The organism is Streptomyces brasiliensis, assembly GCF_014647875.1.
Taxonomy (GTDB): Bacteria; Actinomycetota; Actinomycetes; order Streptomycetales; family Streptomycetaceae; genus Streptomyces; species Streptomyces brasiliensis.
The window spans coordinates 170,466-227,868 of the sequence record NZ_BMQA01000001.1 but is presented as its reverse complement, the minus strand read 5'-3'; the positions used below and the strand labels follow the sequence as shown (position 1 = coordinate 227,868).

Below are 57,403 nucleotides of genomic sequence, written 5' to 3'. Positions count from 1 at the left end.
GTCTGGCAGGACATGCCGGCGATGACCGCCGGGGTGAACCCGAGCACGGCGGCGCGGGCCGAGTACGAGCGCGAGATGAAGCAGATGATCGACGAGCACATCAGCAGCCCGTCCATCGTCATGTGGGTCACGTTCAACGAGGGCTGGGGCCAGTACGACATGGCCCGCATCGCCGACCAGGCGGCGGCCTGGGACCCGACGCGGCTGGTCAACAGCATGTCGGGCCTCAACCTCGGCGCGGACGGCGGCACCGGCGACATCATGGACGAGCACGGCTACCCGAGCCCCGCGCTGCCCCCGCGGCCGGACGGGAAGCGGGCCCTGGTCAGCGGCGAGTACGGCGGCCTCGGCCTGGCGGTGCCCGGACACGCCTGGTCGGTACAGCAGTCGTACGTCGACGTCGACCCGGCCACGTACACCGACGACTACCTCACCAAGCTCGACGAGGTGCGCGCCCTCGCCTGCAGGGGGAGCAACGGCGCGGTGTACACGCAGATCTCGGACGTCGAGGGCGAGCTCAACGGGCTGATCACGTACGACCGCAAGGTGGTCAAGCCCGACGTACGGCGGCTCAAGGAAGCCCAGCAGTCCCTGATCAGGGACGCGTCCCGCGCGACCCCGGCGGGCTGCGCCTGACCCCACCTCCGCCCGGCGAGCACCTCCCCGCTCGCCGGGCGGACGGCGGTCGCCGTGACCGTCGGCCGGGCCGGGTTTGCTCTCCGGCGGCGTGGGGTGCGAAGTGGTGGAACGCTGGGTGGTGAGTACGGGCGAGGTGGCTTGGAGGCAGGCGTGACGGTGAGCCGTATCGGCATGGTCGTGCACGGCGGACGCACGGAGGCCGCGGACGCCGCGCGGGCGGTGCGCGCGTGGTGCGCCGACAACGACGTCGACTGCTCGGACATCGACGTGTGGCAGGAGCGGGGGCGCCACAGCGCCGAGGAGGAGGTCGAGGCCGCGGGCGACCCCGACCTCATCGTGACGCTGGGCGGCGACGGCACCTTCCTGCGGGGCGCGCGGCTCGCCGCCGAGCACGACGCGCTGGTCCTCGGGGTCGATCTCGGGCGCGTCGGCTTCCTGACCGAGGTTCCGGCGCGCGCCGTGTGCGCCGCGCTGGACGCCGTACGCGAGGGGGAGCTGACCGTCGAGAGCCGCATGCTGCTCACGATGCGCGCCTCGTGCCAGCTCAAGGTGCCCTCGGGCATGGAGGAACTGCTGCGCTACGGCCGCGGTCCCCTGCTGCCGCCGCCACGGGTACGCGTCGAGTGCGAGACCGGTGACGAGTGGGGCGTCGCCCTGAACGTCACCGCGCTCAACGACGTCGTCCTGGAGAAGCTGTCGAGGGACCGCCAGGTGTCGGTCGGCGTGTATCTCGCGGGCCGGCTGCTCGCGTCGTACTCCGCCGACGCGCTGCTCGTGGCCACGCCGACCGGTTCGACCGCGTACAGCTTCGCCGCCGGCGGTCCCGTGGTCTCGCCCCGGGCGGAGGCCCTGATCTTCACGCCGGTCGCCCCGCACATGGCGTTCAACCGGTCCGTCGTGGCCGCCCCCGACGAACCCATCGCGCTGCGCGTCCTCGAGCGTTCGGGCCAGGCCGCGGTCAGTATCGACGGGCAACTGCGCGGTGTGCTCAACCCGGGGGACTGGATCGGCGTGTACGCGGCACCGCGCCGCCTTCGGGCGGTCCGGCTGGGACCGACCGACTTCTACGGCCGCCTGCGCGAACGCATGAACCTCACCGACGCCCCGGCCGCCGTCGCCGACGGTTCGCCGGCCCCGCTGTGGCCTGTGAAGTCTCCGCCACCGGGCGACCTCGCTCATCTCGCACTGCCGCCCGCGCCGAGCGACGAGTAGCGCCGCGGACCGGGACGACGGTGCCGCCCCCCGCGACCGCGTCGCCGGCCGGGCCGTACCGTGCCGGCGCTGCTGCCGGGCACGTCCCCGACCGGGGACGCTCGCCGGCCTCGCCGTGCGGCCCATCGCGCGCCAGGGTGTCGAACTCTTCACCGGCCCGACCGTGATCGGCTGCGCTCCTGCCTGGCGCCGAACCGCCTGCTCTTCTTCATCAAGGCCCGCGCGCGCCGCGAACGGTGCTCCCCGGCGTGCGACAACCGCGTACGCGTCGCCCGGAACCATCAGCGCCATCACGCGACATCGCAGCGTGGCGGCCACGGCGCGCGATCGGGGCACGCGACCGCGCCTTACGTGCCGTATGCCCCGATATGTATCGATCTGTCGGACTTCAGGGGTCCGTCTCTCTCACCTCTCGCCGTTCACGCCGCGAGCGCGTGACCGGGGTGCAGGACGACCTTGGTGTAGCCCTCGATGCGCTGATCGAACTTCTCGTACGCCTGCGGGGCGGCGTCCAGCGGGAGTTCGTGGGAGACCACGAAACTGGGCTTGGCCCGCCCGGCGATGATCATGTCGCGCAGCTGGCGATTGTACGCCTTGACGTTGGTCTGGCCGGTGCCCATCTGCTGGCCCTTTTCGAACATCTTGCCGATGGAGACCAGCAGTTGGCCGTGCTTGGCGGCCTCGTCGGGTCCGCCCGGGTCGGACGGGACGTACAGACCCGGCACGCCCAGCCTGCCCGTCGCCCGGACCGTCTGGACGAGCGTGTTGAGGACGACGGCGGGTTCCTCGTGGCTGGCGTCGTGCGCCTGCGCCTGGTACCCGACCGCGTCGACGCCCTTGTCGGTGCCCTCGCCGCCGGTCATCTCCTTGATCTGCTCGGTCGGGTCACCCTTGGTGAAGTCGATGGGGATCGCCCCTATCCCCTCCGCCTTCGCGAGCCGCTCGGGCACTCGGTCCACGGAGAACACCTTGGACGCGCCACGCAGCAACGCCGAGTAGGCCGCCATCAGGCCGACCGGGCCCGCGCCGAACACGGCGACGCTCTCGCCCGGCGACACCTGCGCGAGTTCGCAGCCGTGGTAGCCGGTCGGGAAGATGTCCGCGAGCAACACGAAGTCGGTCTCGAACTCGTTGCCCGGCGGCAGCTTCAGGCAGTTGAAGTCGGCGAACGGCACGCGCAGCAACTCCGCCTGGCCGCCCTTGTACGGGCCCATCGCCACATAGCCGTACGCCCCGCCCGCGAAGCCCGGATTGACCGTCAGACAGAAGCCCGTCTTCCCGGCGAGACAGTTCTTGCAGAACCCGCACGCGACGTTGAACGGCATGACGACGCGGTCGCCTTCGGACAAGGAGGTCACACCGGAGCCGATCTGCTCGATTATGCCGAGGTTCTCGTGCCCGAAGACGATGCCCGCCTCGGCCGCCGTGCGTCCCTCGTACATGTGGAGGTCGGAGCCGCAGATCGCGGTCGACGTCACCCGTACCAGCACGTCGTTCGGGTGCTGGATCTGCGGATCCTCGACATCCCTCACCGTCACGCTGAAGGGCTTCTCGTAGACGACTGCCTTCACCTGGATCACCTCCGCGTCGAACGCCGTACGGCGACGAAAACCACGGAAGCGTGACCGGGAGCACGCGCATTGAGACGCAGCCCGCCGGCCCGTGTCGTAGCCCCAGGCGCTCATGCTTCACCACTGGTACTTCCAGGGAACGCCCGCGCGGCGGGAGCCGCAACCCCCGCGACGATCTGTGGCTCTCACCACAATCCGCCCCAAACGGTGCCTGTCGTGGCGGGCGTCACGTCGTGATGCGGGTGTTTTGACCTAGGTTCGCTACGTCTGTGCCCCACCCACGCGAACTGCCGAGGCCCGCACCATGCCGTACCGACGCTCCCTTCTGCCGTATCCGCCGTACGTCGCGCACCGCCCCTCCAGGGTCGGGCGCGCCGTGGCCTGCGCGGGCGTGCTCGCGGCCTCGGCGGCGCTGATCCTCTCCGCCGGCGCGTTCGATCCGGCGGCCGCCGCCTCCGCGCGGCCCGACGCGGCCACCGTGGACTTCCTCGCGCGGGCGCACCCCCAGGGCAAGGCCCGGGTCACGGCCGCCGTGCTCGACCTCGACACAGCGAGCGCCCGGCCGGCGGTGTACGGCGACGACGTCCTCTTCGACACGGCGAGCATCGTCAAGGTCGACATCCTCGCCACGGCCCTGCTCCAGGCGCAGGACGCCGGCCACGGCCTCACCGCGAAGGAACGGGCCCAGGCCGAGGTCATGATCGAGCACAGCGACAACGACGCGGCCAACGCCCTGTGGCGGCGCATCGGCCTCGCGCCCGGCCTGGAGGCGGCCAACAAGCGGCTGGGGCTCACCTCGACCAAGGGCGGCCCCGGCGGCAAGTGGGGACTCACGCGGACGACGGCGGGCGACCAGATACGGCTCCTGCGCGCGGTTTTCGGTACCGGCTCGGCGGCCTCACCCACGGGCTCCACCGTCCTGAACGAGGCGTCCCGCACGTACATCCGCACGCTCATGTCCCGTATCGCCGGGGAGCAGTCGTGGGGAGTCTCGGCCGCCGCCGGCTCCGGGTGGGCCCTGAAGAACGGCTGGCTGCAGCGCAACACGACCGGCCTGTGGGACGTCAACAGCGTCGGACGGATCACGGCGGGCGGACATCACTACCTCGTGGCGGTCCTCACGGACGGCAGCCCGACGATGAAGGACGGCGTCTCCCTGGTGGAACGCGCGGCCCGGGCGGCCGTCACCAACGCGGCCGCCCGCTGAGCCGACACCCCGCGCCCCGCGGCTCGGTCAGAGCTCCCGCACGTCGGCCGCCGGGCTCAGGACACGGCCGAGCCAGTCGGTGCCGGCCCGGCGTGCCGCCGCGGAGACCCGTGCCTGCGGGAAGAGCGCGTCGAACCCGTGGAAGCCGCCCGCCCAGGCGTGGAGTTCGGCCTGGCCGCCGGCCGCCCGGATCCGGCTCGCGTAGTCGACGCTCTCGTCACGGAAGACCCCGGCCGTGCCGGCGTCGCCATAGGCGGCGGGCAGGCCCGAGAGGTCGTCGGCCAGCGCCGGTGAGACATGGACCGGCACGTCCTCGCCGGCCGTGTCGCCGGGTACGGACCGCCGGCCGAACGCGTTCATCTCACCGGTCCGGACACCGGGACCGCCGGAGTACCGGCGGCTCGACGTGGTGATGCTGCGGTCGTCCAGCGTGGGGCAAGATCAGCACCTGGGAGGCCGGGGTGGGAGCGCCGCGGTCGCGGGTCATCAGCGCGGCCCCGTCGCCGGGGATCCGGCCGGGCCTCGGCGCCCAGCTCCTCCAAGGGGGCGGCCTTGCCCCGCACGGGCACGTAGTCGGTGCACTCGGCGTCCTTGGCGAGGAGCCCGTCGAACCGCGCCACGATCGCCTGCGCCGCCTCGCCGGAGAAGAGCCGGTGGTGGTCCTCCTCACTGGTCCATCCCTCGGTGACATGGACGACGTCGGGGTCGGCGGTGGACCGGCAGACGAGATACACGAGGCAGTGCTCGCTCGCGCCGGGTCGCCCACGGTGTCTGGAATTCGGTGATTCCACTGAAGTCGTCTGACCTGCTGAAACAGTAGAACTATGAGAGCGGGACCTTGCACGATCCTCCCGAGTGCGGGAGTCATGGGGCGCCCCTGTGATGCAATCGGCGCATGAGCAGCGACCGCCTCGACGAACTCCGCGCCCTGCTCGCCCGGCACGTACGGCCCGACTGGACCACCGCGATCGACGGTGTGCTCATCTCGAAGGTCGACCGGTCCGACCCGCCGTCGCCGTCGATGTCCGGCACCGTCCTGGCGGTCATCGCGCAGGGGGCGAAACACCTCGCGCTGGGGGACCGGGTGTACGAGTACCACGCCGGGCAGTACCTCGTGGCGTCGGTCGACCTGCCGGTCACCGGTCACTTCGTCGGCGCGACTCCGGAACACCCCGCGCTGGGGTTCGGGCTCACGCTCGAACCGTCCGCCGTGGCCGAGGTGCTGCTCCAGGCCGGACCCGGGGACGTGCCGCACGCCGGCGGCAGCGCGTTGCCCGGCATCGCCGTCAGCGACGCACCCGAGGCCCTGCTGGACGCGGTGATCCGGCTGCTGCACCTGCTGGACGAGCCGCGCGACCGGGCGGTGCTCGCCCCACTCGTCAAGCGCGAGATCCTGTGGCGGCTGATCAGGAGCGAGCAGGGCGGCATCGTGCGCCAGCTCGGTCTGGCCGACAGCAGCCTCAGCCATGTCGCCCGGGCGGTGCGCTGGATCCGCGAGCACTACGCGCAGGCGTTCAAGGTCGAGGACGTGGCGCGGCTCTCCGGCATGAGCGTGTCCGCGTTCTACCGCAACTTCCAGGCGGTGACGGCGATGAGCCCCATCCAGTTCCAGAAGCAGATCCGTCTGCAGGAGGCCCGGCTGCTGCTCGCCACGCACCCCAATGACGTGACGGGGGTGGGCCATCGGGTCGGCTACGACAGCCCGTCCCAGTTCAGCCGTGAATACCGCCGCCAGTTCGGCGCACCGCCGAGCGAGGACGCGACCCGCCTGCGCGACTCCGCTCGAACGGCGACGGCGGTACTCCCGTAGAAAAGGTGCGGCCCTGCGGACCTGCGGGCGGGCGCTCGGACTGTGTCACCGCGGTGTCGTCCACACCGTGGGCGAGGGTGAGACGCCGGCCGCGCCGCTCACCCTGTGCTCGGCCGCCGATCCCCGGGCCTCGGAGCGGGATCCCGAGGGTGCCTGGCGGTCAGCCGAGCGCCGCATCTCCGGGTGCGGACAGGGCCTTGCGGCAGTCGGCGAGTGCCGCCGCGGTGTCGGTGAGGGGAAAGCGGGCGGCCAGGTGTCCGTCGGGGCGTACGAGGAAGCCGGTCGAGCCGACTGGACGGTAGAGGCGGGCGAACTCCCCTGCGGTGTCCCGGTATCCGGGCACCGGCAGCGCGTCGCGGGCCGTCAGTGCGGTTTCCTGGGCGAGGACGGCGACTGTTCGCAGGCCGGTGGTGCAGGCCGACTCGGTCAGGTCGGCGAGGTCGGTCGCGTACAGGAGCAGCACATGTCCCGTGCGGCCGCGCAGGACGTCGAGGAGGCGTAGCGGGTACGTCGCCACCGGCACGGTGAGCCCGGCGCAGTCCGGTGCGCGGTCGCCGGGCTGGGGTGCGCCTGCCGGGCCGTACGAGCCGGCCGCGAGCGGTCCGTCCCGGTAGCCGACCAGGAGTTGGGCCTCGCGGAGCAGCACGGTCCGTGGGTCGTCGGGGTCGGTCTCGACGCCGTGCGTGGCGTGCCGTACCGTCCGGCCGACGACCTCCTCGCCGGCCGGCCGGCGTTCCGCGTCGTACGTGGTGAGCAGTTCGGACCCTGCCTCGCCCCGGACGACGAGGGCCAGTTTCCAGGCCAGGTTGCAGGCGTCCTGGATGCCCGTGTTCATGCTCTGCGCGCCGGTCGGCGGATGGATGTGGGCGGCGTCGCCCGCGACGAAGACGCGTCCGTCGCCGTAGCGGTCGACGATGCGGTGGCTGATCCGGAAGACCGACGACCAGCGCAGGTCGGAGACCACGGCCGGGCGGGGCGAGAGCCGGTCGACGACGGCCTGGATGTGGGACAGCTCCGGAGTACGGTCGCCGCCCTCCGGACCGTGCGCCGCTTCGCCGCCGCGCCCGGGTTCCCGGGCGGCCCCGGCCGTGGACAGCTCGGGCGGGACCAGCATCGACATGCGGTAGCGGCCCCTGCCGGGCAGCGGGATGCAGACCAGCAGGTCGTCCGTGGAGCCGTCGTCGGCGACGTGGCTGGACCGTACGCCGAAGCCGTGCGGCAGATCCCAGTCGGCCTCGACGTCGGCCAGCATGTACTCCTCCGTGAACGCCCCGCCCTCGAACGTGAGGCCGAGCCCCTCGCGGACGGTGCTGTGCGCTCCGTCGCAGCCGATCAGATGGCCGACGCGTATCTCCTCCTCCGCCCCGGAGGCGGTGCGCAGCCGGACGGTGACTCCGTCCGGGTCCTGGGTGAACGACAGCAGTGCGGTGCCGCGTTCGATGATCGTGCCGAGGCCGGCGACGTACTCCTCGAGGAGCCGCTCGGTCTCGTACTGTGGCAGCGCGGCGAAGCCGTACGGCACCTCGGGCGGCAGCGTCAGGTCGATGCGCGCCCGCTCGCGGCCGTTGACGAAGACGATCTGGCCGCGTATCGGGACGGCCGTCTCCAGGACCGCGCGGGCCAGGCCCATGCGGTCCCAGATCTCCAGGGTGCGCGGCTGGATGCCGACGGCCTTGGCATACGGGAGGCGGGCCGGCAGCCGGTCCACCAGCCGGCAGTGCACCCCGTGCCGGCACAGCTCGGCGGCCGCACTGAGTCCGACCGGGCCTGCGCCCGCGATCAGTATGTCGGTTGTCCGGGTGTCCGCCACGGGTGTCTCCCACTGCCTGGGTCCCCCCGACCGCTTGCGTACCCCATGGTCGCCCCGCGGTGTGCGGGCGGCGAGCCGGGCCGGCCGGCAGCGCATTCGGCGGATCCTACGAACTTCGCGCAGCCCGTGTTCCGGTGGCGACCCCGACCTGATAGGAAACTTTCCTAACGATTCGCGTCCAGGCCAACTCTCCCCCCACACTTCCTTGGAGCGTCTGACGTGCCTCTCCACCGTGAGCAGACAACCCCCACCCGCACCTCCCGCCGCACCGTCCTCGCCCTGATGGGCGGGCTCACGGCCACCGCCCTGCTCGGCGCCCAGCGCGTCGCGGCGGCACCGGCGGCCGGGCCCGGTCTGGACGACCCGGCCAAGAAGGAGATCGCCATGAAGCTCGTGTCGAGCGCGGAGAACTCCTCGCTCGACTGGAAGGCCCAGTACAGGTACATCGAGGACATCGGCGACGGCCGCGGCTACACCGCCGGCATCATCGGCTTCTGCTCCGGCACCGGCGACATGCTCGACCTCGTCGAGCTGTACGCCGACCGAAAGCCCGGCAACGTCCTCGCCGAGTACCTTCCGGCACTGCGCGACGTCAACGGCACCGACTCGCACGACGGGCTCGACCCGAACTTCCCCGGCGACTGGCGCAGGGCCGCCCAGGACACCGCGTTCCAGCAGGCCCAGAACGACGAACGGGACCGCGTCTACTTCAACCCCGCCGTCACGCAGGGCAAGGCCGACGGGCTGCGCGCGCTGGGCCAGTTCACCTACTACGACGCCATCGTCATGCACGGCGACGGCGGCGACTCCACCAGCTTCTCCAGCATCCGCAGGCGCGCGCTGCGTTCGGCGAAGCTGCCGGCGCAGGGCGGCGACGAGACGACGTACCTCAACGCCTTCCTGGACGCGCGCGCGTGGGCCATGAAGCAGGAGGAGGCGCACAGCGACACCAGCCGGGTCGACACGGAACAGCGCGTCTTTCTGCGCAACGGCAACCTGGACCTGAACCCGCCGTTGGACTGGAAGGTCTACGGGGACAGCTACCACATCGGCTGAGCCCCGCGGGACGCGTGCGGCCCGTCCCCCTTCGCGGCCGGGCCGCGCCGCCCGTGTTGTACGCCACGAGGCCGTCGTTGCCCTTCACGTCGATCCAGGAGTCGTCGTGCCTTTCCGGCCGCCGGTCACGGTCAGCCCGCTGACCGTCCGGTACGACGCCCCGTTCGGACGGAGGCCGTAGCTGCCGGCTGCGGTGAGCAGGGGGACGGGCAGCGTGCGGGAACGCGTGCGCATGGGGTGCTTTCCTGTGTCTCCGGGGTCCGATGTGTTCATGCCCATGGCTGCCATGCGTGGATATGAACGCTGAAGTACTGTGGAACATATAGGGAGTTGTCCTCGCGCGTCACGAAGTCCGGCGACGCGGTGCTCGCGCGCGGAACTGTGCCGCAGTTCAGGCCCCGGAGACCGGGGCGCGTTGGTGATGCAAGGTCCCGGAAGCGCAGCAGGTCGAGAGCGTCGGTCTCCACGTCCAGCCGGTAGCCGCCCGAGCCGCGCACCAGCCACCGTGACCGGCCCCGGGCCGGGAGGTCGGGTTCCAGCAGGCGGCGCAGCGCGCCTATGTGCCGCTGGACGACGTCGACGGCGCTGTCGGGTGGGTCCTGGCCCCACAGCGCGTCGACGATCTCGTGCACGGAGCACGGATGCCCCGCCTGGGTCAGCAGCGGCGCGAGCAGGCCCTGCTGCTTGGGCGGTCCCAGGGCCGGTTCCGTGTCGTCGCGCCATGCCCGGACCGGTTCCGGCACGGCGAAACGCGTACGCACAAAGTCCCCCGGGTGCGGGCGGAACGAGCGGCCGCGAGCGGCGATACGGCCGTGGACACCGAGCTGCTGATCGAGGCGGACGGCTGCCCCACGACTCCACCGCACGCCGGCCCACACGCCGTGCCGCCCTCGCCTCCGCGCTCGTCCTGTGCGGTGTGGCGAGCCTGGCCGCCTGCGGCAAGACGATCCAGATCGGCGACAGTTCGGCGGCCGCCTCCTCGGCTCCGGCCTCGACGCCGGCCGCGTCGTCGTCGGCGCCCGCCCAGGGCGCGGGCAACTCGGCGCTGCAGGTGGTCGACTCCACCGCGCAGCAGGCCGGTCTCACCGGCAACGGCGGCACTGTCGTCGGTACGGCGGTGCAGGAGACCCCGCCGAACTGGGTGCAGCTGTCGGCGGTGACGTCCGCGCCGCCGTCCTCGCCCCACCTGATCAACATCAACCAGGCCGCGCTGTACCGCTTCGACGACGACACGGCCGGCTCGGGCCGGTCGGGCTGCGATGCGACGTGCGCGGTGAAGTTGCCGCCCGTGACGATCCATGAGGGCGGCAGCGTGTACCTGGCCGGTGAACCCGAAGGCGGTCGGCGCCATCCGCAGGGCGGACGGCCAGGTGCAGATCACGGTCGGCGGCCGCCCCGTCTACCGCTTCGCGGGCGACGCCAGGGCGGGCGACCTCAATGGCCAGGGTGTCGACGGCAAGTGGTTCGCGGTGGGCCCCACCGGGGAGAAGGCCACGCAGTAGTTCCGGGGCACAGGTGAACGCCGGTGGCTGGGAGGCGTGGTCGTGCCCGGGCCCGTGGGCGTAGCCGTGCCCGGGCCCATGCCCCCACCATGATGCGCTCCACGGGACCCGCCTCGCCTGCGCGGTGGAACCACGGCCCTCCTCGAGACGAGGACCGCCGTCATGAACCGCCGAATGGGTGATCCTCGGCGTGGCGCGCAAAAGCGTGGAGAACAAGCGGAACAAGGCCGCCAGGGTCCACCGCTCCGTTCCGTGAGCGGCGAGCGGTGGCAGGGCGGCGGAGAGCGACCGAAACTGAGGATCGCGGCTCATGATCAGGAATGAGCACCGCGTCTTCCAGGAGGTCGAATGGTGGAGCAGTCCGCCGAGATCCATGTCTCCGGACCGGACGAAGCCGCGGTCGCCGTACCCGGCAGCGCCGGCCCGTCAAGCACGGACACCGAGCGGAAACTCGCCGAAGTACTGGCGGACGTCGCATGCCTGGAACGTGTCCCGGCCGACAGCCACTTCTTCGACGACCTCGGTGCCAATTCCCTGGTCATGGCGCAGTTCTGCGCCCGGGTGAGGAAACGGCAGGACCTGCCGTCGGCGTCCATGAAGGACATCTACCGGCACCCCACCATCAAGAGCCTCGCGGCGGCCCTCGTCGAAGTCGCATCCGCCCCCGGTACGGCGGAGAGCCACGCACCGAGCGCCTCCGCCGCTCCGCCCGAGCCGCCGCCCACGCCGGTCAGGAGGGCTCACTACGTCCTGTCCGGCGTGGTCCAGCTGCTGTTCTTCCTGGGCTACTCCTTCGTCGCCGGCGTCATCGGCGCCCGGGGCTACGCATGGGTCGCCACCGGCAACGGCCTGCTGGACACCTATCTGCGATCGGTCCTGTTCGGAGGCTGCGGGTTCCTCGCCCTCTGCCTGTTCCCGATCGCCGCCAAATGGATTCTGGTCGGACGGTGGAAACCCGGTGAATTCCCCTTGTGGGGCCTCACCTATCTGCGCTTCTGGCTCGTCAAGGTGCTGCTCCACGCCAACCCGATGATCTTCCTCGTCGGTAATCCGCTGTACGTGCTGTACCTGCGCGCCCTCGGCGTACGCATCGGCAAGGGCGTGACGATCCTGTCGCCCTCCGTCCCTGTCTGCAGCGACCTGATCACGATCGGCGCCGGCAGCGTGATCCGGAAGGACTCGTTCTTCCTCGGCTACCGGGCCCACTCGGGACGTATCCAGACCGGCCGGGTCACTCTCGGCCGGGACGTGTTCATCGGCGAGAAGACCGTCCTGGACATCGACACCTCGGTGGGCGACGGCGCACAGCTCGGCCACGCGTCCGCCCTCCACCGCGGCCAGGCGGTCCCGGACGGTGAGCGCTGGCACGGATCGCCGGCACAGCCCACGGAGGTCGACCACGTGCGCGTCGCGCCGGCCGACTGCGGCTCCGTGCGCCGCGCCTGGTTCGGGCTCGCCTCGCTGATCCAGCTCCTGTTCCTGTACCTGCCGCTGGCCGTCGGCGGTGTGTACATGCTGTTCACCCTGGTACCGGCGATCGGCAACCGGCTCGACCCGGAGGCGGCCGTGCTCAGGCCATCGGACCTGATCTCCGACGCGCTGACCCTCTCCCTGGTCGTGTTCTTCGGCTTCCTCGTCCTGGGGCTCGCCTTCCTGTGCACCGTCCCCCGGCTGCTCAGTCTGGTCGTCAAGCCGGACAAGGTGTACCCGCTCTACGGATTCCACTACGCCGTGCACCTGGCGACGGCGCGCATGACGAACATCAAGTTCTTCGCCTGGCTCTTCGGCGACAGCTCCTACATCGTGCACTACCTCCGGGGCATCGGATACGACCTGTCCCGGGTCGAGCAGACCGGGTCGAACTTCGGTACCGAGGTGCAGCAGGACAATCCCCTGCTGGTCACCGTCGGCAGCGGAACGATGGTGGCCGACGGAGTCTCCGTCATCAACGCCGACTACTCCAGCACCTCCTTCCGGGTGTCGCGGGCGTCGATCGGTTCGCACAACTTCCTCGGCAACAACATCGCCTATCCCGCGGGCGGCAGGACGGGCGACAACTGCCTGCTGGCCACGAAGGTGATGGTGCCGCTCGACGGCGAGGTCCGTGAAGGCGTCGGCCTTCTCGGCTCACCCAGCTTCGAGATCCCGCGGTCGGTGGAGCGTGACGCACGGTTCGACGACCTCAGGACCGGGGACGCGCTGCGCCGCAGTCTCGCTGCGAAGAACCGATACAACCTGCGCTCGATGGTCCTCTGGCTGCTCCTGCGGTGGCTGCACACCTTCGCGCTCACGTTGTTCGGGCTCGCGACCGTCGACCTGTACGGGACGCTGGGACAGGTGGTGATCGCGGGCTACCTGGCCATCACGCTGGCCTTCACCACCGCCTACTTCGTCCTGCTGGAGCGCTTGATCGCGTCGTTCCGGGCGCTGCGGCCACGCTTGTGCTCCATCTACGACCCGTACTTCTGGTGGCACGAGCGCCTGTGGAAGGTGCCGGACCACTACCTGAACGTCTTCAACGGAACGCCCTTCAAGGCGCTGGTCTGGCGGCTGCTGGGCGTGCGCATCGGCCGCAGGGTCTTCGACGACGGCTGCTACATGACCGAGCGGACGCTGGCCACCATCGGCGACGAGTGCACCCTCAACGTGGGCAGCAAGATCCAGTGCCACTCGCAGGAGGACGGCACGTTCAAGTCCGACACCATCACGCTCGGCGCCCGCTGCACGCTGGGCGTCGCCGCTCATGTGCATTACGGCGTGACGCTCGGCGACGGCGCCGTCCTGGCGCCCGACTCCTTCCTCATGAAGGGGGAGGAGGTCCCCCCGAACGCGCGGTGGGGCGGCAACCCCGCCACGGACCTGCCCGACGCCGATCGCCCGGGCGACCGGGGACCGGCATCCGCGGCCGTGACGTCCACCGTCAACGGCTCGACTACGACGGTGCGTTGAGGAAGGGCCATTCGATGGGAGTGCGTGTGGAAGCGGACCGGGAGTTCTGGGGTCGTGTGCTGGCCTCCGGCGGGTTCACCGCGGTGCCGCGGTGGGTCCGGGAACCGGCGGCGGGAGTGGCCGAGTACGAGGCGGCCGTACCGGACGACGTGCTACGGGCGATGCACGCTCTGGCGCGGGAGCTGCGGGTGCCCCTCAGCGCCGTTGTGCTCGCCGCGCACGCCAAGGTGCTGGCCGCGCTGTCCGGCGAGCAGGACGTGGTGACGGGCTACCACGCCGGCGTGAAGGACGATCCCCTGCCCTGCCGGCTGACCGTGGCCGGCGGCTCGTGGCGTTCGCTCGTGTCGGCAGTGGGCGCCGTCGAGGCGGATCTGCTGGCCCACCGCGACTTCCCGGTGGCCGAGCTGCGACGTGAGCTGCGTGTGGCGGGGCCGTCGTACGAGGTCGTGTTCGACCCGGCGGACACCGGGGGCGGGCTGGCCGACGACGCCGTCCTGGGCGTGGGCTGGAGCGACGAGGGCGGACGGCCCGGGCTGCGGGTGCGCTACCGCAAGCAGGTGCTGGACGCCGGGTGCGCGGCCCGGATCGGCGGCTACCACCTCGCCGCCCTGCGCCTGATGACGGCCGACGCCAACGCCGCACACGCGGGCCAGAGCCTGCTGTCGGCCGACGAGGTCGGCGAGCAGCTGGAGGGACTCGCCGGCCCCCGCCGCACACTGCCGCGGGGTCGGGCGCACGAACTCTTCGAGGAGCGGGCACGGGCGCATCCCGAGGCGGTGGCCGCCGTGCACGGCGACCGGAACTGGACGTACGCCCAACTCAACTCCCACGCCAACCAGTTGGCCCGCGCGCTGCTGCGCCGCGGGCTGGGCCGGGAGGACGTCGTCGCCGTCGTGACGGAACGCGGCCTCGACTGGCTGGCCGCGGTGCTGGCCGTCTTCAAGGCGGGCGGCGTATATCTGCCGATCGAACCCCACTTCCCAGCCGGACGTGTGGGGACAACGTTGTCCCGTGCAGGGTGCAAGTATGTACTCACCGAGCCCGGCAGCACCGACTCCCTGGACGCGGCACTGGCCGAGCTGCCCGGCGTCGAGAAGCTCCTGATCCCGACGGCGTACGCGGAGCGCCACGCACCGGGTGACGTCGGTGTCGAGGTCGCCGCCGACCAACTGGCCTACATCTACTTCACCTCCGGGTCCACCGGTGAGCCCAAGGGCGCGATGTGCGAGCACATCGGCATGCTCAACCACCTCTTCGCCAAGATCGACGACCTGGGCATCGCCGAGGGCCGGGTGGTCGCGCAGACGGCGCCGCAGTGCTTCGACATCTCGCTGTGGCAGCTGCTGTCCGCGCTCCTGGTCGGCGGGCGGACGCTGCTGGTGGAGCAGGACGCGATCACCGACGTGGAGCGCTTCGTCGACACCCTCGTCCGCGCCCGTGCCGCCGTGGTCCAGGTCGTGCCCTCCTACCTCGACGTGGTGGTGTCGTACCTGGAGCGGCATCGCCGCGAACTGCCGGACCTGCGCTGTGTGTCGGTGACCGGTGAGGCGCTCAAGCGGGAGCTGGTCCAGCGCTGGTTCGCCGTCCGGCCGGGGACCAGGCTCGTCAACGCCTACGGTCTGACCGAGACGTCGGACGACACCAACCACGAGATCATGGACAAGGTGCCCGAACGCGTGCTCCTCGGGCGCCCCGTCAACAACGTGCACGTGTACGTCGTCGACGAGCAGCTGGCTCTGGTGCCGCTCGGCGCGCCGGGACTGATCGCGTTCTCCGGTGTCTGCGTGGGGCGCGGCTACGTCAACGACCGAGAGCGGACCCGGGAGTCGTACCGCGAGGATCCGCACCGTCCCGGCGAGCGGCTCTACCTGGCGGGCGACTGGGGGCGCTGGCACCCCGGCGGGAAGCTGGAGTTCCTCGGCCGGCGCGACAACCAGGTCAAGATCCGGGGCTTCCGCATCGAGATCGGCGAGATCGAGAACACCCTCCTGCGCGTGCCAGGTGTCCGGGACGGCGCCGTGGTCGTCGCCGAGGGCCCCGGGCGGGGCACGCACCTGATCGCCTTCTACACGGGCGAACGCCTGACGACGGATGCCCTGCGCGAGGAACTGGGCGCCGCCCTGCCCGCCTACATGGTCCCCTCGGCCTTCCACTGGCGGCACGGCCTGCCGCTGACCGCCAACGGCAAGACCGACCGCAAGGCCCTGACCGCACTGGCCGAAGAACAGACGGCGCCGGGCATGCGCGGCGACGACACCACGCAGCACGACCGCGCGTTCACCCCGACCGAACGCAAACTGGCCGCCGCCTGGGCCGAGTTGCTGGGCGTCCCCGAGCACCGGATCGGCCGCGGCGACCACTTCTTCGACTCCGGCGGCACTTCGCTGACGGCGGTGAAACTCACCATCGCCCTGGACCGCGCCGTCTCCCTGAAGGACATCACCCGGCACCCCGTGCTCGCCGACCTCGCATCGCTTCTCGACGGCACCGCCGCACAGCGCCCCGAGCTGCTCCAGCCCTTGTCGGACACGGCGGTCGCGGCGGAGTGCGCCCTGGTGTGCTTCCCCTACGCGGGCGGCAACGCGGTCAACTACCGGCCGATGGCGAGCGCGCTGGCGGGCAGCGGCACCACCGTCCACGCCGTCGACCTCCCCGGGCACGACCTGGCCGCCCGCACCGAGCCGTTCGCGCCCCTGGAGCAGGTGGTGGAACAGGTGGTCGCCGAGATCACCGCGCGCGGTCTGACCCGCGTCATGCTGTGGGGCCACTCGTCCGGCGCCGCACTCGCCGTGGAGACGGCGCGCAGACTGACTGAACGCGGCGTCGACGTCCCGCGCGTCTTCCTCGCCGCGCAGCTCCTCGGCACCGCGGCCGAACGACGCGCCGCCATCACCGAGTTGACGGCCCACGGCGACGCCGACATCGCCGCGCGGCTGACCGCGGACGGCGGTTACACCGAACTCGGTGAACTCGACGGCCGGCACGCGGAACACATCGGTGCCGCCTACCGGCACGACTGCGTCTGCGCGCACCGCTACTTCGCCGACGCCCTGGACTCCCCGCCCGCGGTGAAGCTGGCCGCGCCGGTCACCGTGGTCGTCGCCGCCGACGACCCGAACACGGCCGCCCACCCAGAGCGGTACCGCGACTGGCAGCTGCTGGCCGAGCACGTGGACCTCCACGAACTCGCCGACGGCGGCCACTACTTCCTGCGCACCCGACCGGCCGACGCGGCACGTGTCGTCCTGGGCGCCGCCGCACCACTGGCCTCCCCGTGAGCCTCACCGCACCCCACCGGGGCAACCGAAAGGAAACCGAGATGTCGTCACCCCTGGCATCAACCCTCGAGGTAGAGCTGCCGCCGGACCGGCCGCCGATCCTGCACGTCGAGGAACCCCGTGACGTGCCCGGCTGGGCCGCGGCCCACCGCGAGGCACTGCGGGCGCAGGTCACCGAGCACGGCGCGTTGCTCGTCCGCGGCCTGAACCTGCGCGACACCGGACAGGCCGGCGCCGTCTTCGCCGCGCTGGCCGGTGAGCTGATGACGGAGCGCGAGGCGTTCGCTCCGCGCCGCTCGTACGGCCCGGGGCTGTACTCCTCCGCGACCTGGCCCGCCAACCAGCCCATGTGCATGCACCACGAACTGAGCTACACGCTGGACGTGCCCGGCCTGCTGCTGTTCGCCTGCCTGACCGCACCCGGCCAGGGCGGGGCGACCGGAGTGGCCGACGCCGAACGGGTCCTCCAGGCGCTGCCCGCGAGCCTCGCCGAGCGGTTCGAGCACGAGGGATGGCTGCTGACCCGCTCGTACAACGACGAGATCGGCGCCACCCTCGAAGAGGCCTTCGGCACGGACGACCGCACCGCCGTCGACGCCTACTGCCGCGCCCACGCGATCGACACCGACTGGCAGCCCGACGGCTCCCTGCGCACCCGTCAGCGCCGCAGCGCTGTGGTGCGGCACCCGGTCACCGGCAGGCGCTGCTGGTTCAACCAGATCGCCTTCCTCAACGAGTGGACGCTGGCGCCGGAGGTGCGCGAGTACCTGGTCGACGTCTACGGCGAGGACGGCCTGCCCTTCAACACCCGCTTCGGCGACGGCGGTCCGATCACCGAGGACGTCGTCCAGCTCCTCAACACCACCTACGAGGAGCACACGCGGCGCGAGCCCTGGCAGTCCGGCGACCTGATGCTCGTCGACAACATCCGCACCGCGCACAGCCGCGAGCCCTACACCGGAGACCGCGAGGTGCTGGTCGGCCTGGCCGAACCCCGGCGCCTGGCGGACTGCAGCCCGACCCCGGAGGCGAGCCGACGATGAGCAACCTGCTGTCTCCCGCCGACCGGCGGGACCCGTCCCACCCCGCCGCCGGGGCACCGACCTTCGCCGTGATCTCCGGCGCCGAGGTGCAGCAAGCACTGACCGGCCGCGAGAAACAACTCGTCGAACTGATCGACGCCACCTACCGGCTGCACGGAGCGGGGGAGTCGGTCAACCCGCCGTCGTACTTCCTGCGCTTCCCCGACCGGCCCACGTCACGCATCATCGCCCTGCCGGCCTCCCTGGGCGGGCAGACCCGGGTGGACGGCCTGAAGTGGATCTCCAGCTTCCCGGCCAACGTGGACTCCGGCCTGCCCCGGGCCTCCGCCGTCCTCATCCTCAACGACCACGACACCGGCTACCCGTTCGCCTGCCTGGAGAGCTCGGTCATCAGCGCCACCCGGACGGCCGCGTCCGCCGCGCTGGCCGCCGACCGGCTCAGCCGCACCCGCACCCGCCCCACGCGCGTCGGCTTCTTCGGCACGGGACTGATCGCCCGCTACATCCACACCTACCTGGCCGGCACCGGCTGGACCTTCGACGAGATCGGCGTGTACGACGTGTCCGCCGACAGCACCGAGGGCTTCCGCGGCTATCTGCACCAGGCCGGCACCACGGGCCGGGTGAGTGTGCACGGCAGCCCCGAGGCGCTGATCCGCTCGAGCGACCTGGTCGTCTTCGCCACCGTCGCCGGTGAACCCCACGTCACCGACCCGGCCTGGTTCGACCACAACCCGCTGGTCCTGCACGTGTCGCTGCGCGACCTCGCCCCCGAGATCCTGCTCGGCTCGGCCAACGTCGTCGACGACGTCGAACACTGCCTCAAGGCCAACACGTCCCCCCACCTGGCCGAACAGCTCACCCGAGGCCGCGACTTCCTCGACGGCACCCTCGACGACGTCCTCACGGGACGGCTGACCCCACCGGCCGACCGGACCGTGATCTTCTCGCCCTTCGGACTCGGCGTGCTCGACCTCGCCGTCGGCAAGTTCGTCTACGACGAAGTGGCCCGCGCGGGGCAGCTCCACCTCATCGACGACTTCTTCCACGACCTGCACCGGTACGGCTGAGGCCCGTTTCCTCGGCCATGGCACCAGGAGGTCCATCGTGCCCGTGATATCCGCTCCGCACGCCTTCAACGAGAGCCAGCTCTACGTCGACCTCGAACCGATCTTCGGGCGTTCGCTCTATCTGAAGTGCGAGGGCTTCAACTTCGCCGGCTCGATCAAACTCAAGGCAGCGGTGGAGATGGTGGAGTCCGCCGAACGCGAGGGCGTCCTGCTGCCCAGCTCGATTCTGGTCGAGTCCTCGTCCGGGAACCTGGGCGTGGCGCTCAGCATCATCGCGGCCAGCAAGGGATACCGGTTCCTGTGCGTGACGGACTCCCGCTGCAATCTGTCGACCCGGCTGCTGATGGAGGCGCTGGGCAGCGAGGTGCACGTCATCGCCGACCTCGACGCCGTCGGTGGCTTCCTCGGCGCGCGCATCGACTACGTCCGCGCGCTGTGCGCTTCCGACGACCGGTACGTGTGGCTCGGCCAGTACACCAACCCGGGCAACTGGCGGGCTCACTACCACCGCACGGCGCCCGAGATCGCCGGCCAGTTCCCGCGCCTGGACGTGCTGTTCGTCGGGGCGGGCACCACCGGCACCCTGATGGGCTGCGCACGCTTCTTCCGGCGGTGGCACCGGCCGGTGCGGATCGTCGCCGTGGACGCCGCCGGTTCGGTGGCCTTCGGCGGCGAGCCGGGCCGCCGGATGATCCCCGGCCTCGGCATGAGCATGCGCCCGCCCCTGCTCGACGAGTCCCTGGTCGACGAGGTGATCCGGGTGGAGGAGGCGGACACCATCCGCACCTGCCACAGGCTGGCCCGGCGCGGCTTCCTCTTCGGCGGCTCCACCGGCACGGTGGTCAGCGGCGCGATGCGCTGGCTGGCCGAGCACGAGGACGAGGACTTCACCGCCGTGGCGATCGCTCCGGATCTCGGTGAGCGCTACCTCGACACCATCTACCAGACGAACTGGCTCCAGGACCTGTACGGCGATCTCGTCCTCGACGGCGACGATCTCGTCCTCGACGGCGAGGACACCGAGCAGGTCCCGGCCGGCCCCCGGACGGCCCGGACGGCCCGCGCGCAGAAGCCGGTGCCACGCACGCCGGGCCACCGGCGCAGACCCTAGACCCGGGCTGCGCCGGGGCGGCTCAGAGCAGCTGGTCGATGGTGATCGGCAGGGAGCGGATCCGGCGCCCGGTGGCGTGGCGGACCGCGTTGCCGATCGCCGCGGCCAGTCCGACGAGTCCGACCTCGCCGATTCCCTTGGTCCCTGTGGGAGTCGCGGGGTCGGGCCCGCCGACGAAGATCACGTCGAGGTCGGGGACGTCAGCGTTGACCGGCATGAGGTAGTCGCCGAAGGTCGCGTTGGCGATCCGCCCGGTGAGCGGGTCGGTGGCCGTCTCCTCGAACATCGCCTGGCTGATGCCGCCGACCGTGCCGCCGATGATCTGGCTGCGGGCGGTCTTCTCGTTGAGGATGCGCCCGCCGTCGATCGCGGAGAGCACCCGTGCCACCCGCAGCAGCCCGAGACCCGGATCGACGCGCACCTCGACGAACTTGGCACCGAAGGCACCGGCGGGGGCCATGCCCAGCTCCTCGGCCGCCGGGGGAGCGCTCCTGCCGTCGGCGCTCAGCTCCTCCAGACCGTGCCGGGCCAGCAACTCCGCGTAGGTCTCACCCCGTTCGGGGGCGTCGAGGCGATGGATGCGCCCGTCGGTGACGGTCACGTCGTCGAGCGCGGCGCCCCGCAGCGGCGACGCGGGGTCGTCGTGCACGATGTCGAGGAACTCCTGGATCAGCCGCCGGCACGCCGTGTGCACGGCCTCCGAGAGGGCTCTGGTCAGACCCGAGCCACCCGCGGGGGGCGCGTACGGCATGTCGGAGTCGCCGAGGTCGAACCGTACCAGGGTGACGTCGATCCCCAGCACATCGGCGGCCAGTTGGGTCATGACGGTGTAGGTGCCGGTCCCGATGTCGGTCGCCGCGCTGCGCACATACGCCGAGCCGTCGTGCCGTACGGACGCGCGGGCCTGGCACGGGACTTGGTAGAAGGGGTACGACACGCTCGCCATGCCGTATCCGACGAGCCACCCTCCGTCGCGCATCGAGCCGGGTTCCGGGGTGCGGCGCGACCAGCCGAACCGCTCGGCGCCCTGCAGGTAGCACTCCCGAAGTGCCTTGCTGGACCAGGGCAGTCCGAGGAGCGGGTGCTCGTCGGCGCAGTTGCGCAGCCGGATCTCCAGCGGGTCCATGCCGATGGCCTCGGCGACCTCGTCGATGGCGGACTCCAGGGCGAAGTTGCCCTGACTCTCGGCCGGCGCGCGCATGGAGCCCGGGCAGGGGATGTTCAGTCGCACCAGCCGGTCGCGCGTCCGCACGTTGGGGCAGGCGTAGGAGATGGACGAGCAGAGCGAGACGGGTTCGTAGTCCTCGTCGTCCATCGCGGCGGACGAGATGCCTTGGTGCTCGATCGCGACCAGGTCCCCCTCGCGGGTCGCACCGATCTTGATCTGCTGGACGCTGTTGGGCCGGTGTCCCACGGAGGTGAACATCTCGGGCCGCGTCAGCACCAGTTTGACCGGCCGCCGGACCTGACGGGCCGCGAGCACGGTGAGGACGACGTGCGGCCACACCCGCAGACCGGCGCCGAACGCGCCGCCGACGAACGGGGCGAGGACCCGGATGCCGCTCTCCGGGACCTTGAAGATCGCGGCCAGCGAGGCGCGTACGTTGTACGGCCACTGCGTCGAGTCGTGCACGGTGAGCGCGTCACCGTGCCAGGCCGCGACCGTCGTCATCAGGCCGAGCGGGTTGTTGGTGTTGTCGGGGGTCGTGTACGTCCCCTCGATCACCACGTCCGCCCGGGCCGACCCCGCGTCCACGTCGCCGCGTTCGGTGTCCAGACCCCAGGGATTCTCGACGATCTCGGCGCGGGGGTCGGCCACGTCCAGGAGCGGCTCGGTCGCCTCGTACCGTACGCGTACCAACCGTGCGGCGTGCCGTGCCTGTTCGGGGGTCTCGGCGATCACGATCCCGACGTGCTGGCCGTAGTGCAGCACGCGGTCGTCCTGGAGCGGTGCCGTCGGCGATGCGCCGAGCAGGGTCATGGGTCCGCGTTCCAGCTTCGGCGCGGTCAGATGCGTGACGACGTCGAGCACGCCCGGTGCCGCCACCGCCTTCGACACGTCGATGCCGGTGATGCGGCCCGCGGCGACGGTGCTGCCGACCAGGGCGGCGTGCACCATGCCGGGGAACGAGAAGTCGTTGGGGTACTGGGCCGCGCCGGTCACCTTCAGGGGAGCGTCCACGCGGTCGAGGCCGGCGCCGACGGTGCGGCCGGTTTCCAGAGTCGTCATGACGCCGCTCCTGCCACGGTCTCGAGGGTGCGCACGAGGGTGCGCTCGGCCAGCTCGACCTTGAACGCGGTGCCGGGCAGGGGCCGCGCGCCCACGAGGGCCGCCTCCGCCGCCGCGCCGAAGACGGCGGCTTCGGCCCGGGAGCCGCGCAGCACGTCCTCCGCGTCCCAGGCCCGCCACGGAATGGTGCCGACCCCGCCCAGCGCCACATGCGCCTCCTGGACGACGCCGTCCTCCATCACCAGCGCCACCCCGGCCGAGGTGAGCGCGAACTCGTACGAGACCCGGTCCCGGACCTTCAGGTAGTGCGAGCGCGCCGATTCGGGGAGCAGTGGGATGTCGACCGCGGTGATCAACTCGCCGTGCTTCAGCACGTTTTCCACGTCGGGTGTGTCGCCGGGCGGCAGATAGAACTGCGTCAGGGGAACGGACCGCATGCCCTCCCGGCCCAGGACGTGGACGACGGCGTCGAGCGCCACGAGCGGTACGGCGACGTCCGAGGCGTGCAGGGCGATGCACCGGTCGCTGGTGCCCAGGATCGCGTGCATACGCTGGATCCCGGTGATCGCGGCGCAACCGGAGCCAGGGGCCCGCTTGTTGCAGGCCGGAACCGCCGGGTCCCGGAAGTAGCGGCACCGGGTGCGCTGGAGCAGATTGCCGCCGATGGTCGCCATGTTGCGCAACTGCACCGAGGCACCGAGCAGCAGCGCCTCCCGCACGAACGGCAACCTGTCGCGGACGACGGGATCGGCGGCGAGTTCCTCCATCGTCGTGAGCGCGCCGACCCGGACCAGCGAGTCCGTGTGTGTGATGCCGCCCAGCGGCAGCCGCGTGATGTCGATCAGCCGCTCAGGTTCGAGCACCCCGTCCTTCATCAGGTCGAGCTGCGTGGTGCCGCCCGCGAGGAACGACGCCTCCGGATCGGCGGTGACGACGGCGACGGCCTGGTCGGTGTCGGTGGCCCTGAGGTAGTCGAAGGGATGCATGGTCAGCCCTCCGCCGCGATGTCGCGGATCGCGGCGCGGATGTTCGGATAGGCGCCGCAGCGGCAGAGGTTGCCGCTCATGAACTCGCGGATCTCCTCCTCCGAGCCCGCGCGCCCCTCCGCGATCAGCGAGACCGCCGACATGATCTGTCCCGGGGTGCAGTAGCCGCACTGGAACGCGTCGTGCCGGGCGAACGCCACCTGCATCGGGTGCAGTTCGTCGCCCGGGGACAAGGACTCCACCGTGGTGATCTCCCGTCCCTCGTACTGCGCCGCGAGCGCCAGACAGGACACCACTCGCTTGCCGTCGACGAGCACCGTGCAGGCTCCGCACGCTCCCTGGTCGCAGCCCTTCTTGGCCCCGGTCAGGCCCAGATGGTCGCGGAGCGCGTCGAGCAGCGTGACGCGCGTGTCGATCTGCAGACGACGGGGCATGCCGTTGACGCAGAGGGTGATCTCGACCTGAGGGGCTTCGTGCGGCGCGGTTCTGGGCGTGGCCGCCGGCTCCACGTGCTTCATGTCGCCTCAATTCGGATGTCATCGGATGTCATCGGAATGCAGGAGTGACAACCCGGCCGTTCGCACGGTGTGGACCCGCGGTCACACGGGGTTGCCGCGACCCGAATGTCCCGGTATCAGCACCTTGGCACGGCGTTTGTGCGAGGCAAGTCGATCTCGCAAATCTTAAGCGTTGACTTATATAAGCGACGAGTGGCATTGTCACCGACGTGCACGCATTCGATGTGCTGGGCGATCCCGTACGGCGCCGGATACTGGAGCTGCTGGCCGGGGGCGAGCAGTCCTCCGGCGAGATCAGCTCGGTGATACGGGCCGAGTTCGGGATCTCCCAGCCCGCCGTGTCGCAGCACCTCAGGGTGCTGCGCGAAACCGGCTTCGCGTCCGTGCGGGCCCAGGGCACCCGGCGGCTGTACGCCGTCGACTCCGAGCCCCTGCGCGAGGTCGACGCCTGGCTCGCCCGCTTCCGCGGCTTCTGGGAACAGCGCCTGGACGCGCTGGGCACGGAGCTGGCGCGCGGCAGGCGCGAGCGCCGCGAACGAGACAGCGACAAGGAAGATCACCCATGAGCGACATCGTCGACCGGATCAACGACATCCACCGTCGGGTGGGGCGCCGGACCGTGGCCGACGGCGAGGCCCGCACCGTCCTGCTGCGCCGCACCTACGACGCCCCCGCCGAGGACGTGTGGGACGCGTGCACGGACCCCGAGCGGATCGGCCGCTGGTTCCTGCCCGTGACCGGCGACCTGAAGCCGGGCGGCCGCTACCAGCTGCAGGGCAACGCCGGGGGCGAGATCCTCGAGTGCGAGCCGCCCGAGCGCCTCAAGGTCAGCTGGCTGATGGGCGAGGCCCCGGGCTTCAGCGAGGTCGAGGTGCGCCTCACGCCGGAGGGTGCCGAGCGGACCGTGTTCGAGCTGGAGCACGTCGCGGTCGTGCCGCCGGAGTTCTGGGACCAGTTCGGCCCCGGCGCGGTCGGCGTCGGCTGGGATCTGACCGTCCTCGGACTCGGCCTGTATCTCACCGGCAACGCGATCAGCCCGGCCGAGGCCGAGGCGTGGCAGGCCGGCGACGAGGCCCGCGCGGCGATGACCCGCAGCAGTGAGGCGTGGGGCGAGGCGTACGCGGCGTCGGGTGCGGACGAGGACGTGGTGGCCTCCGCGGTCACCGCAACGACGGGGTTCTACGTGCCGCCGAAGGAAGGCGAGTAGGAGGAGGGGTTCCGGGGCCCGGCCGGGCCCCGGAACGTCCTACGGCCGACCGGACGGACGGCCGTACGAGGGATCAGTCGTCCCCGTGGTCGTCGTCGCCCTGGTGGTGGAGGCCGGTCGCGGTGACCGCGCCGGTCCTCGCGTCCACGAGGACCTCGCGCTCCGTGCCTCCGGCATCGACCAGCTCCGCCTTCCAGACGGGATGGCCCGTCCGGCCCTCGAGCTCCACGGAGACGACCGTGCCCGCGACCGTCTTCACGGCCGTGTCGACGGCCTGCTTCACGTCTATCGTGGCGGTGCGCGCGAGGACGCGGTCGTCGTCCGAGGCGGTCGGGGCGGCCGAGGCGGCCGGCCTGGCCGGGGTCGCCGAGTCGTCCGTAGTCACCGAGTCGTCCGAGCCGTCGTGCCGGCGGCCGTCGTGCCGCCGGCCGCCGTGGTCGTCGTCGGACGCCCGGCTCGCGGTCACGTGCCCGTGGCCGGACCGGGCGCCGTCGCCCGCGAACGCGGCGGCCGTCGCGGCACCGGCGCCGCCGAGGGCGACGGCGGCCACGAGCAGGGTCGCCGCGGCGCGACGGCGGCCGTTCGGAGAGTGGTGGAAAGCCTTCATGGTGAGGTGGTTCCTTCCTGCGTTCCGCGAACGGGCCGCGGACGGCGCCGACTTGTCGGCCTGATGCGACCCACCATGCGAGCGCGCTCCTGAAGCCGGGCTGAAGGTTCCTGAAGATCGCTTCAGGGGGCGTCTGAGACGCTGTCCCCATGCGCCTGCTGATCGTGGAGGACGAGAAGCGCCTCGCCACCTCCCTCGCCCGCGGTCTGTCCGCCGAGGGGTATGTCGTCGACGTCGCCCACGACGGAGTCGACGGCCTGCATCTGGCGCGCGAGCGGGACTACGACCTGATCGTGCTCGACATCATGCTGCCCGGCCTGAACGGCTACCGGGTCTGCTCCCAGCTGCGCGCCGACGGCGACGAGACACCGATCCTGATGCTCACCGCGAAGGACGGCGAGTACGACGAGGCCGAGGGCCTGGACACCGGCGCGGACGACTACCTCACCAAGCCGTTCTCCTACGTCGTGCTCCAGGCCCGCATCCGCGCCCTGCTGCGCCGCCGTACCCGCGCCGGCGCCCTGGTGCTGCGGATCGGGGACCTCACCGTCGACCCGGACGCCCGGCGCGTCGAGCGGGCCGGCACCGAAATCTCCCTGACCGCACGGGAGTTCGCGGTCCTGGAACACCTCGCCCGGCACGCGGGACAGGTGGTCTCCAAGGCCGACATCCTCGCCGGCGTCTGGGACTTCGCCTACGACGGCGACCCCAACATCGTCGAGGTGTACGTCAGCGTCCTGCGCCGCAAGATCGACGTGCCCTTCGGGCGGCGGTCGATCAGGACCGTGCGCGGGGCGGGGTACCGGCTGGAACCGGGCGGCCGGGATGCCTAGACCCTTCGCTTCCGTACGGTCCCGCGCCGCGCTCGCCGCCACCCTCGTCGTGTGCGTCGCCCTGGTCGCGGCGGGCGTCGCCGTCGTCACGGTCCTGCGGCACAACCTCACGGACCGGGCGGGCCTCCAGTCCGAGATCACCGCCCGTACCGTGGCCGGCGCCCAGGACGCGCTGAACGGGGACTTCGGTGGCCTCGACCTGCCCGACGACGGCAGGCTGGTACAGGTCGTCGGTTCCGCGCACACGGTCCTCGCCGCCGGCGAGGACCTGCGCGGCCGGGCCGTCCTGACCGACTTCGCGCCCGCGCCCGCGCCCGACAACACTCCCGTCACCACCACCACCTCCGACCGGCACGGCGGCCGGGGTGGCGGCGACGACGATGACGCCGAGTACAGCAGCCCGCCACGCGGCAAGGTCGGCACCGACGTCGACCACCGCACCCTCACCGTCACGCTCGACGACGAGACCCACGACTACAGCTTCGCCGCCGTGCAGGGCACCACCTACGACGGCCGCACCTACACCGTCTACGCCGGCACGTCCCTGGCGGACGAGCAGGCCACGCTCGACCAGGTCACCCGGGCGATGCTGACCGGCCTGCCGTTCCTGCTCGTCGTGGTCGCCGCCGTGACCTGGGCGGTCACCCGGCGGGCGCTGCGGCCGGTGGAGGGCATCCGCGCGGAGATGGCCGAGATCACCGGCAGCGGCGACCTGGCCCGCCGCGTGCCCGAGCCCCGCTCCGGTGACGAGGTGGCCCGGCTCGCCCGCACCACGAACGAAACCCTCGCCGCGCTGCAGCGGTCCGTGGAACGCCGGCACCGCTTCGTCGCCGACGCCTCGCACGAACTGCGCAGCCCCATCGCCGCCCTGCGCACCCATCTCGAAGTGGCGGGCCAGCACCCCGAGTTGCTGGACACCACCGACCTGCTCCACGACGTCGTACGCCTCCAGCACCTGGCCACCGACCTGCTGCTGCTCGCCCGCCTCGACGCCGGGGAGCACCCCGCCGACACGCGGGTCGACCTGGCCGCGCTGGTGCGGGAGGAGGTGGCCGGGCGCGCCGTGGTCGAGCGCGTCGCCCCGATCGTCACGATCGACGACCCCGTGCCCGGGGTCCGGGGCAGCAGAAGCCGCCTCGCCCGCGTCCTGGGCAATCTGCTGGACAACGCCCAGCGGCACGCCGCGACAACCGTCAACGTCAGCCTCGTCGACGACGGCGACCACGTCGTCCTGACCGTCGCCGACGACGGCCACGGTGTCGAACCCGCCGACCGGGAGCGGATCTTCGAGCGTTTCGTCCGCCTCGACGAGGCCCGCAGCCGTGACGACGGCGGCGCGGGCCTGGGCCTGGCCATCGCCCGCGACGTCGTGCAGCGCCACGGCGGGACACTCACCGTCGGCGAGGCACCCGGCGGCGGAGCGAGCTTCCGGATACGTCTGCCCCGGGCCGGGTGAGCCCCGCGGCCGTCAGAAGTTGATCATGTGGTCCGCGAGCCCGTGGACGGCCTCCTTGACCGCCTCGCCGAGGGTCGGATGGGCGTGCACGTTGCGGGCGACCTCGTGGACGGTCAGGTCCCAGCGCTGGGCCAGGGTCAGCTCCGGCAGCAGTTCGGTGACGTCCGGGCCGATGAGGTGGCCGCCGATCAGCTCGCCGTACTTCGCGTCGCTGATCAGCTTCACGAAGCCGGTCGTGTCGCCCAGGCCGTGCGACTTGCCGTTCGCGGTGAAGGGGAACTTCGCCACCTTCACGTCGTAACCGAGGTCCCGGGCCTGGGCCTCGGTGTAGCCGAAGCTGGCGACCTGCGGCTGGCAGTACGTGGCCCGCGGGACCATCACGTACTCCAGTTCCATCGTCTCCGCGTCGGCGATGGTCTCCGCGGCGACCACGCCCATCGCCTCGGCGGCGTGCGCGAGCATCAGCTTCGCGGTCACGTCCCCGATCGCGAAGATGTGCGGTACGGAGGTGCGGCACCGGCCGTCCACCTCGATCGCGCCGCGCTCGGTGAGCGCGACACCGGTGTCGTCCAGCCCGTAGCCGGTGACGTTCGGGGCGAAGCCGAGCGCCTGGAGCACCTTGTCGGCCTCCAGGACCCGCTGCCTGCCGTCCGGCCCGGCGACCGTCACCCGGACCTGCGGCCCGGACTCGTCGATCCCGTCGACCCGGGTGGAGGTGAGCACGTCGATGCCGAGCCTGCGGTACTGCTTGGCCAGCTCGGCGGAGACCTCGGCGTCCTCCAGCGGGGCGACACGGTCCATGAACTCGACGAGGGTCACCCGCACGCCGTAGTGGTGCAGGACGTAGGCGAATTCGATGCCGATGGCGCCGGCGCCCGCGATGACGATCGACTCCGGCAGGTCCTCGGCGAGGATCTGCTCCTCGTACGTCACGACGCGCGCGCTGCGCTTGGTCCCGGGCAGCAGCTTGGGCGTGGCGCCGGTGGCGATGATGCAGTGGTCGAAGCCGATGACGCGCGTCGAGCCGTCGTAGCCCGCGACCTGGAGCGAGTGCGGGTCGAGGAAGGTGCCGTGGCCGTCGATCTCGGTGATCTTGTTCTTCTTCATCAGGAAGTGGACGCCCTTGACGCGGCCGTCGGCCACCCGCCGGCTGCGCCGGAACGCCTCGCCGTAGTCGAAGGACACTTCCCCGTCGACCCTGATGCCGAAGGTCTTCGCCTCCCGCGTGAAGATGTGCGCCAACTCGGCGTTGCGCAACAGGGCCTTGGTCGGGATGCATCCCACGTTCAGGCAGACGCCGCCCCAGTACTTCTCCTCGACGACCGCGACCCGCTTGCCCAGCTGGGCGGCGCGGATCGCGGCGACGTAGCCGCCGGGACCGGCGCCGAGGACCACGACGTCGAAGTGCTCGTCCTGTTCGATCACCATCGCTGGCGTTCCCTCCGGAGCGTGCCGCCGGCGAGGGTCGCCGAAGGCGCTTGATCCCAGTCTGGGACCGGAGGCGGCGGACCGCGAGGGCGGCACACGTGTCGTGCGCCACGCGGGAAGGTCCCCTGCGCAAGGGACTTGACGAACTCGCCGGTGGTCACGATCGCGTGGGCGTGAGTGGGTGCGTTGATCTCGAACGTCGCGTGCATCTCCTCGGGACGTCAGGCGGCGATGGCGTCCCGGACGAGGGTGACGTGGTAGACGAGTTCCTGGCCGAAGCGGGCCGTGGTGTCGATGCAGGTGTCGGCCCGCATGCCGATCAGCGCGAGGCGCCGGACCCGGTGCTGTTCGAGCCGGAGGTCGAGATCGGTGTGGGCGAATCCGCTGGACGACAACGCGCGGATGCCGGCCGCGCGGGTCGGCCACAGCTTCCCGCCCTCGGACAGGAAGACGGTGCAGGGATCGACGCCGAGGAGTGCGGTGTGATCGCTGTCGTAGCCCTCGGTCGTCGTGACCGTCACCTCGGTTCTGTCGGGCCGGACGCCGGCGGCGGTGCACGGCCGCAGCGCGGGACGGTCCCTCCTGAAGATCCACGGTACGCCGTGCCCGGGCGAATGCCCTGGTGAACACAGACGAGCTTCAACTGCGGGTCCCCGCGATCGAGATGGTGTGCGAGACTTCGGTGATCACTGGTCTGTCCGGTCAACTCGTGCGACGGAGCCCGCTATGACGCCTGCTACCCCCCGGCCTCGGAAGATCGATACGAGCAAGGCGCATCCCGCGAGGGTCTACGACTGGTTGCTGGGCGGCAAGGACAACTACCCCGTCGACGAGGCGGTGGGCGAGAAGCTGCCGGCCGAGGCCCGGGACGCCGCCCGGCAGAACCGGGAGTTCATGCATCGCGCGGCGGCCTGGCTGGCGACGCAGGGCATCGACCAGTTCCTCGACATCGGCACCGGCATCCCCACCGAACCGAACCTGCACCAGATCGTCCAGCGCGTCGTGCCGACCGCGAAGGTCGTCTACACGGACAACGACCCGATCGTGCTGGCCCACGCGGAGGCGCTGCTGATCAGCCGACCCGAGGGCGCCACCGACTACATCGAGGCCGATGTCCGTGACCCCGGGCAGATACTCGAGCACGCCCAGGGTGTCCTCGACTTCGAGCGGCCGATCGCGATGTCACTGATCGCGCTGATGCACTTCATCCCCGAGGAGCAGAAGCCGTACGACATCGTCCGCAACCTGATCGACGCCCTACCCTCGGGCAGTTACCTCGTCCTCTCCCACGCCGCCTCGGACCTCTACCCGGAGCTGGCGCAGCAGGTGACGGAGGAGTACGCCAAGGGCGGTATCCGCCTCGGCTTCCGCACTCGCGCCGAGGTCGTCCGCTTCTTCGACGGACTGGACCTCGTGGACCCGGGCGTGGTGACCTCGACGGAGTGGTTCAAGGCGACGCCGGCCCCCACGCCCGAGGGCAGCGGTATCTACGCGGGTGTGGCCCGGATTCCCTGACGGACGCCCGGTACACCATCCGCTCTCACTCCTTGACGGCTCCCGCGTTGGCCCCGCTCACGAAGTACCGCTGGAAGCAGAAGAACAGCGCGGCCACCGGAAGCGTCGACAGCAGGGCGGCGGCGAGTTTGAGCGGGTACTGGGTGCCGCCGCCCAGGCCGCCCGACACGAACCGGGCGAGACCGGTGGTGAGGGTCTCGTACCGGCTGGACTGGGTGGCCACCAGGAAGTGCGTGAACTCGTTCCACGAACCCTGGAACGACAGGATCGTCAGGGTGATCAGGGCGGGCCGGGCCATCGGCAGGACCACGGACCAGAAGGTGCGGAAGACGCCCGCGCCGTCCACCCGCGCGGCCTCCTCGACCTCCCGTGGAACCGACTCGAAGAACTGCTTCATGATGAAGATCCCCGCCGCGTCCACAAGCAGCGGCAGGATCATGCCGGTGTAGGTGTCGAACAGCCCGAAAGTGTTCAGGACCAGGAACTTCGGGATGAGCAGCGCCACGCCCGGAACCGCCATGACCGCGAGGACGAAGGCGAACAGCAGGGAGCGGCCGGGGAAGCGCAGCCGGGCCAGCGCGTACCCGGCCATCGAGTCGAACAGCACGCGCCCCGCCGTCACCAGCACGGCGACGAGGGCGGAGTTGCCCAGCCAGCGCAGGAACGGCACGCCGTCACCGGCCCGGCTCAGTCCGAACAGCCGCTGGTAGGCGGCGGTCGTGGGGGTGACCGGCAACAGCCCGAGTGGGTGCGCGGCCGCGTCGGGGTCGGTCTTGAAGCCGGTCACCAGCTGGAGGACGAACGGCAGCACGTACAGCAGACCGAGTCCGGCCACCAGCGCGTAGCCGAGCAGGCGCCACGGCAGGGCGAAGCGGCCGAGCACCGGACGTCCCTGCGTCCGGACGGTCCGGGCGTGCGCGGTCATCGGGTCCTCCCGGGGCGGGCGTCGCGCTCGCGCAGCGCCCAGCGCTGCAGCGCGGTCAGGCACAGGATCAGGGCGAGCAGGATGAAGGCGATGGCCGCGCCCTGCCCGAAGTCGGCGTCGTCGAAGGCCGACGAGTACGACAGGAAGGCCGGCGTCAGGGTCGTGTTGCCGGGCGCTCCCTGGCCCATCACATATACCTGGTCGAAGACCTGCCAGGTGGAGATCAGGCCCAGGGTGAGGACGAGGAACAGCACCGGCCGCAGCTGGGGCAGGGTGATGTGCCGCAGCATCTGGAAGCGGCCCGCGCCCTCCAGCGCCGCCGACTCCTCCAGCTCGCGCGGGATGTCCTGGAGGGCCGCGAGGAAGATCAGCATGAAGGTGCCGGAGGTCGTCCACACGGCGAGCAGGATGATCGTACACATGGCCACGGACGGCCCCGACAGCCACTGGTACCAGGAGAGGCCCAGGAGGGAGTGGTCGGCCAGCGGGCCCGAGGGATGGTCGGGATCGACGACACCGAGCGCGCCGAGCAGCAGGGACAGTACCCCGCGCGGGTCGGCGAACCAGTTCGGCCCCTTCACCCCGATCCACGACAGCAGCGAGTTGACGGCTCCGCTGCCCTGGAAGAGGAACAGGAAGACCGTGGAGACCGCGATCGAGCTGGTGACCGACGGGAAGAAGAACGCGGTCCGCAGCGCGCTCCGGGCGCGCAGCAGCCGCTGGTTGACGACGAGCGCCAGCACCAGTGCCACGCCGGTCTGCAGGGGCACGGTCAGCAGCACGTAGTAGGCGTTGTTGCGCAGCGATGTCACGAACAGCGTGCGGTCGAGGCCGTCCTCGGTCAGCAGGGACCGGTAGTTGTCCAGGCCCACGAACTCGGCCTGCCCGCCGAAGGGGTTGGACCGGCCGTCCCAGTGCAGCAGGCTCACCCACAGCGCCATCAGGATCGGCAGCATGAGGAACAGACCGAGGACGAGCACCATGGGGCTGACGAACAGCCAGCCCCAGGCGCTCTCGTCGCGGCGGCGCCCCGCGCGCGGGGTACGGGGTGCGCGGGGCGCCGCGGTGGGACCGGACCCGCCGGGCGCGTCAGGTGCGCCCGGTGAGCCGGCCGACGGGGGGAGCGCCGCGGCCGGTGGCCCCGAAGCGCTCGGGGCCCGGCGTGCGGAACGGGTCGTACGGAAGGACATGGCGGCTCAGTCGCCCTTCGCCAGCGCCTGCTCGCCGTTGCGCTGGAGCGCGGCCAGGATCGTCTTCGGGTCGGTCGTCCGCAGCGTCTGCAGATCGGTGTTGAACTGTCCGAGCACCTTGTCGAACCCGGCTATCGTCACCGGGCCCTGTGCATAGGCGGCGGAGTCGACCCACGCCTTGGCGTCCGGCTCCTGCTGCGCGTACGTGGTCAGGGCACTGGTGCGCGACGGCATCACACCGAACGCGTCGGCGAACTTCAGCTGCTGCCCGGCCGAACTGAGGTACTTCACCAGATCCACGGCCGCCGTGCGGTGCGCGCTCTCGGCCGCCACGCCCCAGCAGGTGCTGAACGCGAGCGTGCCCTTGCCGGCCGGACCGGCCGGCAGCTCCACCATCTTGTACTTGACGTCGGGGTAGTCGAGTTTCATCGCCCCGGTCAGCCAGTTGCCCTCGATCGTCATGGCCGCCTTGCCCTTGCCGAGGGCCTCGCCGCCCCAACTGGTGTCGACCTGCTGGGCGTACTTGAGGTCACCGGACCCCAGCAACGACCGTACGAAGTCCAGTCCTTGGGCGTTCTGCGCACTGTCGGCGGTCATCTTCGTCTGCGGGGCGTCGGTGACCCAGCCGCCCGCCTGCTTCATGAACACACCGAGCCGCTGGTACTCGTTCGTGGTGACCAGCCCGGTGACCCCGCCGCCGGTGAGCTTGCCCGCGACCCGCTTCAACCCGGCCCAGGTGGTGGGGTAGTCCCGGTCCGTCAGCCCGGCCTTGCGCCACAGATCGGTGTTGATCGCGAGCGCCAGTGTGGAGCTGTCCTTCGGCAGGCACATGAGCTTGCCGTCGTAGGTGAAGGAGGCGCGCAGCTGCGCGGAGAAGTCGTCGGCGTCCTTGATCCCGGCGCCGTACGCGTACAGCGAGCCCGCCTTCGCGTAGTTGGCGAACTGGTCGGAGTTGACGTAGAAGACGTCCGGCGGCTTGTGCCCCGCGAAGGCCTGGGCCAGCTGCTGGTTCATGTCCTTGGCGACGTCCACCGTCACCGTGTTGCCGGACTCCTTCTGGTACGCGGCCGCCGCGTCCTTGACGGCCTTGGTCTCGGCGTCTCCCGACGTGGCGATGAGGACGGTCAGATGCTGCTTGGCCGCGGTGTCCTGCTTCGTCTTCTCGCTGTCGCCGAAACTCGACGAGCAGCCGGTGGCGGCCAGCAGTGCCGCACAGGTGACGAGGGCGGCGGCGGCCGTGCGGGTGGTCATGCTTTCCTCCGGGGACTCGGGGTGGGACGTGCGGCTCCGCCCGGACGCCGCGCAGGGACCGCGGGTCCGGGGTGGGGAGGGAGGAGTGAGGGGGTCGGGGAGGTCCGGTCGGGGAACTCCGTTGTCGGCGGGGCGGGTTGAGGCGGGGCGTGCCTCGCCTAGGGGGCGTCCGGCGCGGTCGGCGCCTTCGGCCCGTCGGGCCCGGCGTCCGTACCGGGCGTGCTGTCGCGGACGACGAGGGACGGCTCCAGCAGGACGCGCTCCGGTGGCGCGTCCGCGTCGGTCATACGGGCCAGCAGCAGCCGTACGCACTCGCGGCCGACCGCTTCCAGGGGCTGGGCGACGGTGGACAGCGCCGGCGAGAGGATCGACGCGGTGGGGGAGTCGTCGAAGCCGACCACGGCGACGTCCCGGCCCGGAACGGCACCGCGCTCCCGCAGTGCGTGATAGCAGCCGAGGGCCAGCATGTCGCTCGCCGCGACCACCGCTGTCGCGCCCGCGTCGAGCAGCGGTTTGACGGCGGTGCGCGCGGCGTCGACGTCGTCCACGCTCTGCGCGCGCCGCCCGCGGGTGGGCAACCCGTGCCGTCGCATGGCCCGTTGCCAGCCCTCGGCACGGTCGTCGCCGACGCCCGAGCCGCGTGGCCAGCCGAGGAACGCGATCCGGCGGTGCCCGAGGGCGGCCAGATGCTCCACCGCGGCGTCCGTGCCCGATGCGCCGTCGACGTCGACCCAGTCGCCGATCTGACGTCCCGACCACATCCGGCCGAACCCCACGAACGGCACGCCCTTCTTGGCGAGCCACGCCTGGCGGGGATCGTGGCGTGCGGTGCCGCTGAGCACGAAGCCGTCCACCTCGTGCTGACCGAGCAGTTCCTCGTACCCCTCCAGCGTCGGTTCGCCGGGCGGACTCGCGAACAGCAGGATCCGGTAGCCCGCCTCGTCGGCGGCCTGGGACAGGGCGTGCAGGAAGCGGTCCATCACCGGGGCCGCGGTGCCGGACGGTGTGGGCTGGATGCCGTAGCCGATCAGTTTGCTGGACCGGGTGCGCAGCGCCTGGGCGGCGCGGCTCGGCCGGTACCCCATCTCGTCGACGGCGCGGCGGACCCGCTCCAGGGTCTCCGGGCGCAGCAGATCGGGGGAGTTGAGCGCGTTGGACACGGTCTGCGGGGAGACGCCCGCCCGGCGGGCGACCATGGCGAGGGTGACCGGGCCCTGCGGGGCCGGGGAGCGCGGGGTGCGGGGCATGGGGTCTCCGACGGTCCGACGATCTGCGACATCTGCGACAGAGAAGGGCTTGAAAGAGCCCGTCTGTCTTCCATTTGAGCGTTCCAAAAGCATTGCCAGCGCTCTGACGACGCCCTTAGTGTTTTTGGAACGATCTAACGCTGAGAGGTTCTTCTCTTTTGGACAGCACTGTCAAGACCCAGGACACCAGCGATCCGGTCACGGCCGCCGCCCACGCCCCCGCGGGACTGCAGCCGTTCCTGCACGACGCGGTGGTCACGCTGCACGCGCCGAGCCTCGTCCTCTCCCGCCCCGACGGGCAGTTCGCGGGCGGCGCGGACGGGTTCTTCCATGGCGACGTCCGGGCTCTGTCCCGGCTCACCGTCACGGTCGACGGCGTCGCGCTCGCACCGGTCTGGGGCGGCCCCAGGGGAGCGGACCGGGCGGACTTCCGGGCGATCCTGCGCGGGCTCGGCGAGACCACGGCGGACCCGGCGGTCGCCCTGCACCGCCGCCGCACGGTCGCACCGGGACGACTGACGGAGGACGTCGAGATAACCAACGCCGGGATCCGCCGTGTCGCCTTCCGCCTGGCGGTCACGGCCGGCACCGACCTGGCGCCCATGGAGAGCGTGAAGACGGGCGACCGTCCGGACCCCCTGCCCGCCCGGTCGGCCGACGGGGCCGCGCTGACGTGGTCCCGCGACGGCGTCACGGTCCGGCTCGCCGCCGATCCGGCTCCGGACGAGGTGGACGTCGCCTCGGGCGGCCTCTCGTACGACGTCGAGCTCGAGCCCGGCGCCGCGTGGACGGCGACGCTGCGCTGCACCGCGGCACACGTGGACGGCGACCAGTTCCCGGCGGCGCCCGCCGACGCCGTACCGTGGCGTACTCCCGAACTGCGGTCCGCGGACCGGCGGTTCGACCAGTGGGTGCGTCAGTCGGTCGCGGACCTGGAGCGGATGCGGCTGACGGACCCGACCTCACGGCAGCGGGCTCCGCAGGGGCGGGCGGACCAGTTCCTGGCGGCCGGCGCCCCCTGGTTCCTCACCCTCTTCGGGCGCGACTCCCTGTGGGCCGCCCGGATGCTGCTCCCCCTCGGCACCGACCTCGCCGCGGGCACCCTGCGCACCCTCGCCCGCCGGCAGGGCGCCGTCGTCGAACCGGCCACGGAGGAAGAGCCCGGCAAGATCCTCCACGAAGTCCGGCGCGCCACCCAGGAGTTCGCGGACACCTTCGCACTGCCGCCGGTCTACTACGGCACGGTCGACGCGACCCCCCTGTGGCTCACCCTCCTCCATGACGCCTGGCGCTGGGGCATGGCCCCGGACGAGGTCGAACGGCTCCTGCCGCATGCCGAGTCGGCGCTCGCCTGGATGCGCGACCACGGTGACGCGGACGGCGACGGCTTCCTCAAGTACGTCGACCGTACGGGCCGGGGCCTGGCGAACCAGGGCTGGAAGGACTCCGGCGACTCAGTCCGCCACCAGGACGGCCGTCTCGCCGAGCCGCCCATCGCGCTGTGCGAGGTGCAGGCGTACGCGTACGAGGCCGCGCGCGGCGGGGCGGCCCTGTTGCGCGCGTTCGGCCGGCCCGGCGCGGACGCCTGGGAGGAGTGGGCCGAGCGGCTCGCCGACCGGTTCCGGGAGCGCTTCTGGGTCGAGGACGCGGACGGTCCGTACCCGGCCCTCGCGCTGGACCGCCGCGGCAGGCCCGTCGACGCGGTGACGTCCGGCTTCGGCCATCTGCTCGGCACGGGCCTGCTGAACCGCGAGGAGAGCGCCCTGCTGGCGGCCAGGCTGACCCGCGCCGACCTCGACTCGGGACATGGCCTGCGCACGCTGAGCAGCGCCGCGGTCGGCTTCAACCCGTACGGCTACCACATCGGCTCGATCTGGCCACATGACACGGCGATCGCCGTGCACGGCCTGGTCAGGGCGGGTTTCGCCGACGCGGCGGCACCGCTGGCCGACGGCCTGCTCACCGCCTCCGCCGCCTTCGACTTCCGCCTGCCCGAACTGTTCGCGGGCCACGGCGGCGCGGCGGGACCGCGCCCCGCGTCGTATCCCGCGTCCTGCCGCCCGCAGGCCTGGGCGGCGGCCGCGTCGGTGCTGGTACTGCGCGCGGCCCTGGGGCTGGACGCGGACGTACCGGGCGGCACGATCACGGTGGCACCCGGATTCGCCCGCGCCTACGGCCCGTTGACCCTGACCGGCCTCGACGTCGCCGGGGGCGCGCTCGGGATCACGCTGGCCGCGGACGGGACGGTGAGCACCACCGCTCCCGGAGGACTGACGGTGGTCACCGTGTCCTGACAGCGCCGGGCGGAGCGTTCTTACCGGGATTTAATAGGACACCTATATAAGCGCGTGATACGAAGGGGGAGTGGATCACCTGCACTCCGGGCCGCCCCCGGAGGACACGGCACGGGCACTCGCCGATATCGGGTCGGCCGTGGTCAGGGCGCTCGCGGGCCGGCAGAGCCTGAGCTTCACCGCCGCCTCGACGCTGGCGCGGCTGGAGCGCGAGGGACCGTCCCGGCTGACCGCTCTGGCCGCCGCCGAGAGTGTCACCCAGCCCTCCATGACCCAGCTCGTGCAGCGGCTGGAAAGCCGGGGACTGGTGGAGCGGATCGGCGACCCGGACGACGGCCGCGTCACCCTGATCGCCGTCACCGGCGCGGGCCGGGACGAACTCGCCGCGCGCCGACGGGCCCGGGACGCACGCCTGGCCGACCTGATGACGACACTCTCCGAGGAGGAGCAGCAGGCGCTGGGCGCCGCCGTGAGGACCGCCCTGCCGCTGGTGCAGCGCATGATCCGGGCCGGAGAGCAGCCACAGCGGACCGGAGACCTGACGACGGGGAGCGCACGATGACCGGCGGCAGCACCACCCACCGGACACCTGAGACCGCCCGTCACCCCGCCCCGGGCCGCCGGATGTGGATCGGCGTGGACCACCCTCGCTACAAGTGGGTCGCGCTGACCAACACCACGCTGGGCATGCTGCTGGCCACCATCAACAGCTCGATCGTTTTGATCTCACTGCCGGGCATCTTCACCGGCATCCGCCTCGACCCGCTCCAGCCCGCCAACGTCAGCTACCTGCTGTGGATGCTGATGGGCTACATGCTCGTCACCGCGGTCCTGGTCGTCGCCCTCGGCCGGCTCGGCGACATGCTGGGACGGGTCCGCATCTACAACGCCGGCTTCCTGATCTTCACGCTGACCTCGGTGATCCTCTCCCTGAACCCCTTCCAGGGCGGGAGCGGTGCGCTCTGGCTGATCGGCTGGCGCATCGCGCAGGCCGTCGGCGGCTCCATGCTGATGGCCAACTCCGCGGCCATCCTGACCGATGCCTTCCCCGCCCGGCAGCGCGGCATGGCGCTGGGCGTGAACATGGTCGCCGGCATCGCGGGGTCGTTCCTCGGCCTGGTCCTGGGCGGCGCGCTGGTGACGTGGAACTGGCGCTCCATCTTCTGGGTCAACGTGCCCATCGGAATCGTCGGCACCCTGTGGGCGTACAAATCGCTGCACGAGTCCGGCGTCCGCAGACCGGGCCGGATGGACTGGTGGGGCAACATCACCTTCGCCGTCGGACTGACCGCACTGCTGGCCGGGATCACCTATGGCATCCAGCCGTACGGCGGTCACACCATGGGCTGGACCAATCCCTGGGTGCTGGCCGGGCTGATCGGCGGCGTCGTGATGCTCGTCGTCTTCTGCCTGGTCGAGATGCGGGTCGCCGAGCCCATGTTCCCGCTGCGCCTGTTCCGCGACGCGGCCTTCGCGGGCGGCAACGCGGCCACCCTGCTCGGCGCCATCGCCCGCGGCGGACTCCAGTTCATGCTGATCATCTGGCTGCAGGGCATCTGGCTGCCCCTGCACGGCTACGACTACGCCGACACCCCGCTGTGGGCCGGCATCTACATGCTGCCCCTGACCGTCGGGTTCCTGGTCGCCGGGCCGGTCTCGGGCGCGCTGTCGGACAAGTTCGGCGCGCGGTTGTTCGCGGCGGCCGGGTTCGTCGTGATGGCCGCCTCGTTCGCCGGGCTGCTCGCCCTGCCCAGCGACTTCGACTACGGGGTCTTCGGTGTGCTGATCTTCCTCAACGGGGTCGGCGGCGGACTGTTCGCCGCCCCGAACACCTCGATCATCATGTCGAGCGTCCCGGCCGACGCCCGCGGCGCCGCCTCCGGCATGCGCGCCACCTTCCAGAACGCCGGCATGGTGCTCTCCCTGGGCGTCTTCTTCTCGCTCATGGTCGCCGGCCTCTCCGGCACCCTGCCGCACACCCTCGCCTCCGGCCTGACCGCCCAGGGAGTCCCGGGGCACGCCGCGCACACCGTCGCCGAACTCCCGCCGGTGGGCGTCCTGTTCGCCGCCTTCCTCGGCTACAACCCCATCCAGCACCTGCTCGGCCCGACGATCCTCGGCCACCTTTCGTCGTCCGCCGCCGCGAACCTGACGGGACGCGAGTTCTTCCCCCACCTGATCGCGCAGCCCTTCCACGACGGCCTGGTCGTGGTGTTCACGCTCGCCATCACGATGTCCCTGGCCGCGGCGGGCGCGTCCCTCATCCGAGGACGCGCGCCGATCACCCTCGCCGCCACACAGTCCGTGAGCGTGCCGCCGGCGGCGACACCGGTCCCGGCGCGCGGAGGCGTGCTGCGCGGGCGGGTGTACGACGGCGCGGGCGCCCCGGTGCCGCACGCCATGCTGACGCTCGTCGGCCGGGACGGCCGCCAGCGGGGCCGGGCCCGTTCGCACGAGGACGGCGCCTATGAGCTGGCCGACGCCGCACCCGGTGCCTACCTGCTGGTCGTCTCGGCCCGGGGCCACCAGCCCCGTGCCGTGGACGTCACCCTGGGCGAGCAACCGGCCCGCCATGACGTGACCCTGACGCCGCACGCCGGTCTGGCGGGTACGGTCCGGCACGCGCTCACGGGACGCCCGCTGCCCGACGCGCGCCTGACCGTCCTGAACGCCGAGGGCGGTGTGGTGGCGACGGCCACCACCACGGCCGACGGCACCTACACCCTCTCCGGCCTCCCACCGGGCACGTACACGCTGGTCGCCGGCGGCTATCCGGCGGTTGCCGCCGGCGTCACTCTGCAGGCCCGGGCCACCGGAAACGTGGATCTGGAACTGGGGCACGACACGCGCTGAGCCCGCACCGTACGGCGGTCATCCGCCGGTGCTCTCCCGCACCACCGGCCGGTGTCCGGCCACATGGTCGCGCAGCGCGCCGTGTCCGGTTCGTCGGCGGTGGTGAGGGCCGGCGGCGGGCATGTCACCGGCCGGTCAGCGGCCGCGCCCGTGGATCTCCAGGTCCGCGGTCACCGGGCGGTGGTCCGACGCGTCCGTCGCCGTTTCGTGGACGCCCGTGACGGTCACGTCCGGCGAGACCGTCACCACGTCGATGCGCTCGGCCGGCTCGATCGCCGGGTACGTCTTGCCGCCGGTCGGTGCCGTGTCGGTCAGCGGGCCCCACAGCTTCGCCAGTTCGGGGGCACCAGGTTCGGCGTTGAAGTCGCCGACGAGGACCTTCGGTCCGTCGTCCTCGGCCAGGATGTCCAGCATGTCGTCGACCTGGGCGCGGCGGACCGAGGGGTCCGGACGGTAGTCCAGGTGGGTGGAGTAGACGTGCACGAAGGTGCCCCGGACGGCGAGGGTCACCTCGGCGAAGCCGGGCGCCGGGGCGGGCACGGGGTTCGGGTCCTGGGTGGACAGCCGGGTGATGTCGTGGTTCTCGGCGGCGACCACCGGATAGCGGCTGAGCACCGCGACGCCGTACTGCCGCCGCTCGGTGTGGTCCGCGGCCGGCGGGAAGTCGTAGATCGGTGCGAAGAAGGCGCGCATGTGCAGGCGTTCGGCCAGCTCGTGCGCCTCGTCGGTGAAGTCGCTGCGGGCGTCCCAGTGCACGTCGACCTCCTGGAGGCCGATCACGTCGGCGTCGAGGCCGCGGATCGCCTCGGCGGTGCGGTCGAGGTCGAAGACGCCGTCCTCACCGGCCCCGGCGTGGATGTTGTACGTGGCGACGCGCAGCGGCACGGCCGGTGCGGCCGGTCCCGCGCTGTCCGCCTCGCTCGCCGACGCGGTGCCCGGGCCGGCCACGCCGAGCGTGACGCCGGCGGCGAGGGCGGTGGCGACGAGTGCGCGGTGAGCGGACTGGCGGATCCATCGGGTCCTGCGGTTCACACAATCCTCCGTGAGCGAACGTGGTGAGGCCCGCGGCCGACGGGACGTGCCGTCGGCCGCGGGCCGGGCTGGGAGGCAGGCGCAGGTGGCCAACCGCCGTCAAGAGTAGACCGGTTGGCGGGGCCGTTGGGTCAGCCGTGGTAGCTGATGTAGCCGTTTCCGTCGCGGTCGTCGCGGGACTTGGTGTAGGCGTGCGTGTCCGCGTGTGCGCCGGTGGGCTTGTAGAGGTAGATCGTGTCCTTGTCGTTGTTCCAGATGAAGTTGCAGTTCTGGCGGTAGACGACGTTCTTGGCGTCGGAGTCGGTCCCGCGCCCGCCGCGCAGCTTCACATAGTCGCCGGGCTCCAGATAGTGGTTGGCGGGGAACTTGAACCGGTTGCCGGTGGCGTCCTTGACGACGTACCCCTTGAGGTTCACCTTCGCGGTGTGCGAGTAGTTCTTGATGGTCAGGTACTCGTCCTTGGTGTTGCCACCGGAGCATTTGTTGGAGTCCTTGCCGGGAGCGTCGTACTGAACGCCCTTGACCTTCAGCGCGGACGAGTACTCGGTCGCCTGCGCGGGCGTCGCGGTCACGACGGCGACGAGGCCGGCGGTGACGGCGACGGGCAGGGCGGTGCGTATGCGCATGAGGAATCCCCCCTCAGTGGTGCGGATGGAGCGCCGTGAGCATACAAGGCGAGTGAGGGAGATGTGACGGATTGGTGGATGAAGTGTGAATGCGCACGTGCGCGTCCTGCGTTGCCCGGGTCGCTACGGCGGTGTCGCCCGCAGCGCCCGCAGTACCGCCCACACGACCGAGACGAACGGCACCGCCACGACCGCTCCGATCACCCCGGCGACGATGCTGCCCGCGATGACGGACACGGCGACGACCAGCGGGTGGAGGCGGACCGCCCAGCTCATCACCAGCGGGTGCAGGACGTGCCCCTCCAGCTGCCCGATGACGACGATGAGCACCAGCACGGCCGCCGCCGTGAGCGGACCGCGCCCCGCGAGCGCGACCACCGTGGCCACGCCCAGCGCGACGGGGGAGCCGACCAGCGGGACGAACGCGGCGAAGAACTCCAGCAGCGTCAGCGGCAGCGCGAGCGGCACCTGGAGCACGAACAGGGCGACGCCGACCAGCGCGGCGTTGGTGGCGGCCACGATGATGATCCCGCGCGTGTACCCGGCGAACGCCCGCCAGGCCGCCCGCCCCGCCAGGTCCCAGCTCGCACGGGCGCCGCTCGGCAGCAACTGCTCGCGCGCCCAGCCCCACAGCCGCTCGCCGGAGTGGATGAAGAAGACGGACGCGAAGAGCGCGAGGGCGCCGCCGGTCACCACCTCGACGACTCGGCCGAGTGTGCTGACGGCGCTGCTGAGCAGGTTCGCCCGGTGCGTGTCGAGGTAGTGCACCACCTGACGCTGGAAGTCGCTGAGCGTGCCCGGACTGAGCCGGAAGGGCGGCCGCCGGAGCCACTCCTCGATCCGGTGGATGCCGCCCCGGAACTCGCCCGTCAGCTTCGTCCACTCGCCCGCCACCGCGTTGCCGACCAGTGCCAGCAGGGCGAGCAGGATCAGCAGACTGCCGATGAGCGCGACCGCGACACTCAGCCGTCTGGGCAGGACCCGGTTGAGCAGATCGGCGAGCGGACGCAGCACCGCCGTGATGACGAGGGCGAGGAACAGGGCGACGGCGACGAGCTGGAAGCGGCCGAGGACGGTGAAGACGCCGTACACGACGACGCCGACGAGGATGAGCCGCCAGGAGTACGCGGCGGCGACCCGCAGCCACGGCACGGTCCGCTCGGCGACGGAGGCCGCGGACCGCGCGGCACCGGAACGGCCGCGAGGCGTGAGGCGCCCGGCCCGCCCCGGCCTGCGGCCCGCCACCGGGCCACCGGCCCGGTCCCGCCCGGCACCCCGACCGCCTGCGTCACCCACCGCGCCCCACGCCTCCGCCCGCTGCCTGACCCACCGTCATCTCAAGGGGCACGGTAAGCACAAATGGGGCGGGCGACGATCGCAACGCGCCCGGCGGCACCAGCGGGGGTCACCGAGTGGAACAGGTCCCGGTCGGCGATCGGGTTCGCTCTTGCGGGCCGGCCGCAGCAGCCGGGTTGCGGCGTGAGGTCACGGTTCGAAACGGTAGCCCATGCCGGGCTCGGTGAGCAGGTGGCGGGGGCTGGCCGGATCGGGCTCCAACTTCCGCCGCAGGCTCGCGAAGTAGATGCGCAGGTAGTTCGTCTTGTTCTCGTGTTCGGGCCCCCAGACCTGCCGCAGGATCTGTCGGCTGGTCACCAGCCTGCCCGGGGGGTGGCGGAGCAGGATGTGGAGGATGCTCCATTCGGTCGGGGTGAGCCGCAGTTGAGCTCCGTCGCCGTCCGCGCGGTGCACGGTGGAGCTCGTGAGGTCGATCGTCCACTCGCCGATGTGCGCGATCAGGTGGGAGGGCTCCTGCGTGGACGGCCGGCGCAGCACCGCCCGCAAGCGGGCGAGGAGTTCGTTCATCACGAAGGGCTTGGTGACGTAGTCGTCGGCTCCCGCGTCGAGGGTGGCCACCTTTTCGTCGGCGTCGGACCGCCCGGACAGGACGATGACCGGCATCTGGCTCCAGGCGCGCAGGGCCTGGAGCACCTGGTGGCCGTCGATCTGCGGCAGCCCGAGGTCGAGGATGACGGCGTCGGGCGGGTTGCTGATGGCGTCCACGAGTGCCTGAGGGCCGTCGGCTGCGGTGTCCACTGTGTAGCGGTGGGCCTGGAGGTGGATCTGCAGGACCTTGAGCATGTGTGGTTCGTCGTCGACGACCAGGATGTGGGTCACGGCGGTGCCTTTTCGTCTGTGGGCTCCCTCAAGGGGCCCAGCGCGGGTTCCCGTTTCAGTGACGGCGGGCCGGGAAAGGACCGTCGCCGGTCCATCGCCGCAGATGCCCCCACGGGTGCGGCCTCGGCGGGGCTGCGGGAGAGGGCGAGGCCGCGGCCACCCCTGGGGTGTCCCGGCCGCCCGGCCGTGGGAAGGGGCGGCAGCGCCCGGACGGCTGTCGGTGCCCCCGCCGGAGGGCCACCCCGGTGTGCGACCTGATCGGCCGCGCTGTCGCGCGGGTGTGCCGTGGTGCGGTGGAGGTGTCAGCCGGCTGTGGGGGACGCTTCGACGGTGAGCCGGTAGCCGACGGAGGGGTCGTTCTGCAGGAACCGACCGGCTTCGTCGTGCAGCTTCTTGCGGATGCGGTAGGCGTAGACCTTCAGGTAGTGCTGTTCGCCGGCGTAGGCGGGGCCCCAGACGTTCTCCAGGATCATGCGCCGGGTGCAGACCTTGCCGACGTGCCGGGCGAGGTAGGCGAGGACGTCGAATTCCTTGGGCGTGAGATCGAGCGGTTGGTCGTGGTAGGTGGCCTGGTAGTGGACCAGGTCGAGGATGAGCGGACCGGCGGTGAGCTCGGTCTGGTGGTCGGTATTGGCGTCGGCGGCGTGGTGGCGCAACGCGACGCGGAGTCGGGCGTCGAGTTCACGCATGCCGAAGGGCTTGGTCATGTAGTCGTCCGCACCGTTGTCGAGGGCGTCGACTTTGCGGTCTTCGGAGCTGTCGGCGGACAGGATGATGATGGGCCGGTCGGTCCAGGTGCGGACGCGGGTGCACACGTCGAGTCCGTCGAGGTCGGGCAGTCCGAGGTCGAGCACGATGACGTCGGGGGCGTGGACGGCGGCGTCGGCGAGGGCGTCCTGGCCGGTTTCGGCGGTACGGACCTGGTGGCCCAGGGCTTCGAGGCCGACTCGGCAGGCGGCGAGCAGCGCGATGTCGTCATCGACGATGAGGACGGTGGCCACGGTGTGTTCTCCTCGGACAGGCCGGCCGCGGCCGGCAGGGTGAAGGCGAAGCGGGCACCGCCACCGGGGTTCTGGTCGGTCCAGATGCGTTGGTGGTGGGCTTCGATGAAGATCCTGGCGATGGCCAGTCCGAGTCCGGTCCCGGTGTCGTTCTCGCGGCGGAAGAAGAAGCCGAAGACCTCGTCCCGCAGGCTCGGCGGGATGCCGGGGCCCTGATCGGCGACGAAGACGGTCACCGTGGCCGGATTGTCCTGGTGTGCACGGATGGTGATGGGTGTGCCGGGTGGGGCGTAGCGGGCGGCGTTGTCGAGCAGGTTGGTGAGCACCCGGCCGATGAGGACGGTGTCGATGTCGAGGAGCGGCAGGTCGGCGTCGATGTCGGTGATGATCTGCCGAGGCGGAGGGCCGGGCAGGTCCCGCATGACGGTGGCGATCAGATCGCTCGCGGTGGTCAGGCTGGTGCGCGGTCGCAGGACACCGGCTTGGACCCGGCTCATGTCGAGAAGGTTGGTGACCAGGGCCGCGAGCCGGTCGGTCTGGGTGTCGATCAGCCGGGCCAGCTCTCCCCGGGCGGTGTCGGTCAGGGCGGGGGCGAGGTCGGTGTCGGCGAGCACGGAGGAGGACGCCTTGATCGAGGCCAGCGGGCTGCGCAAGTCGTGCGAGACAGCGGCGACCAGGGTGCGGGCGAGCTGCTCGACCTCGTGGGTCAGCTGTGCGCGCAGCGCCTCCTCCCGCAGCTGGGCCCGTTCGACGGCGAGAGCGATCTGGTTGGCGAAGAGCAGCAGCGGCTCGCGTTGCTGGTCGGTGATCGTGACGCCGGTGATCGCCAGCATGCCGATGGGACGTCCGGCGGCCACGAGTGCCAGCTGCACCGGCTCGCCCTTGCGCCCCTGGCCGGTCGGTGCGGCCAGCAGGTCGAGGTTGGTGACCTGGCCGGGCTTGGGATGAAGCCGCTGGAGCTCGATCGGGTCGAGGTCCTCGCCGGCGGTGGCGGCCACGCGGAGCTCATCGCCGACGGGAAGCAGCAGCGCGACGTGGCCGGCGTCGAGGACATCGGCCAGGGCGTTCACGATGACGCGGAGCAGCTCGGGCAGTGGCCGGTCCTGGACGAGCTGGGTGGACAGGTCGAACAGTCGCCGCACCAGCAGTCCGCGTTGCCGGGCTGCCGCTCTGGCCGCGTTCATGCCGGCCGCCACCCGGGCGACGAGCAGCATGACGACCACGTAGATGCCCAGCGCCGTCCAGTTCTCCCTCGCGCCGACGTCCAGGGTCAGATAGGGCGGAATGAAGAAGAAGTCGTACACCAGGAAGCCGCAGGCGGTGCTGAGCACACCCGCGAAGAAACCGCCTGTGGTGACGCCGACGACGACCGGCACGACCAGCACCAGCGCCGTGGTCGCGATGCTCAGGTGCGGTCGCAACGGCAGCATCGCGAGGGTGAGCACGGCCATGCAGGCCAGGGCGGTCAGCGACCCGGCCGGCTTGTGGCGCGCGGTCTCGGTCGTGAGGGCTCCTCTCGTGTGCTGGATACGTCGGCCGGTCATCGACATTTTTTCCACCGGCCATCCTGCCACCAGATCGTTGCCGCTGATTCGCCCTGGTCAGACGCGGACGTCGGCGCGGCACTCCCCTCCGGCCACGCCTGACCGGGGTGCGGGCCGCCGGCCGCCGAGATCGTGGGGCGGGCGATGCCCCGGTCGCCGGTGATGGCCTCGACGACATCGGCCAGGCCTTCGACGTGCCGGGTGTGGAGTGTGCCGATCAAGCTGAACTCGGCGTCGAGCAGTTCGAGGATGCCCTGCCACACCGGCTCCGGCCTGCGGGCGAGGATCGCGCCGAGGTCCATCTCGGCGAAGCGGGCGGCCTGGCGGTGGACGATCGCCTTCGGCGGGACCACCGCCAGGCCGCCCAGTTTCGCCGGCGTGGCCGGGCGGCCGTGGGTCTCCACGCTCCCGGCCACGACGTCACATCCGCGGGCAGCCCGGCGGGCGGCTTCGTCGAGCATCGCGCAGGTCTTGCCGACCCGGGACGCCATGCCCAGGTGGACGCGGAACCGTCCCGCTGCGGCGACCGGCACATCACTGCCTCGCTGCGGCGTCGACGCTTCAGCCAGGTGGGACATGTGGTCTCCGGACGGTGCGGCCCGTTGCGGGCTGTCTGCGGACATGGGCATTCGACCTACTGCAGCCCGGCCAGCGCCTCGTTGAGTTCGAGGACGTTGACGTGGGACGCGCCGAGGAAGCCCCACTGGGGCCCGCGCACATGGGCGGCGACCAGTGCGTGCACCCGGTCGTCGGTCAGGTGGCGGGCCGCGGCTACCGTGTCGACCTGGGCGTAGGCGGCCTCGGGACTGATGTCGGGGTCGACCCCGCTGCCGGAGGCGGCGACCAGGTGAGGAGTGGGCGTGACGCCCTGCTTCTCCAGGGCGGCGGCCCGCTTCTTGTAGGTGTCGACCAGTTCCTTCGAGCGGGGACCGAGGTTGGATCCTCCGGTCGCGGTCGGGTCGTCACCATCTGGGCGGCCCTGGAACCACTGAGCGCCCTTCCATTGCTGCCCGACCAGGGTCGATCCGTTCTTGCCGACCGAGCCGTTGGCCTGGTCGTGGAACAGTGCCTGTCCGATACCGGTCGTGGCCAGCGGATAGGCCAGTCCGAGCAGGACGAAGAAGATGGCCGAGACGATCAGGCCCCGCCGCAAGTTCACCCACAGCATGACAACTCCATGACGAATCCCATCCGGCGCCGCGGTGTGCGCGACTCAGGCAGTGCAGTTCTTGAGGTGCGGTTGTTGGTAGGCATGCGGATCTCAGTAGGCATGCAGGGCGGTCAGGATCAGGTCGATGAGCTTGATCCCGATGAACGGGACGATCAGCCCGCCGACGCCGTAGATCAGTACGTTGCGGCGAAGGATCGCTGTCGCGCCGGTCGCCCGGAACCGCACGCCGCGCAGGGCCAGCGGGATCAGCGCGACGATCACCAGCGCATTGAAGATGACTGCGGACAGCACCGCCGAGGTCGGGCTGTGCAGGCCCATGATGTTGTACGCGTGCAGTTGCGGGAACGTCGTGAGGAACAGCGCCGGGATGATCGCGAAGTACTTGGCGATGTCGTTGGCGATGGAGAACGTCGTCAGGGCACCGCGGGTGATCAGCAGCTGCTTGCCGATCTCGACGATCTCGATGAGCTTGGTCGGGTTGGAGTCGAGGTCGACCATGTTGCCCGCCTCTTTCGCGGCGGTGGTGCCCGTGTTCATCGCCACGCCGACGTCGGCCTGCGCGAGGGCGGGGGCGTCGTTGGTGCCGTCGCCGGTCATCGCGACCAGCTTCCCGCCTTCCTGCTCGGCCTTTATCAGCTGCATCTTCCTGTCCGGGGTCGCCTCGGCCAGGTAGTCGTCCACGCCCGCCTCCTGGGCGATCGCGGCTGCGGTGAGCGGGTTGTCACCGGTGATCATCACGGTGCGGATACCGATGGCGCGCAACTCGGCGAACCGCTCGGCGATGCCCTGTTTGACCACGTCCTTGAGTTCGATCACGCCGAGCACCTTGGGGCCGTCGGCGACCACCAGGGGGGTGGCGCCGGCCTTGGCGACCCGCTCGACGATCGGGTCCAGCTCCGGCGGCAGGGTTCCGCCCTGCTCGCCGACCCAGCGCTTGACGGCGTCCGCGGCGCCCTTGCGGATGCACCGGTCAGCGATGTCCAGCCCGGACATCCGGGTGGTCGCGGTGAACGGGACGAACGTGTGGGACGGGCCCAGGTCACGCTCGCGCAGGCCGCAGCGTTCCTTCGCGAGGACGACGATGGATCGTCCTTCCGGGGTCTCGTCGGCCAGCGACGCCAGCTGCGCCGCCTCGGCCAGGTCTGCCTCGTCGTGGTCGCCGACCGGGTGGAACGCGGACGCCATCCGGTTGCCGAGGGTGATGGTGCCGGTCTTGTCCAGCAGCAGCGTCTGCACGTCACCGGCGGCCTCGACGGCGCGGCCGCTCATCGCGAGCACGTTGCGCTGTACCAGCCGGTCCATGCCGGCGATGCCGATCGCGGACAGCAGCGCACCGATCGTGGTCGGGATCAGGCAGACCAGCAGCGCGATGAGGATGACCACCGACACCTGTGTGCCGAAAAAGCTGGCCATCGGCTGCAGTGTCACCACGACCGGGATGAAGATGATCGTGAGTGCGGCGAGCAGGATCGCCAGCGCGATCTCGTTCGGGGTCTTCTGCCGCTTGGCCCCCTCGACCAGGCGGATCATCCGGTCCAGGAACGTCTGTCCCGGCTCGGCGGTGATGCGCACGACGATCCGGTCCGAGAGCACCCGCGTTCCACCGGTGACCGCGGAGCGGTCGCCGCCGGACTCGCGGATCGTCGGGGCGGACTCGCCGGTGATCGCCGACTCGTCGACCGACGCCGCGCCCTCGATGATCTCGCCGTCGGAGGGGATGACGTCCCCGGCCTGGCACACCACGACATCACCCGTGGTCAGGTCCCCCGCCGCCACGCGCTCCTCGGTGCCGTCGGCCGCCAGTCGGCGGGCGTCGGTCTCGGTGCGAGTGCGGCGCAGGGTGTCGGCCTGCGCCTTGCCGCGGCCCTCGGCCATCGCCTCGGCAAAGTTGGCGAACAGCACGGTCAGCGCCAGCCATACGGTCACCAGCCAAGTGAACACGCTGGGGTGCGCGACCGATTCGATCAGGGTGACCACGGTGCCGATCAGCACCACGAACATGACCGGGTTCTTGATCTGCACGCGTGGGTCGAGCTTGCGGACCGAGTCCGCCGCGGCCTGCCGCAGGATCTGTCGGTCGAACAGACTGCGCCGGTTCACCACGCCGCGCGGCCCGTCGGGTGCACCTGGCCCCGCGGCCGACTTGTCAAGGACTTGAACGTCCTGCATCACAGCATTCCTTTCCACACGCGCAATGACCGCGGTGACAGGGGGTTTACGCATTCAGCACGCACCGGATTCACACGCCTCAGAAGAATCCGTGGCTGACCTGCTCGACCAGCGGCCCGAGGGCCAGGGCCGGGAGGAACGTCAGCGCGCCCACGATGAGGACCACACCGGTGAGCAGGCCCACGAACATCGGCTTGTCGGTGCGGAAGGTTCCGAGCCCCGCGGCGACGGGCTTCTTCGCGGCCAGGCTGCCGGCCAGCGCCAGCACCGGGATGATCATCCCGAACCTGCCCAGCAGCAGCCCGATGGTGCCGGTGATGTTGTAGAAGGGGGTGTTCGCGCTGAGTCCGCCGAACCCGGAACCGTTGTTGTTGGTCTGAGACGTGTAGGCGTAGAGGATCTCGGAGAACCCGTGCGGCCCGGCATTGAGCGGCCCGGCCCGTCCGACGCCGATGGCGGCCGCGATCGCGGTCAGCACCAGCACCGTGATCGGCATGACCAGCACACCGAGGGCGGCGAGTTTCACTTCCTTCCCCTGGATCTTCTTGCCCAGGTACTCCGGTGTTCGCCCGACCATCAGGCCGCCGATGAACACCGTGATCACCGCGAACAGCAAAATGCCGTACAGGCCGGTCCCCACACCGCCGGGGCTGACCTCGCCGAGCATCATGCCGGTGAGCATCGCGAACCCGCCGATCGGCGTGTACGAGTCCGCCGCCGAGTCCACCGATCCCGTGGAGGTCTGCGTCGAGGTCACGTTGTAGAGCGACGAGGACAGCGCCCCGAACCGGGTCTCCTTGCCCTCCATGTTTCCGATACCGGCGTCACTGAGACCGGCAGCGGCCATCGCCGGGCTGCCCTGGTGCTCGGCCACCGCGGCCATCGTCAGCCAGCCGGCGAACAGCACCGTCATGACGGCGAGGATCGCCAGGCCCTGGCGGGTGCTGAACACCATCTTTCCGAACACGTAGGTGAACGCGACCGGGATACACAGGATCAGCAGCACCGACAGCAGGTTCGTCAGACCGGTCGGGTTCTCCAGCGGATTGGCACCGTTGGCGTTGAAGAAGCCGCCGCCGTTCGTGCCGAGTTGCTTGATGACCTCCTGCGAGGCCATCGGTCCGCGGCCCAGCACCTGGCTGACACCGTTCAGTTCGTTGTGGATCGGCGCCGCGCCGGCCAGCGTCTCCACCGCGCCCTGCCCGATGAACACGATCGCCGCCACGAACGCGATCGGCAGGAGCACGTAGATCGTGCCGCGGACGAAGTCGACCCAGAAGTTGCCGATCGTCGGGGATCCCTTGCGGGTGAACCCGCGTACCAGGGCGATCGCGACCGCCATTCCGACCGCGGCGGACAGGAAGTTCTGTACCGCGAGTGAACCCATCTGCGACAGATGGGACATGGTCGTTTCACCCGAGTACGACTGCCAGTTCGTGTTGGTCACGAACGACACCGACGTGTTCCACGCCGTGTCCGCCCGTACCGCACCGAAGTGCTGCGGGTTGAACGGCAACGACCCCTGAAGCCGGAAGATGCCGTAGGTGACCAGCAGCGCCACGGCGGTGAAGCCGACCACCGACGCGGCGTACCGCTGCCACGTCTGCTCCGACTCCGGTGACACCCGCAGCGCACGGTAGATCGGCCGCTCCAGCCACGTCAGCCAGCGCGAGCGGCCCTCATAGACCGCGACCATGTACGAGCCCAGGAACCGCCAACACAGCCCCAGGACCACGACCATCACGACGATGGTCCACGCGAACGCCATCAGAATCGCTCCGCCTTGAACAGCGCCACGCCCAAATAGATGAACATGACGAACGACAACACCAACAGCAGGACGTCAGTCGCGCTCACACTCGCTCCAAGCACCAGATCAGGCCGAGCATTGCGGCCAGGAAGCCGACGATTCCGATCACAACCCAGATATCTGCCACGGATGCAGCGTGGCTCCGCCCCCGGTAGCAGAGCGGTGAAAGCACCGGCCCCGGCGGTGGAGAAAGAGTGAACGGAGCGAAGGGGGCAGCCGGACGCGGTCGGCCGGGCATGACCCAGGACGGTGGCCCCGACCGGTGTCGGGCAGCTGCCTGCGGGGCGTCGCCGGTACGTCGAGCGACGGGGCATGGGCGCCCCGGCCGCCGCGCCGTGAGTCGGAGTCGGCGGCGGTCCGGGATGCCCTGTTGCCCGGTGACCGCCCGTACTTCTGATCGGCTTCTGGCGCAGTCCCCCGAAGCCGGGTCCCGGTCCCGGGGAGTGCGACATCGACGATCGTGCTCGAAAGGGACCACGAGGACCACGGTCGAGCAGACCATCAGGTTCCACCCCCCGCCGAATGGGCGCTCCGCGGTACCCAGGGGTGGACCATCGTGTGTCTTCCCGTCCCCGGCCCCCAACTCGTCCCGGAAAACGTCCTCGAGCATGCTCAGCGCTCGACCACCGGCCGGACCTCCACGGTGCCGCCGAGCCGGGCGGCCGGAATCCGCGCCGCCACCTCGATGGCCTCGTCCGGGTCGGCCGCCTCGATGAGGCAGATGCCGCCGAGGACCTCCCTGGTGTCGGCGAACGGACCATCGGTCATCAGGTGCCCCCGCCGGCGGCGCGGCCGCCGGTCGCCGTCTCGACCGGCTGCAACTGCGCAGCCCGGGCGCACGGGGGATCGTCGAGCATCGGCACGAACTCGTCCGCGACTGCCGCTTGTTCCGCCTCAGAAGGCTGGGATCAGCCTCGCCGCCGCTGCATGTGCGTCGCCGCCGCTGTGCCCTGTTCCGCTCGCCCTCACCTGCGGCCGCAGCGCAAGCCGTCGGAGCCGTCGCCGGATCGGCCGGTCTCAGGGTCGGGTCCGAAGATCTCGCGCAGGTCCTGGGAGATCTGGGCGGCCATGGCAGGCAAGGACTCGTTGATGAAGAAGTGGCCGCCCGGCAGCACGCTTTGCCGAGAGCGGTCGTTCGTCTCCTGTTCCCCGGCTGCCATGTGCTCCGGTGACGCGGGACCGTCCTCGGCACCAGAAATCGCCCAGGGCCTGCCTGTCGCGTTCGCCCTGACCGGGGCCAAGAGCGACGAACGCGAGACCCTGCTGGACCTGCTCGCGGCCGAACCGGGCCTCGTCGCCGACCGGCCCGGGCAGACCCTGATCGGCGACAAGAACCACTTCGGCCGCGACTTCGGACAGCAACTGGCCGAACAGGGCATCCAGCTGCTGCGGCCGGCCCGCAAGAGCGGACCCGAACGTCCTGGCGCACCGCTCTTCAAGCCGTTGCGACAGGTCACCGAATCGGTCAACGACCCTTCAAGGACCGACTCGACCCCGGACGACACCGAGGGCGCACACCCGTCGGCGTCATCACACGCGTCATGCAGCGCATCCTCGCGCTCACCACCGCGATCCGGCACAACGACCACACCGGACAACCCGTCCCGCGTTCACTGATCGCCTTCGACCACTGACCCCTCGGAATCGATCATCTAGTCCACCCAGACCACGATCCCGCTCGCACCGGTGAGCACCGCCGCGACTCCGGCCCGTACCGCGCGCCCGGCTCGTTCCGGAGTGAATGTGGCCGGGTCGTACGCCGAGGACATGCCGAGGCCCTCGCCGCGGAACGAGGCGCCGGTCCAGTCGGCGGCCGTGACGTTCGCCGTCGGCTCGGCCAACTCGGCGCCGACGACGAGGAACTGCTGGTCGAGGTGGTTGGGCGTGACCATGGCCAGGGGGTCGATGAGGTCGTTCCCGGCGCTGATGATCAGGTCGGGCCGCATGCCCAGCGCGTCGCTGATACGGGGGACGTACTGGGCCGGCTTCGTGGCCGTCACCGTCCTCAGGTCGGCGTGCACCTCCTCGGCCCATTTCCGCACGGCGCTCACCAGCGTCGTGGTCTGGCGGCCCTTGCCCGCGGTCAGAAGCACCACGCGGTAGTCCTTCGAGGGCCGGATCCCGTTCCACGAGCCGGGCCGCGGGGTGATCGTCGCCTCCGGGGCCGGTGACGCCGTCGGGTCGGTGAACCCCGGGCCGAGGGTGCCGACGGTGCTCGGTTTCGGGTGCGGCTGGGACCAGTCGTCGCCCGTGCCGCATCCGCCGGCCAGTACGACGGTCGCGACTGCCGCGGCCAGCGTGCAGGCAGGCAGAAGCCGAGAGCGCATGGGGATCGTCCTCCGAAGTGGCGTGGGTGCGCCTACTTCCTACCTCATGGCGTGCGGTTTTCGGCCATCGGGCGGTCTTGTCCGAGCTCGCTTCCTCGTCGGTTCGCGCACGCGTCACCGGTGGTTCATCCGGGCCCAGGAGATTCCGTGCGCCGACCGAAGAGGAGTCACATGTTTCCCGCCGCCGGGCGTCGTGCCTGCGCCGCTGTCGCCGTCATCGTCGCGGCCGTCCTGCTCAGTGCCGTACCGGCGCTGGCCCACGGGTTCAGTTCGACCGTGTACGTCGGCCTCACCTCGCCCGGGGCGGGGCACGTGCGCACCGAACTCCGGCTGGAGTACGACCTGCTCGTCGTCTCCGCCGCCGACTACCAGAAGGACGATCCGCTGTTCCGGGCCGGCACCGCCGCATTCGACGGCGGCGACGCCGAGGAACAGGCGGCGGCGCTCGACGGCCACGCCGACTCGGTCGTCTCCTACGTGACCCGTCGCTTCGGCGTCACGGCCGGGGGACAGGCGTGCACCCCGGTCCGGAACGGCGACTTCACGATCGAGCGACGCGAGGGAGTGCCGTACGCCCTGCTGGTCCTCGACTACCGGTGCCCGGCGTCCGGCGAGGCGCACGAGGTGCGCAGCGGTCTGTTCCCGGACTCCGAGGGCTATGTGCGCGACACCAAGACGATCGTCACCTACGACCTCGACCTGAAGTCGGGAAGCGCCGCCCTCGACGCGGAGCACCGGTCGTTCTCCACCCAGCAGTCCGGGGCCGAGCGGTTCTGGACCTTCTACCGGCTCGGAGCCGAGCATCTGCTCACCGGGCTCGACCACATCCTGTTCCTGCTGGCGCTCATCGTCGGTTCGCGCCGGCTGCGCGAGATCGTGCTGGCGGCCACGACCTTCACCCTGGCCCACTCGGTGACCTTCGTCCTGGCCGCCCTGGGGCTCGTGCAGGTGCCCGCGTCCTTCGTCGAACCCGTCATCGCGCTGTCCATCGCGGTCGTCGCGGGCTGGCACCTGTGGCGGCTGTGGCGACGCCGGTCCCACGCCACGGACCTGCAGACGTTCGGCCGCGGCCACCTCAGCCTGGACCGCGCGGGGTGGACGCGGCTCGCGGTGGTGTTCTGTTTCGGCCTCGTGCACGGACTCGGCTTCGCCTCGGCGCTGGGGATCGACAGCGCCTGGTCCTGGACGCTCCTGTGGTCGCTCCTCGTCTTCAACGTGGGCATCGAGACCGTCCAACTGGCCATCGTGGCCGTCGTCTTCCCTGTTCTCGCCCTGCTGCGCCGGCGTCGGCCGGACCTGGGGCTGTGGACGACCGGAGCGGTCGCCGCCGGTGTGTCCGTCATGGGCCTGATGTGGTTCGTGCAGCGGACCTTCGGGATCTGACGCCCCGTCCGACTTCGGGTAAGTGGAACGATCCGCTTCTCCCGGGTTCACCAGGACGTCACGATCTCATGTGACTTTTACCGAGTTCTTACGTCACCCCCCGAACTCCAACGAACGGAAGCCGATGAAGCTCGACAAGGGGGCCCAGAGATCTGGGCTCGTCCGTCACCGGGTGGCCACAAGCGCCACCGCGGTGGTCCTGGGCGTGACTGCGGCGCTCGGCAGCGGTCTGATGACCGGTGCCCACGCCGAGACCTCCGCCGCGCCCACCGGACTCGTCCTCGGTGTGGGCGCCAACGAATCGCAGCGCGTCGTGTCCTGGTACACCCCGGACAACACGCCGCAGGTGGTCCAGGTTGCGCCGACCTCCAAGATCGTGAACGGCGAGTTCCCCGCGAACGCCGTCACCTTCCCGGCCACCGTCGCCGCGAACAGCGTCAACGGCGGCTACAACGCGCACGCGACGATCGACAGCCTGCACCAGAACACCGCGTACTCCTACCGCGTCGGCACCCAGGGCAGCTGGTCCACGACTTACTCCTTCAAGACGCAGGACTTCAAGGGCGACTTTGACTTCCTGTTCTTCGGCGACCCGCAGATCGGTTCGTCCGGCAACGTGGACAAGGACGGCGCCGGGTGGAAGGACACCCTGGACGTCTCCCTCGCCGCGAACCCGAACGCCGAACTGCTGGTCTCCGGCGGTGACCAGGTGGAGACCGCCAACACCGAGACGCAGTGGAACGCGTTCCTCGCGTCCGACAAGCTGCGCCAGTACCCGTGGGCCGCCACCATCGGCAACCACGACGTCGGCGGCAAGGCGTACGAGCAGCACTTCTGGACGCCGAACACCGACCGCTCCGCGCCGTACTACAACGGCAGCGCGGCGACCCGGTCGGGCGGCGACTACTGGTACACGTACAAGGGCGTCCTGTTCATCGACCTGAACAGCAACGCCTACTCCAACGGTTCCGACGCCGCGCACCTCGAGTTCGTCAGCGACGTCATCGAGAACCACGGTGCCGACGCCAAGTACACGGTGCTCGTCTACCACCACTCGATCTACTCGCCGGCGGACCACGCCAACGACGGCGACAACCAGCAGCGCCGCCAGGACTTCCCGACCGCCTTCTCGAAGCTCGGCGTCGACCTGGTCCTGCAGGGTCACGACCACAGCTACTCCCGTAGCTACGTGATCAAGAACGGCAAGAAGTCGCACCCGGGCGAGCAGCCCGGTTCCGCCCAGGTGGCCCAGGGCCCGGGCGGCGTCATCTACGTGACGGCGAACTCCGCGTCGGGTTCGAAGTACTACGACCTGACGGCTCCCGACACGAACGAGGACCCGAACTACGGCCCCGACCCGCTCAATC

Annotated in this window: 48 protein-coding genes and 4 pseudogenes (2 of these 52 only partly in view); 22 read left to right on the top strand and 30 right to left on the bottom strand. The window is 71.0% G+C overall.

What is annotated here, in order from left to right; all coding sequences use genetic code 11:
* Both IEZ19_RS01050 and IEZ19_RS01045 read left to right on the top strand, forming a co-directional pair.
* Positions 1-636: the 3' portion of a PA14 domain-containing protein gene (locus tag IEZ19_RS01050; RefSeq protein ID WP_189309021.1), read on the top strand. The gene continues 1,977 nt to the left of window position 1, outside the view; only the last 636 of its 2,613 coding nucleotides appear in the window; its start codon lies off the left edge, out of view; the stop codon is at positions 634-636.
* A gap of 153 nt (positions 637-789) precedes the next feature.
* The gene (locus IEZ19_RS01045; protein ID WP_189309020.1) at positions 790-1,851 is read left to right on the top strand and encodes an NAD(+)/NADH kinase; all 1,062 of its coding nucleotides are present in this window, start codon (positions 790-792) and stop codon (positions 1,849-1,851) included.
* A 419-nt stretch (positions 1,852-2,270) separates the two neighbouring features.
* Here IEZ19_RS01045 and IEZ19_RS01040 read toward each other — a convergent pair whose 3' ends face one another.
* A complete protein-coding gene (locus tag IEZ19_RS01040) occupies positions 2,271-3,422 on the bottom strand; it encodes a glutathione-independent formaldehyde dehydrogenase (RefSeq protein ID WP_189309019.1) in 1,152 nt (383 codons plus the stop codon).
* A gap of 304 nt (positions 3,423-3,726) precedes the next feature.
* Here IEZ19_RS01040 and IEZ19_RS01035 point away from each other — a divergent pair, with 304 nt between their 5' ends.
* Complete coding sequence (locus IEZ19_RS01035; RefSeq protein WP_189309018.1) at positions 3,727-4,629, top strand: serine hydrolase; 903 nt, start codon at positions 3,727-3,729, stop codon at positions 4,627-4,629.
* A gap of 27 nt (positions 4,630-4,656) precedes the next feature.
* Here IEZ19_RS01035 and IEZ19_RS01030 read toward each other — a convergent pair.
* A pseudogene (locus IEZ19_RS01030) lies at positions 4,657-5,128 on the bottom strand (alpha/beta hydrolase fold domain-containing protein); the annotation flags it as partial.
* A 46-nt stretch (positions 5,129-5,174) separates the two neighbouring features.
* Positions 5,175-5,393, bottom strand: a pseudogene (locus tag IEZ19_RS01025) (putative quinol monooxygenase); the annotation flags it as partial.
* 131 nt (positions 5,394-5,524) lie between these two features.
* On the opposite strand from IEZ19_RS01025, the gene IEZ19_RS01020 reads away from it, so the two are divergent.
* Positions 5,525-6,439 carry an AraC family transcriptional regulator gene (locus IEZ19_RS01020; RefSeq protein WP_189309017.1) on the top strand — a complete coding sequence of 305 codons (915 nt, stop codon included), beginning with the start codon at positions 5,525-5,527 and terminating at the stop codon, positions 6,437-6,439.
* Positions 6,440-6,599: 160 nt separating this feature from the next.
* On the opposite strand, the gene IEZ19_RS01015 is transcribed toward IEZ19_RS01020, so the two are convergent.
* Positions 6,600-8,249 carry an FAD-dependent monooxygenase gene (locus IEZ19_RS01015; protein WP_229839847.1) on the bottom strand — a complete coding sequence of 550 codons (1,650 nt, stop codon included), beginning with the start codon at positions 8,247-8,249 and terminating at the stop codon, positions 6,600-6,602.
* A gap of 282 nt (positions 8,250-8,531) precedes the next feature.
* On the opposite strand from IEZ19_RS01015, the gene IEZ19_RS01010 reads away from it, so the two are divergent.
* Positions 8,532-9,305 carry a chitosanase gene (locus IEZ19_RS01010; RefSeq protein ID WP_189309472.1) on the top strand — a complete coding sequence of 258 codons (774 nt, stop codon included), beginning with the start codon at positions 8,532-8,534 and terminating at the stop codon, positions 9,303-9,305.
* Positions 9,306-9,389: 84 nt separating this feature from the next.
* On the opposite strand, the gene IEZ19_RS01005 is transcribed toward IEZ19_RS01010, so the two are convergent.
* Entirely contained in the window at positions 9,390-9,539 is a 150-nt protein-coding gene (locus IEZ19_RS01005) for a hypothetical protein (protein WP_189309511.1), read from the bottom strand.
* A 35-nt stretch (positions 9,540-9,574) separates the two neighbouring features.
* Positions 9,575-10,048 carry an AfsR/SARP family transcriptional regulator gene (locus tag IEZ19_RS01000; protein ID WP_229839846.1) on the bottom strand — a complete coding sequence of 158 codons (474 nt, stop codon included), beginning with the start codon at positions 10,046-10,048 and terminating at the stop codon, positions 9,575-9,577.
* 582 nt (positions 10,049-10,630) lie between these two features.
* Between IEZ19_RS01000 and IEZ19_RS50290 the strand changes: the two genes are divergently transcribed.
* The 6 genes from IEZ19_RS50290 (at position 10,631) to sbnA (ending at position 20,258) form a co-directional block, all read left to right on the top strand.
* The gene (locus tag IEZ19_RS50290) at positions 10,631-10,807 is read left to right on the top strand and encodes a hypothetical protein (RefSeq protein WP_229839845.1); all 177 of its coding nucleotides are present in this window, start codon (positions 10,631-10,633) and stop codon (positions 10,805-10,807) included.
* A gap of 348 nt (positions 10,808-11,155) precedes the next feature.
* Positions 11,156-13,756 (top strand): Pls/PosA family non-ribosomal peptide synthetase, encoded by a 2,601-nt coding sequence (locus IEZ19_RS00990; RefSeq protein ID WP_189309015.1) that lies wholly within the window; start codon positions 11,156-11,158, stop codon positions 13,754-13,756.
* A gap of 14 nt (positions 13,757-13,770) precedes the next feature.
* Positions 13,771-17,034 (top strand): non-ribosomal peptide synthetase, encoded by a 3,264-nt coding sequence (locus IEZ19_RS00985; RefSeq protein ID WP_189309014.1) that lies wholly within the window; start codon positions 13,771-13,773, stop codon positions 17,032-17,034.
* A 41-nt stretch (positions 17,035-17,075) separates the two neighbouring features.
* Positions 17,076-18,077, top strand: a complete 1,002-nt coding sequence (locus IEZ19_RS00980; protein WP_189309013.1) for a TauD/TfdA family dioxygenase — start codon at positions 17,076-17,078, stop codon at positions 18,075-18,077.
* Complete coding sequence (gene sbnB, locus IEZ19_RS00975) at positions 18,074-19,147, top strand: 2,3-diaminopropionate biosynthesis protein SbnB (RefSeq protein ID WP_189309012.1); 1,074 nt, start codon at positions 18,074-18,076, stop codon at positions 19,145-19,147. Before IEZ19_RS00980 ends, sbnB begins: the two co-directional genes overlap by 4 nt.
* A gap of 37 nt (positions 19,148-19,184) precedes the next feature.
* Entirely contained in the window at positions 19,185-20,258 is a 1,074-nt protein-coding gene (gene sbnA / locus IEZ19_RS00970; RefSeq protein ID WP_189309011.1) for a 2,3-diaminopropionate biosynthesis protein SbnA, read from the top strand.
* Between the two features lie 22 nt (positions 20,259-20,280).
* Here the strand turns inward: sbnA and IEZ19_RS00965 are convergent, their stop codons facing one another.
* From IEZ19_RS00965 to IEZ19_RS00955, 3 genes are read right to left on the bottom strand one after another with little or no spacing between them, the layout of a single operon-like run.
* Positions 20,281-22,488 (bottom strand): xanthine dehydrogenase family protein molybdopterin-binding subunit, encoded by a 2,208-nt coding sequence (locus IEZ19_RS00965; RefSeq protein ID WP_189309010.1) that lies wholly within the window; start codon positions 22,486-22,488, stop codon positions 20,281-20,283.
* Positions 22,485-23,474, bottom strand: a complete 990-nt coding sequence (locus IEZ19_RS00960) for an FAD binding domain-containing protein (RefSeq protein ID WP_189309009.1) — start codon at positions 23,472-23,474, stop codon at positions 22,485-22,487. The genes IEZ19_RS00965 and IEZ19_RS00960 overlap by 4 nt, the downstream gene beginning before the upstream one ends.
* Positions 23,475-23,476: 2 nt before the next feature.
* Positions 23,477-23,992 (bottom strand): (2Fe-2S)-binding protein, encoded by a 516-nt coding sequence (locus IEZ19_RS00955; RefSeq protein ID WP_189309008.1) that lies wholly within the window; start codon positions 23,990-23,992, stop codon positions 23,477-23,479.
* Positions 23,993-24,201: 209 nt separating this feature from the next.
* Between IEZ19_RS00955 and IEZ19_RS00950 the strand changes: the two genes are divergently transcribed.
* Positions 24,202-24,558: an ArsR/SmtB family transcription factor gene (locus IEZ19_RS00950; RefSeq protein ID WP_189309007.1), complete on the top strand. Its 357-nt coding sequence runs from the start codon at positions 24,202-24,204 to the stop codon at positions 24,556-24,558.
* Positions 24,555-25,199: an SRPBCC family protein gene (locus IEZ19_RS00945; RefSeq protein WP_189309006.1), complete on the top strand. Its 645-nt coding sequence runs from the start codon at positions 24,555-24,557 to the stop codon at positions 25,197-25,199. Before IEZ19_RS00950 ends, IEZ19_RS00945 begins: the two co-directional genes overlap by 4 nt.
* A 73-nt stretch (positions 25,200-25,272) precedes the next feature.
* Here IEZ19_RS00945 and IEZ19_RS00940 read toward each other — a convergent pair whose 3' ends face one another.
* Positions 25,273-25,806 carry a PepSY domain-containing protein gene (locus IEZ19_RS00940; protein ID WP_189309005.1) on the bottom strand — a complete coding sequence of 178 codons (534 nt, stop codon included), beginning with the start codon at positions 25,804-25,806 and terminating at the stop codon, positions 25,273-25,275.
* Between the two features lie 149 nt (positions 25,807-25,955).
* Here IEZ19_RS00940 and IEZ19_RS00935 point away from each other — a divergent pair, with 149 nt between their 5' ends.
* Positions 25,956-26,639, top strand: a complete 684-nt coding sequence (locus IEZ19_RS00935) for a response regulator (protein ID WP_189309004.1) — start codon at positions 25,956-25,958, stop codon at positions 26,637-26,639.
* The gene (locus IEZ19_RS00930; RefSeq protein WP_189309003.1) at positions 26,632-28,095 is read left to right on the top strand and encodes a sensor histidine kinase; all 1,464 of its coding nucleotides are present in this window, start codon (positions 26,632-26,634) and stop codon (positions 28,093-28,095) included. The genes IEZ19_RS00935 and IEZ19_RS00930 overlap by 8 nt, the downstream gene beginning before the upstream one ends.
* A 12-nt stretch (positions 28,096-28,107) precedes the next feature.
* Here IEZ19_RS00930 and lpdA read toward each other — a convergent pair whose 3' ends face one another.
* Both lpdA and IEZ19_RS50285 read right to left on the bottom strand, forming a co-directional pair.
* Positions 28,108-29,520 (bottom strand): dihydrolipoyl dehydrogenase, encoded by a 1,413-nt coding sequence (gene lpdA, locus IEZ19_RS00925; protein WP_189309471.1) that lies wholly within the window; start codon positions 29,518-29,520, stop codon positions 28,108-28,110.
* Between the two features lie 224 nt (positions 29,521-29,744).
* Complete coding sequence (locus tag IEZ19_RS50285) at positions 29,745-30,044, bottom strand: isochorismatase family protein (RefSeq protein WP_229839844.1); 300 nt, start codon at positions 30,042-30,044, stop codon at positions 29,745-29,747.
* A gap of 205 nt (positions 30,045-30,249) precedes the next feature.
* On the opposite strand from IEZ19_RS50285, the gene IEZ19_RS00915 reads away from it, so the two are divergent.
* Complete coding sequence (locus IEZ19_RS00915) at positions 30,250-31,038, top strand: SAM-dependent methyltransferase (RefSeq protein ID WP_189309002.1); 789 nt, start codon at positions 30,250-30,252, stop codon at positions 31,036-31,038.
* A gap of 25 nt (positions 31,039-31,063) precedes the next feature.
* On the opposite strand, the gene IEZ19_RS00910 is transcribed toward IEZ19_RS00915, so the two are convergent.
* The 4 genes from IEZ19_RS00910 to IEZ19_RS00895 all read right to left on the bottom strand — a co-directional run bounded on the left by IEZ19_RS00910 (position 31,064) and on the right by IEZ19_RS00895 (position 35,651).
* On the bottom strand, positions 31,064-31,963 hold the full coding sequence (locus IEZ19_RS00910; RefSeq protein ID WP_189309001.1) for a carbohydrate ABC transporter permease: 900 nt from the start codon (positions 31,961-31,963) through the stop codon (positions 31,064-31,066).
* Complete coding sequence (locus tag IEZ19_RS00905) at positions 31,960-32,946, bottom strand: carbohydrate ABC transporter permease (RefSeq protein WP_189309470.1); 987 nt, start codon at positions 32,944-32,946, stop codon at positions 31,960-31,962. Before IEZ19_RS00905 ends, IEZ19_RS00910 begins: the two co-directional genes overlap by 4 nt.
* Positions 32,947-33,159: 213 nt before the next feature.
* A complete protein-coding gene (locus tag IEZ19_RS00900) occupies positions 33,160-34,404 on the bottom strand; it encodes a sugar ABC transporter substrate-binding protein (RefSeq protein ID WP_189309000.1) in 1,245 nt (414 codons plus the stop codon).
* Positions 34,405-34,562: 158 nt separating this feature from the next.
* Positions 34,563-35,651, bottom strand: a complete 1,089-nt coding sequence (locus tag IEZ19_RS00895) for a LacI family DNA-binding transcriptional regulator (RefSeq protein ID WP_189308999.1) — start codon at positions 35,649-35,651, stop codon at positions 34,563-34,565.
* A 158-nt stretch (positions 35,652-35,809) separates the two neighbouring features.
* Here IEZ19_RS00895 and IEZ19_RS00890 point away from each other — a divergent pair, with 158 nt between their 5' ends.
* From IEZ19_RS00890 to IEZ19_RS00880, 3 genes are all read left to right on the top strand, one after another.
* Positions 35,810-37,945, top strand: coding sequence for an amylo-alpha-1,6-glucosidase (locus IEZ19_RS00890; RefSeq protein ID WP_189308998.1), 2,136 nt, complete (start codon positions 35,810-35,812; stop codon positions 37,943-37,945).
* Between the two features lie 70 nt (positions 37,946-38,015).
* Positions 38,016-38,507 carry a MarR family winged helix-turn-helix transcriptional regulator gene (locus IEZ19_RS00885; protein WP_189308997.1) on the top strand — a complete coding sequence of 164 codons (492 nt, stop codon included), beginning with the start codon at positions 38,016-38,018 and terminating at the stop codon, positions 38,505-38,507.
* Positions 38,504-40,798 carry an MFS transporter gene (locus IEZ19_RS00880; protein WP_189308996.1) on the top strand — a complete coding sequence of 765 codons (2,295 nt, stop codon included), beginning with the start codon at positions 38,504-38,506 and terminating at the stop codon, positions 40,796-40,798. The genes IEZ19_RS00885 and IEZ19_RS00880 overlap by 4 nt, the downstream gene beginning before the upstream one ends.
* A gap of 135 nt (positions 40,799-40,933) precedes the next feature.
* On the opposite strand, the gene IEZ19_RS00875 is transcribed toward IEZ19_RS00880, so the two are convergent.
* The 13 genes and pseudogenes from IEZ19_RS00875 to IEZ19_RS00810 all read right to left on the bottom strand — a co-directional run bounded on the left by IEZ19_RS00875 (position 40,934) and on the right by IEZ19_RS00810 (position 53,486).
* Positions 40,934-41,830, bottom strand: coding sequence for an endonuclease/exonuclease/phosphatase family protein (locus IEZ19_RS00875; RefSeq protein ID WP_229839842.1), 897 nt, complete (start codon positions 41,828-41,830; stop codon positions 40,934-40,936).
* Between the two features lie 131 nt (positions 41,831-41,961).
* Positions 41,962-42,456 (bottom strand): lamin tail domain-containing protein, encoded by a 495-nt coding sequence (locus IEZ19_RS00870; RefSeq protein ID WP_189308995.1) that lies wholly within the window; start codon positions 42,454-42,456, stop codon positions 41,962-41,964.
* Positions 42,457-42,579: 123 nt separating this feature from the next.
* Positions 42,580-43,752: an AI-2E family transporter gene (locus IEZ19_RS00865; RefSeq protein ID WP_189308994.1), complete on the bottom strand. Its 1,173-nt coding sequence runs from the start codon at positions 43,750-43,752 to the stop codon at positions 42,580-42,582.
* Positions 43,753-43,941: 189 nt separating this feature from the next.
* Positions 43,942-44,631, bottom strand: coding sequence for a response regulator (locus tag IEZ19_RS00860; RefSeq protein ID WP_189308993.1), 690 nt, complete (start codon positions 44,629-44,631; stop codon positions 43,942-43,944).
* A gap of 302 nt (positions 44,632-44,933) precedes the next feature.
* Positions 44,934-45,632 (bottom strand): response regulator transcription factor, encoded by a 699-nt coding sequence (locus tag IEZ19_RS54355; RefSeq protein ID WP_189308992.1) that lies wholly within the window; start codon positions 45,630-45,632, stop codon positions 44,934-44,936.
* Between the two features lie 38 nt (positions 45,633-45,670).
* Positions 45,671-47,176, bottom strand: a pseudogene (locus IEZ19_RS50270) (ATP-binding protein); the annotation flags it as partial.
* A complete protein-coding gene (locus IEZ19_RS00840) occupies positions 47,173-47,754 on the bottom strand; it encodes a hypothetical protein (RefSeq protein WP_189308991.1) in 582 nt (193 codons plus the stop codon). The gene IEZ19_RS00840 and the pseudogene IEZ19_RS50270, both read right to left, overlap by 4 nt.
* Positions 47,755-47,810: 56 nt before the next feature.
* Positions 47,811-48,344: a potassium-transporting ATPase subunit C gene (locus tag IEZ19_RS00835; protein WP_189308990.1), complete on the bottom strand. Its 534-nt coding sequence runs from the start codon at positions 48,342-48,344 to the stop codon at positions 47,811-47,813.
* 93 nt (positions 48,345-48,437) lie between these two features.
* Complete coding sequence (gene kdpB / locus IEZ19_RS00830; RefSeq protein ID WP_189308989.1) at positions 48,438-50,516, bottom strand: potassium-transporting ATPase subunit KdpB; 2,079 nt, start codon at positions 50,514-50,516, stop codon at positions 48,438-48,440.
* A gap of 79 nt (positions 50,517-50,595) precedes the next feature.
* On the bottom strand, positions 50,596-52,284 hold the full coding sequence (gene kdpA / locus IEZ19_RS00825) for a potassium-transporting ATPase subunit KdpA (protein WP_189308988.1): 1,689 nt from the start codon (positions 52,282-52,284) through the stop codon (positions 50,596-50,598).
* A complete protein-coding gene (locus tag IEZ19_RS00820) occupies positions 52,284-52,373 on the bottom strand; it encodes a potassium-transporting ATPase subunit F (protein ID WP_189308987.1) in 90 nt (29 codons plus the stop codon). The genes kdpA and IEZ19_RS00820 overlap by 1 nt, the downstream gene beginning before the upstream one ends.
* 565 nt (positions 52,374-52,938) lie before the next feature.
* Positions 52,939-53,094 carry a YciI family protein gene (locus IEZ19_RS00815; protein WP_189308986.1) on the bottom strand — a complete coding sequence of 52 codons (156 nt, stop codon included), beginning with the start codon at positions 53,092-53,094 and terminating at the stop codon, positions 52,939-52,941.
* Between the two features lie 197 nt (positions 53,095-53,291).
* Complete coding sequence (locus tag IEZ19_RS00810; protein ID WP_189308985.1) at positions 53,292-53,486, bottom strand: hypothetical protein; 195 nt, start codon at positions 53,484-53,486, stop codon at positions 53,292-53,294.
* Between the two features lie 46 nt (positions 53,487-53,532).
* Between IEZ19_RS00810 and IEZ19_RS00805 the strand changes: the two are divergent.
* A pseudogene (locus tag IEZ19_RS00805) lies at positions 53,533-53,960 on the top strand (IS982 family transposase); the annotation flags it as partial.
* Positions 53,961-53,978: 18 nt separating this feature from the next.
* Here IEZ19_RS00805 and IEZ19_RS00800 read toward each other — a convergent pair.
* Positions 53,979-54,653, bottom strand: coding sequence for a type 1 periplasmic-binding domain-containing protein (locus IEZ19_RS00800; protein WP_189308984.1), 675 nt, complete (start codon positions 54,651-54,653; stop codon positions 53,979-53,981).
* A 171-nt stretch (positions 54,654-54,824) separates the two neighbouring features.
* On the opposite strand from IEZ19_RS00800, the gene IEZ19_RS00795 reads away from it, so the two are divergent.
* Positions 54,825-56,036 (top strand): HupE/UreJ family protein, encoded by a 1,212-nt coding sequence (locus IEZ19_RS00795; protein WP_189308983.1) that lies wholly within the window; start codon positions 54,825-54,827, stop codon positions 56,034-56,036.
* A gap of 172 nt (positions 56,037-56,208) precedes the next feature.
* Positions 56,209-57,403, top strand: partial view of a purple acid phosphatase family protein gene (locus tag IEZ19_RS00790; RefSeq protein ID WP_308428919.1) — the 5' portion only. The gene runs 302 nt beyond the window's last position; only the first 1,195 of its 1,497 coding nucleotides appear in the window; its start codon is at positions 56,209-56,211; the stop codon falls past the right edge of the window.

Bases quoted from the DNA above. Each gene is read 5' to 3' on its own strand.
- kdpB (WP_189308989.1), bottom strand. From the start codon at position 50,516: ATGCAGGACGTTCAAGTCCTTGACAAGTCGGCCGCGGGGCCAGGTGCA.
- IEZ19_RS00945 (WP_189309006.1), top strand. From the start codon at position 24,555: ATGAGCGACATCGTCGACCGGATCAACGACATCCACCGTCGGGTGGGG.
- IEZ19_RS00835 (WP_189308990.1), bottom strand. From the start codon at position 48,344: ATGCTGTGGGTGAACTTGCGGCGGGGCCTGATCGTCTCGGCCATCTTC.
- IEZ19_RS00935 (WP_189309004.1), top strand. From the start codon at position 25,956: ATGCGCCTGCTGATCGTGGAGGACGAGAAGCGCCTCGCCACCTCCCTC.
- IEZ19_RS00900 (WP_189309000.1), bottom strand. From the start codon at position 34,404: ATGACCACCCGCACGGCCGCCGCCGCCCTCGTCACCTGTGCGGCACTG.
- IEZ19_RS00910 (WP_189309001.1), bottom strand. From the start codon at position 31,963: ATGACCGCGCACGCCCGGACCGTCCGGACGCAGGGACGTCCGGTGCTC.
- IEZ19_RS00980 (WP_189309013.1), top strand. From the start codon at position 17,076: ATGTCGTCACCCCTGGCATCAACCCTCGAGGTAGAGCTGCCGCCGGAC.
- IEZ19_RS00905 (WP_189309470.1), bottom strand. From the start codon at position 32,946: ATGGTGCTCGTCCTCGGTCTGTTCCTCATGCTGCCGATCCTGATGGCG.
- IEZ19_RS00810 (WP_189308985.1), bottom strand. From the start codon at position 53,486: ATGGCAGCCGGGGAACAGGAGACGAACGACCGCTCTCGGCAAAGCGTG.
- IEZ19_RS00815 (WP_189308986.1), bottom strand. From the start codon at position 53,094: ATGACCGATGGTCCGTTCGCCGACACCAGGGAGGTCCTCGGCGGCATC.
- IEZ19_RS00840 (WP_189308991.1), bottom strand. From the start codon at position 47,754: ATGTCCCACCTGGCTGAAGCGTCGACGCCGCAGCGAGGCAGTGATGTG.
- IEZ19_RS00990 (WP_189309015.1), top strand. From the start codon at position 11,156: ATGGTGGAGCAGTCCGCCGAGATCCATGTCTCCGGACCGGACGAAGCC.
- IEZ19_RS00955 (WP_189309008.1), bottom strand. From the start codon at position 23,992: ATGAAGCACGTGGAGCCGGCGGCCACGCCCAGAACCGCGCCGCACGAA.
- IEZ19_RS00800 (WP_189308984.1), bottom strand. From the start codon at position 54,653: ATGCGCTCTCGGCTTCTGCCTGCCTGCACGCTGGCCGCGGCAGTCGCG.
- IEZ19_RS00930 (WP_189309003.1), top strand. From the start codon at position 26,632: ATGCCTAGACCCTTCGCTTCCGTACGGTCCCGCGCCGCGCTCGCCGCC.
- sbnB (WP_189309012.1), top strand. From the start codon at position 18,074: ATGAGCAACCTGCTGTCTCCCGCCGACCGGCGGGACCCGTCCCACCCC.
- IEZ19_RS01035 (WP_189309018.1), top strand. From the start codon at position 3,727: ATGCCGTACCGACGCTCCCTTCTGCCGTATCCGCCGTACGTCGCGCAC.
- IEZ19_RS01005 (WP_189309511.1), bottom strand. From the start codon at position 9,539: ATGCGCACGCGTTCCCGCACGCTGCCCGTCCCCCTGCTCACCGCAGCC.
- IEZ19_RS01020 (WP_189309017.1), top strand. From the start codon at position 5,525: ATGAGCAGCGACCGCCTCGACGAACTCCGCGCCCTGCTCGCCCGGCAC.
- IEZ19_RS00915 (WP_189309002.1), top strand. From the start codon at position 30,250: ATGACGCCTGCTACCCCCCGGCCTCGGAAGATCGATACGAGCAAGGCG.
- IEZ19_RS00965 (WP_189309010.1), bottom strand. From the start codon at position 22,488: ATGACGACTCTGGAAACCGGCCGCACCGTCGGCGCCGGCCTCGACCGC.
- IEZ19_RS00880 (WP_189308996.1), top strand. From the start codon at position 38,504: ATGACCGGCGGCAGCACCACCCACCGGACACCTGAGACCGCCCGTCAC.
- kdpA (WP_189308988.1), bottom strand. From the start codon at position 52,284: ATGGCGTTCGCGTGGACCATCGTCGTGATGGTCGTGGTCCTGGGGCTG.
- IEZ19_RS00940 (WP_189309005.1), bottom strand. From the start codon at position 25,806: ATGAAGGCTTTCCACCACTCTCCGAACGGCCGCCGTCGCGCCGCGGCG.
- IEZ19_RS00870 (WP_189308995.1), bottom strand. From the start codon at position 42,456: ATGCGCATACGCACCGCCCTGCCCGTCGCCGTCACCGCCGGCCTCGTC.
- IEZ19_RS00985 (WP_189309014.1), top strand. From the start codon at position 13,771: ATGGGAGTGCGTGTGGAAGCGGACCGGGAGTTCTGGGGTCGTGTGCTG.
- IEZ19_RS00795 (WP_189308983.1), top strand. From the start codon at position 54,825: ATGTTTCCCGCCGCCGGGCGTCGTGCCTGCGCCGCTGTCGCCGTCATC.
- IEZ19_RS00960 (WP_189309009.1), bottom strand. From the start codon at position 23,474: ATGCATCCCTTCGACTACCTCAGGGCCACCGACACCGACCAGGCCGTC.
- IEZ19_RS00895 (WP_189308999.1), bottom strand. From the start codon at position 35,651: ATGCCCCGCACCCCGCGCTCCCCGGCCCCGCAGGGCCCGGTCACCCTC.
- IEZ19_RS01010 (WP_189309472.1), top strand. From the start codon at position 8,532: ATGGGCGGGCTCACGGCCACCGCCCTGCTCGGCGCCCAGCGCGTCGCG.